This window comes from Acidiferrobacter sp., assembly GCF_054609335.1.
The window spans coordinates 1-57,413 of the sequence record NZ_JBTRWP010000009.1 but is presented as its reverse complement, the minus strand read 5'-3'; the positions used below and the strand labels follow the sequence as shown (position 1 = coordinate 57,413).

Genomic DNA, 57,413 nt, shown 5'->3' with positions numbered 1-57,413 from the left:
GTGCGACGAGGGCGGCAGGACATGCATGAGCGTGGCCGCCGCCGTGAGCACGATGCCATGGGTCAGATGCGGGAGGGTCGCCAGTGTCGCCAGCCGTTCGGATACGATGTCCGGGTGCGGCGAGAAGCGGTCGTAGGGCAGGCACTCCCAGTCGGGAAAGGTGAGGACCGGCGGATCGCGCGGGTCCCGGTAGAACGCAAGCTCGTCTTCGAGGCGCTCGCGTGAGCGCACGTCTTGCGTGACGACGATGAGGAGGCGGCCGCTCTCGGCAAGCCGCGCGAGCGCAAGCCCGCGGGCGCTTGCGTGGAGTCCCACCCAATGCTCCCGTCCGGACGGCGCCGGCGGATTCAGGGGGGAATAGACTGCGTTCGATTCGGGGGCGGACGTCACCATAGGGTCGGCATTGTAATCCAAAGCGCGGCGTGATGAGGAGCGCCGTAGTGGAGGTGCGTTCGTGTACCGCCCCTCGGGTACTCTGTTTGGGGTGCGGTGGGATGTGGGCGTGCCGACATCCTCGTACAATGATTCTTGGGCGATACCCCAGGCGCCGGGTCGGCGCGTGCGGGTCAAAACGGAGGCTTTATGCGCTTTCGTTGTCCGTCTTCAGGTCTTCAGGTCTTCAGGGCATAATGGAGTCCATGGCGCGGGTGTACTTGATGACGCGACAGCAAGCTGAGGTCGCAGGGGTCGGAATGGCGATGCGAAGCACGAGCGAAAGCCGGGTGCGAGCGCCGACTGCCGAAGGTGCGGCCTTGGAGGCGCGTATTCTGTCGGAGTTCGGTCCGCGAAGGACTGCCGACAGTGGCTCAATTTCGGGCATTGAAGTGTATTTTATGGCATAATGTTCCAAATGAAATTTAGTGTATGGGCAAAACAGCAGGGCCTCACCTACAAGGGGGCATGGAAGATGTTCCATGCGGGCAAGTTGCCTTTGCCTGCTGAACAGTTGCCCGTAGGGACGATCATTGTCCACCCGGCAGAGACCAAGCCACAAGGCGTAGCGCTGTATGCGCGGGTGTCACGCGCGGACCAGAAAGCGGATCTGGACCGGCAACTCGCCCGTTTGTCGGAATATGTCGCGGAACGGCGGCTGCTTGTGGTCGAATCTGTGCGAGAGGTCGGCTCCGGACTCAATGGGCATCGGCGCAACATGCTGAAGTTGTTGTCCAACCCCCAGGTTAACGCGATTGTGGTAGAACACCGCGAGCGGCTAATGCGCTTCGGTTTCGAGTATGTCGAAGCCGCTTTGTCCGCCCAGGGACGCCGACTCATTGTGGTGGAACCTGACGAGATGACTGACGACATTGTCCCCGATCTACATGAGGTCATGGTCTCGATGGGTGCGAGGCTCTATGGCAAACGATCCGCCAGGAACCGTGTGCAAAAAGCCTTGAATGCGCTGCATGAACCGGAGGTTACGTCGCCATGAGTGACCGCCCGATCTTCACCTACCAGACGCGTCCGGCACTCACGCCGGGTGAATGCGATACGTTAGGCGCCTATGTCGAGCTGTATGGCAAGGCCGAGCGCTGCCTGTTCGCAGCGGTCCAGGCCGGTGGCTCGCTGAACGATCTGAAGCGCGAATTCCAACCACGATTCGGTATTTCGGCGCGGCAGTTCAATGCGATGCGCGTGGAACTGGAAGGCAAGATCGATGCGATCAAGGAACGTTGCCCGAAACTGATTGCCGAGGCCGAGAACCGCATTTGCAAAGCGGCCAGGCTCGTCGCCCAACTGGAAGCAAAAGCGCCCGGTTCCCACAAGCTGCACCAGAAGAAACGCCGGTTGATGAGCCTGCAAGGCCGGCTCGTTGCCCTGAAGGCGGACCACCAAGCCGGAATCGTTCGACTCTGCTTCGGCAGCAAGAAGCTGTTTCACGCCCAGTTCGACCTGGAAGCCAACGGCTATGCCGATCATGGCGAATGGAAAGCTGACTGGCAACAGGCGCGGTCGAGCCAGTTCTTCGTCTTGGGCAGTCAGGATGAGACGGCGGGCAATCAGTCGTGTCAGGCGTTCGTTGCCGAGGATGGTACGCTAAGCATACAACTGCGCCTGCCCAACGCGATGGCGGCGACCGGCAAGTACCTGATCATTCAGAACGTCCGCTTCGTCTACGGCCACGAGCAAATCATCGCGGCACTTGGCGCCAGTCAGCGCATTCACAGCAAGACCAAGGACGGCAAACCGACCGTGAAGCGCATAGGCACGGCGCTCAGTTATCGTTTCGTCCGCGACGACAAGGGCTGGCGAATCTTCGTTAGCGTCGACGCCCGTCCCGTCGAGCGGGTATCCCGGAAAGAACTCGGCGCTATCGGCGTCGATGTCAATGCGGACCACCTGGCCGTGTCGGAAACGGACCGGTTCGGCAACCTGATTGACGCTCGGCGCATCGATCTGATTACCTATGGGAAGACGCGAGACCAAGCGAAGGCGACCATCGGCGATGTTGCCATATCGATTGCCGCGCAGGCGCAAGCGGCCGCAAAGCCGGTTGTGGTGGAAGCGCTCAACTTTCAGAAGAAAAAGTCCGAACTCGAAACCACCGATCCCAAGCAGGCGCGAATCCTCTCGTCGTTGGCTTGCCACAAGGTGGCCTCAGCCATCAAGGCGGCCGCATTCCGTCACGGCGTCGAGGTGATCGAAGTCAATCCGGCGTATACGTCGGTGATCGGGGCGGTGAATTTCGCCCAACAAAAAGGTATTTCTGTTCATCAGGGCGCGGCTTACGCCATCGCCCGTCGAGGATTGGGGTTGTCTGAACGCCCGACCGTGCAGCAGGCCATCGTGCCGACTCGCAACGGCGGCCATGTCACCTTCGCCCTACCTGCAAGGAATCGGGCAAAGCATGTGTGGTCGTTCTGGTCGAAGGTTGGGACAACGCTCAAAGCGGCGCATGTAGCGCATTTCCGGTGTGGAGCGCAACAAACCGCTCCACCACCTCTCCCGCCCGAAAGGCCGGGATTGAGTCCTACCTGGAATTCCACGGTGCGATCCCGTGGCGCGAATCGCTCTCAGCACTGTTCGGAGAGCGTCTGGCCAGATGTTCCCTTCTAATGGGGGAGACAAGGACATGGTTTTAGGAACGGTCTATGAAAAAAGGTGACTTCAAGGTCGGGCAGGATGTCTTTTACCCCACCGCCGGTGTCGGGGTCATAGAGGGCATGGAGGAAGTGGTCTTCGGGGTCGAGCATGAGCTCTGCTACGTCATACGGATCCCCGAGAACCGCGTCACGATCAAGGTGCCGAAGACCCGTGCTGTGAGCAATGGCCTGCGTCCGCTCTTGCATGGCAAGGGCGTGAAGGAGCTTCTCGCGGTCTTAGCCGACAAAAGTAGCGCGCGGCCGGCGGGCCCCTGGGCCGAGCACTACAAGGATCTCGAACGACGCATTCAGTCCGGCGGGGTCCTGCAGGTGGGTTCGGCGGTGCGCGATCTGCTGCGCCTGAAGGCCGAGGCCGGCCTGTCGTTCGAAGAGGCACGCCTCTTGGAATTGGCTGACGGTTATCTCACCCGAGAACTCGCCGTAGCCCAGGGCGTGAGTCTTGAGGCTGCGCGTGAGGTCATCCGGGGATCGGTGGGACTGGGAACCTAGGGCAGGTGTCATCTCCTCGCGTTTTTGTCGTCGTGCCGGCCGCTGGCCGCGGTATGCGATTCGGGGCCTCGCGCCCGAAGCAATACCTTCCGCTCGCAGGCGCCACAGTCATCGCCCAGACCTTGCGACGACTCGATTGCCTGCGCGCGCGCGCCATCGCAGTGGGTCTTGCCCCCGACGATACCTATTGGGCGGCCGTGCGGCCGACGCTGACCACGCCGCTTTTGACCTTCGTAGGCGGTGGCGAGCGCGCCCTCACGGTCCTGAACGGACTCGCGGCCCTGGGCGGCGAGGCGGCCTCGGGCGATCTCGTGTTTGTGCATGACGCTGCGCGCCCTTGTGTCCGCGAAGCCGATTTGCGGCGTCTCCACGAGGCGGCGCTCGAGTCGCCCGATGGCGCGCTCCTGGCGCGTCCTGTGGCCGATACGGTCAAGCGCGGCGATGCGCAGCGCGAAGTGATCGCCACCGTCGATCGCCGTGACCTCTGGCTTGCCCAGACGCCGCAGGTCTTCCGATTCGAGCGGCTCTATGCGGCGCTGTCGGCGGCGGTGGCGGCCAATGAGCTTGTGACCGACGAGGCGGCGGCCGTGGAACGTATGGGTGGCCACCCCCGCCTCGTGGCCGGCAGCCACGACAACCTCAAGATCACGATGCCCGAGGACCTGGCCCTCGCGGAGATCTATCTGGCGCAACAAGATTCTCGGAGCGGATGACGATATGCGAATAGGGCAGGGGTTCGATGCGCACGGGCTGGTGGAGGGTCGGCCGCTGATCTTAGGGGGCGTGACCATCCCGCACCCCCGCGGTCTGGGCGGTCATTCCGACGCCGATGTGCTGACTCACGCGGTGACGAGCGCCTGTCTCGGGGCCGCCGCTTTGGGCGATCTGGGCCGGCATTTCCCGGCCAAGGATGCCCGCTATCGGGATTGCGATAGTCGCATGTTGCTGCGTACCGTGGTCGCCATGATCAAGGAACGGGGGCTATTCGTGGTCAATATGGACGCCACGATCGTGGCCGAGGCTCCGCGTCTTGCGCCGTTTGTGGGGCAGATGGCAGAGCACCTCGCCGCCGACCTTGAGGTCGCATTGGACTGCGTGAACGTCAAGGCGACGACTACCGAGGGGATGGGCTATACCGGACGCGCCGAGGGCATGAGCGCGCATGCCGTCGTGCTTTTGGATCTGCGGCGAGCGCCCTAAATCTGGCGTTTCAGGAGTACGGTGACGGCGCCGGTGCCGCCTTGTTCAGGGCGCGCCGAGCAGAACGCGAGGACTGCGTTCGTCTGCCGGAGCCAGCGATTCACATAACCCTTCAGGACCGGTAGACGGGCCTCCGAACCCAGGCCCTTGCCATGGATAATGCGCACACAGCGCAGGCCCTGGCGGGTGGCCTCGTGCAGGAAGCCCGCGAAGGCGCCGCGCGCCTGCTCGACTGTGAGGCCATGCAGGTCAAGTTCGCCTTCGAGGACGTAATGCCCGCGTTTCATACGTTGCATGGTGTCCTTGTCGATCCCGGGACGCCGAAAGAGCAGCTCCTCGCCAGTGGCGATGTCGACGTCGTGGGGCGTGAACGAGAGCATCTCGGCCAAGACCGCCTGGGCGTCACGTCGTGACTGCCAGGGGATCGGGCGTAGGCGCGGACGAAACGGCGTGACCCGGTCCTGGGCGAGCTTGCGCACGTCCTTCATGGCCCGCGCGAATTGCGATTTGGGATCGTCAGGATTGTCCGCCATGCGCGGGATTCCCTTCGAGCGTTCCCAGGTAGCGTTCGGCGTCGAGGGCGGCCATGCAGCCGCTGCCAGCCGACGTCACGGCCTGGCGGTAGATAAAGTCCTGGACATCTCCGGCGGCGAATACCCCGCGGACGCTGGTGGCCGTCAGTTGACCCTCGACTCGGCCGGTCTTGATGTAGCCCTTGACCATGTCGAGCTGCCCCTCGAAGAGGCCGGTATTCGGTGCGTGCCCGATGGCCACGAATACGCCATGGACGGGGATGGTCTTCTGGCCGTCCGGCGTCTTGATGTGAACCCCGGTCACGCCGTTCTTATCCCCCACGATCTCCTCGAGGTCGGCGTTCCATTCGATGCGGACGTTGCCATCTCGGGTCTTGGCGAGCAGCTGATCGATCAGGATGGCCTCGGCCTTGAACCGATCCCGGCGGTGCACGACTATGACCTCCGAGGCGATGGCCGAAAGGTACAGGGCCTCCTCCACGGCCGTGTTGCCGCCACCGATCACCGCCACGGGCTTCCCTTTATAGAAGAAGCCGTCGCAGGTGGCGCAGGCCGATACCCCTTTCCCTCGATAGCGCTCCTCGGAGGGTAGTCCCAAGTACTTGGCCGACGCGCCGGTGGCGATGATGAGGGCGTCGCAGGTGTACTCGCCGGCATCGCCCTTAAGGACGAAGGGGTGGCCGCTCACGTCGGCCTTGTGGATATGGTCAAAGATGATCTCGGTCTGGAAGCGCTCGGCATGGCGCCTCATGCGGTCCATTAGGTCCGGACCTTGCAGGCCCTCGACGTCGCCTGGCCAGTTATCGACATCGGTCGTGGTCATGAGCTGACCGCCCTGTTCGAGGCCCGTGATCAGAAGCGGGCGCAGGTTCGCGCGCGCAGCGTAGATCGCGGCCGTATAGCCGGCGGGACCGGATCCGAGAATGAGGAGACGGGCGTGACGCGGTGCTGCCATAACAGGCCTCGCAGGGTGCAATGATCAGGTATTATAGGCCCAATCCTGCCCCTTTTGTCGGCCTGGATCAACGCGCCGTGGCGGGCTCGTCCAAAGCCCGTTAGACTGGCAAGGATCGGAGGATCGTATGCGCATAGGGATACCACGGGAAGTGAAGCCATGGGAAGCGCGGGTCGCGTTGGTGCCGCACGCGGTGGCGGTCCTGGTCCAGGAGGGGCATGAGGTCTTCTTCGAGGCGGGGGCGGGTTGCGGCAGCGGTTTCGGTGACGAGGAGTATGCGGTGCACGGTGCGCGCATCGTCCCCGACGCCGAGACGCTCTTCCGGTCGGCGCAGCTGATCGTGAAGGTCAAGGAGCCGATCAGTGAGGAGTGGCGCCTGTTGCGGTCCGATCATATCCTGTTTTCCTATCTGCACCTCGCCGCCAACCGCCCATTGACCGAGGCCCTTCAAGGGCTTGGCCTCACCGCCGTGGCCTTCGAGACCGTCGTCCAAGATGGCCAGCTCCCGCTGCTTGCGCCTATGAGCGATATCGCCGGACGGCTCGCAATCCAGATTGGGGCGCAACTCCTGCACGCTGGAACGGGCGGCCGCGGCATCCTCTTGGGCGGCCTGCCTGGGGCTGAGCGTGGCCACGTGGTTGTGGTCGGCGCCGGGGAAGCGGGAGGCAATGCCGTGCGCGTGGCCGCCGCGCTCGGTGCGCGGGTCACCGTGTTCGATCGCTTACGCTCCCGTTTGAGCGCCATGATGGCGGTAGGCCCCAATGTGACAGCCTTGCCAGCCTACGAGGAGACGATCGCGGCGGCCACGCGCGAGGCCGATCTGCTCATAGGCGCCGTACTCGTGGCGGGCGCCCGTGCCCCGCGCGTTGTGACCCGCTCGATGGTGCGTGGGATGCGGCGGGGTTCTGTCATCGTTGATATCGCGATCGACCAGGGCGGATGTGTGGAGACGATGCGCCCGACCGATTACGGACATCCGGCCTATGTCGAAGAGGGTGTCATCCATTTCGGTGTGACCAATATGCCGGGTGCCGTGCCGCGTACCGCATCGCAGGCGCTCTCCGCTGTGCTGCTACCCTATGTGCAGATCTTAGCCGCACAAGGGGTCGACGATGCGCGGCTCGCGGGCGGTCTCAATGTGCGCGAGGGCCGCATCGCGCACGATGCGGTCGCGTCCGCTATGTCATCATGAGGTGCCAGGTGTCGGCTGGGCGTGGCGTGGAGACTTCACTCGCATGAGTCAGGCACGGTTTAAGCGCGAGCGAGCGGCGCTTGCTCCCGCGGCGTCGCGCCTCGTGCGTGAGGCCTTGCTGTTTGTGGTGTTGGCGCTCGCCCTTTATATGGCGCTCGCGATCGCGACCTTCCATGGCGACGATCCCGGGTGGTCGCACACAGGCGGCACCGCGGTGCGTAACGCGGGCGGGCTTGCTGGCGCGTGGCTCTCGGACAGTCTACTCGCGCTGCTTGGTGTGCCCTCCTATGTGATTCCGATCCTCGTCGCCTGGGGCGGCGTGCGTCTTTTGCGTCCGCGCGCTGCGGCCCCCGGACATTCATTGAAGGTGGCAGCGTTTGGCGTGGCGCTTGCCTTCGTCGGTGCCTGTGGTTTGGCGGGTCTGGATTTCCACGGACCGCTCTTCCTGCCGTTTCGTGCTGGTGGCCTTTTGGGCGGGGTCGTGTCGACCGCGCTCTCGCGCATCATAGATCCCGTGGGGGCGACACTCTTCCTGCTCGCCGTGTTTCTGGCGGGTTTTACCCTCGCGACCGGCATCTCTTGGTTCGGAGTCATGGATCGCGTCGGGGATGCGGCCTTTGGCGTGGTGTTCGGGATTAGGGCGCGATTTGGGGCTTTGGCGGATCGTTGGCGAGGCAGGCGCGCGCGCCACGAACGCGAGGAGACGGTACTGAAGGGCCGCAAGGCCTTGAAGCGGCCCGCGCCGCCGCGCATCGAGCCCGCCGTGGGGGTGCTTGAGGAGCCGCCGGTCGCACGCAGCCGCCAGACGAGCTTTCTCGCATCTACCGATTCGGCATTGCCTTCGCTGTCTCTGCTCGACATGCCCTCGGGAGAGAAGGCGAGTTTTTCCGAGGAGTCGCTGCACGCCATGTCGCGTCTCCTCGAAAAGAAGCTGCTCGACTTCCATATCGAGGTCAAGGTGGAGGCGGTGCACCCAGGTCCGGTCATCACGCGCTTCGAGATCGAGCCTGCCCCCGGCATCAAGGCGAGCCAGATTACGGGCTTGCAGCGGGATCTGGCCCGCGCCTTGTCGGTGGTGAGTGTGCGTGTGGTCGAGAACATACCGGGCAAGACCTATATCGGGATCGAGGTGCCCAATGAGCGGCGCGAAGTGGTGCGGTTGCGCGAGATTCTCTCATCCAGCGCCTATGAGGCGGTCGCCTCGCCGCTTGCGCTCGCGCTCGGAAAGGACATAAGCGGTCAGCCTGTCGTGACGGATCTGGCGCGTATGCCACATCTCCTGATCGCAGGCACCACCGGGTCTGGAAAGTCCGTGTGTCTGAACGCCGTGATCTTGAGTTTCGTCTATAAGGCGACGCCCGCCGACGTGCGGCTCATCCTGATTGATCCCAAGATGCTCGAGCTCGCCGTCTATGACGGGCTACCGCACCTCCTGGCGCCTGTAGTCACGGACATGAAGCAGGCCGCGCAGGCCTTGCGGTGGTGCATAGGCGAGATGGATCGCCGCTACCGGGCCATGGCCTCCCTCGGCGTGCGCAATCTCGCTGGCTACAACAAGCGTTATGACGATGCACACGCACGCGGCGAGATCTTGAACGATCCCCTGGCGCCCGAGGGGGAGGTGCGGGAGATGGGCCGGCTCCCCTACGTGGTCATCGTCATCGATGAGTTGGCGGACCTTATGATGGTGGTCGGTAAGAAGGTCGAGGAATTGATCGCGCGCCTCGCGCAGAAGGCGCGTGCGGCGGGACTGCATCTCGTACTCGCTACGCAGAGGCCGTCGGTCGACGTCATTACCGGGCTCATCAAGGCCAATATTCCGGCGCGCATTGCCTTTCAGGTATCTGCCAAGGTCGATTCGCGCACGGTCTTGGATCAGATGGGGGCGGAACAATTGCTGGGCCACGGCGATATGCTGTTCTTGCAGGCGGGGACGGGGTTTCCGCATCGCGTCCATGGCGCCTTTGTGGCCGATGCCGAGGTGCATAAAGTGGTCTCGGCCCTGAAAAAGACCGGCACGCCTGTGTATGACGAGCGCATATTCGCCCCCGAAGAGGGCGGCGAAGGTAGCGCGGAAGGCGGAACGGAAGACGGTGAGGCCGACGAATTGTATGATGAGGCCTTGCGTATCGTGACCGAGAGCCGACGCGCCTCGGTGTCCGGTGTGCAGCGGCGCCTGCGCATAGGATACAACCGGGCTGCGCGGCTCATCGAACAGATGGAGCGTTCGGGCGTGGTCGGTCCGCTCCAATCGAACGGCAGTCGCGAGGTGCTCGCGCCGCCCCCACCGGAGGATTGATTCATGGGCCGCAGCTTCTTATCGGTCGCGTTGTGGCTCACAGCGCTGGTCCCGTCACAGGTCCTTGCCGCCGATCTTGCGCGATTCTTCGCCACCGTCCATACCCTGCACGGACAATTCACGCAGACCGTGCGCGACCACCGCGGACGGGTGGTGAGCCATGGCCAGGGGCAGCTGTGGCTTGAGCGCCCGGGGCGATTCCGTTGGGATTATTCCGCGCCCTACCGGGAGCAGATCATAGGACATGGGCATAGTGTGTGGTTGTACGATCCTGGGCTTGCGCAGGCCACGCGCTACAGCGCGAGCGCCGCGCTCGGGCGCACGCCCGCGCTACTGCTGGCGGGCGATGGTCATCTTAAGAATTTCTTTTCGGTGCAAACGCTCGCAAGCCGCGGCGGATTGCGGTGGATAAGCCTTAAGCCGCATGGCCGCGGCCAAGGCTTCCGCTGGATTCGAATCGGCTACCACGGGGCGCGCATCCGGCGCATCGTCGTGGAGGACGCCATGGATCAGACGACCGACATCCGCTTGCGCGGTCTGCACTGGAACATGCGACTTCCAACTTCCACCTTCCGGTTCCGGCCGCCACCGCACACGGCCATCGTCTACCAATAGTGCGTACTCCCCTGGCGGAACGCCTGCGCCCCCGGACTCTCGCCGAGTTCGTGGGACAGAAGTCGCTGTTGGCGGCGGACGCGCCGCTGCGTGTGGCCTATCAACGCGGCCACCCCTATCCCATGATTCTTTATGGGCCACCAGGAAGCGGCAAGACCACGCTCGCGCGTCTGCTAGCGCAGGCCTCGGGCGAGGAGTTCGTCGCCTTGAGTGCGCTTTCGAGTGGTGTGCGGGAATTGAAGGATTTGGAGGAGCGCGGACGGCAGGCGCGTGAAAGGGGGCGCGGCCTTATCGCCTTCATAGATGAGATTCATCGCTACACGCGCGCCCAGCAGGATGCGCTGCTGCGACCCTTGGAGGAGGGCAGCGTGGTCCTGATCGGGGCGACGACCGAGAACCCGGCCTTTGCGCTCACGGCCGCCATCCTCTCGCGTCTGCGACTCCATATTCTAGAGCCTCTCACCGAGCAGGATTTGATCGCGCTCCTGCATCGGGCCCTGGAGGCGCCAGAGGGTCTGGCGAGTGTCTTCACGGCGTCGGACGAGGCGCTCGCCTTCGTAGCGGAACTGGCCGATGGCGATGGGCGCCGGGCGCTCACCCTGCTTGAGATGGCAGCGGAGCTCGCGGAGGAGGCGGGCACCGGGCTCATTGAGGAGCCACACGTGCGCCGTGCGGCCGGCACACGTTATCGGCGCTTCGATAAAGGTGGGGATCTCTTTTATGACCAGATCTCCGCCCTGCACAAAGCAGTGCGTGGCTCGAGCCCCGACGGCGCCTTGTATTGGCTCGCGCGGTTGCTCGATGGGGGTTGCGATCCGCGCTACGTCGCCCGGAGGTTGGTACGCGCCGCGAGCGAGGATATCGGTAACGCCGATCCGCGCGCGCTCACCATCGCCCTGGATGCCTGGCAGGCCTTCGATCGCCTCGGGCGTCCCGAGGGGGATCTCGCGCTTGCCCACGCCGCGGCGTATCTGGCTTCGGCACCCAAGAGTAACGCCGTCTACCGGGCCTTCCAGGCCGCCCTGCGCGACGTGCAAACCCACGGGACGCAACCGGTTCCCGCGCATCTGCGCAACGCCCCGACCAAGCTTGCCCGAAGCTTGGGCCACGGCCGCGATTACCGCTACCCCCACGACGAACCAGAGGCCTATGCTGCTGGCGTCTCCTATTTTCCTGACGGCATGAAACCTGCTGTCTACTACGAACCCACCGACCGTGGTCTAGAGGGTCGCATCAAGGAGCGTTTCATGCGCCTGCGTACCCGAGATCGGGAAGAGGGCGGGTCGTAGGGGTTATCTGCACTCAAATGTGGGATTGCAGGTCCGTAATCGGGCGCAGCTGGCTACGCTACCTTAGCGGATTCCTTTGGCGCACAATGGTAGCTAATTACGGATGCGGTATACAGTCGGCAGTGAGTGTGCCGCAGGAGAGGGACCGCCGACAGGCTCCGTGTTGCAAATCTTTCCGGCGGGAAAGAAGCCCCTGAGGACAAAGACCAATGCCGCGAGGGTCTGTCTTGGATCCTCCGCTTTGAGGTTAATGCCCGGCTAGAGCGGGTGGCTCTATGCCTCCGGAAAGAGCATGCAATCAGGTTGGTTTGGGCAACCCGCGGAGGCGGGACTACGATGCAATTCTATCCGGTTATCGACATTCCGCCACGGTGGGTCATTGGGGACGAAACGCTTGGCTCAAAGCCGAAGTTTTGGTTCCGCTTCGAGGGGCATGAGTGGCTCTTTAAGGAAGCGCGCAGGAACACCGGTGAGGATTGGGCGGAAAAGCTTGCCGCGGAGATCGCTTGCGGCGCCAACATACCGGCCGCCAGGGTTGAGCTTGCCGCGTATCAGGGGCGACGCGGATGTGCTTCGCGCTCCTTCGTTGCGCGGTCATCCGGGGTGAATTTGGTTCACGGTAATGAAATTTTGGCGGGTGGGGTCATAGGGTACGATCGTAATAAGCGCTTTCAGCAGTCCGATCATACGCTTGGCAATGTGACGAAGGCTGTATATTCTTTGTTCCATGAATCGGTTGCGAGGGTGCAGGCACTGCAGAGGCTCGCAAGTTATATAGTTCTGGATGCCTTCATAGGTAACACGGATCGTCACCATGAAAACTGGGGTATCTTAGAGACAAGGCAGCATCACGCCGCTTGCAATGTCGGCGCAATGAGCGAGGTTGCACCGACCTTCGATCATGCCTCATCGTTAGGTCGTGAGTTGACCGATGAGCGTCGGAAGCTAGTTTTGGCCAATGGTAAGATGAGTGAGTATCTGCGGAATGGCCATGGTGCAGTCTATTGGTCGAGGGATGACCGGCAGGGGGAGAACCCGCAACGGCTTTTGGCGCGAGCGATGCATGAGCCTGGTTGCAGGGAGCACTTCCTTCCGGCGCTTACGAGGGTTATCAGTATGAGCAAGCCGCAGCTGTCCGTTTTTCTGGAGTCGGTCCCGGAGGACAGAATGAGCGAGATCGCCAAGACCTTTTGTGCGGCTTTTTTGGCGGAGTCATTGAAGGTGTTGAAGGGGTTGGTATGACGAGAACGCTATACTTGGCTTGGCAGTCCCCGGGGCCCGGAAATGCTTGGTTCCCCGTCGGTCGCCTAGATACAGATCGGCAACAGGGATTGTTCTGGTTCACGTATGTGCACGGGGCCTGGCGCGCGGCGAAGGAGGCAGGGTTTCGTCCGCTTATGGCTTTCCCCAACTTCCGCGCCCGATATGAGGCGGGTGAGCTGTTTCCTTTGTTTAAGAATCGCGTTCTTGATTTTCAGCGCAAAGATTTTCCCGATTACCTGCGCACGCTTGCACTGGATTCTGCACATCCAGACCCAGTGGAGATTCTGGCGTTATCGGGCGGCGAGCGGCAGACGGACAATTTTGAGGTCTTTCCGAGACTGGAAATGGGCCCAGATAACCGCTTTCGGTGTCGGTTTTTTCTGCACGGACTACGTTACCTTAGTGAGGAGGTGCATAAGGTCTGGCCAACGCTTATGTCGGACGAGCCCCTGCAGGTTGCTTTGGAGCTGAATAACCCCGCTACAGGTATCGCCATTCAGCTCGCGACTCGGCGCTATGAGGTTGTGGGATGGGCCCCGCGCTATCTTGTCGATGATTTGGTGCCGGCGGTGGGCCAGCATCAGGAGTTGTCTGCGCGTGTGGTTAGGAACAACGAGGCCGAGACGCCGCCGAATCGCCGGATCCTTGTCGAGATGAATGGGGTGATGGCGCCTGGTCATAAAATGATGGCGGGGCCGGATTTCCAACCGATCTAATAGCGGGGCTGCGGGAACATTAACGCCGATCCGCGCGCGCTCACCATCGCCCTGGATGCCTGGCAGGCCTTCGATCGCCTCGGGCGTCCCGAGGGAGATCTCGCGCTTGCCCACGCCGCGGCGTATCTGGCTTCGGCACCCAAGAGTAACGCCGTCTACCGGGCCTTCCAGGCCGCCCTGCGCGACGTGCAAACCCACGGGACGCAACCGGTTCCCGCGCATCTGCGCAACGCCCCGACCAAGCTTGCCCGAAGCTTGGGCCACGGCCGCGATTACCGCTACCCCCACGACGAACCAGAGGCCTATGCTGCTGGCGTCTCCTATTTTCCTGACGGCATGAAACCTGCCGTCTACTACGAACCCACCGACCGTGGTCTAGACTGAAGTTGCCCCCACTACCAAACAGATTTCTCTTATGATTCAAGTCGTTTTGTCACAAACGCGCTTCCGCGTTCTGACTACACGACCAGATTCTCGATCAATGCCAGGGCCCGCTCTTGGAGGGGCGTAGGCGTAGTCGTCACCGAGAAGCTCGGGGCATTGGGACCTGCCACCGGGGCGCAACAGGTATTGCGCATCACAGTGGCAAGATCGGCGAGCAAGGTCTGGAAGCTATGCACCGGGGTGCCGTCCTCCTGGTGATGTCGTGAGGCTTTTCTTTTGGCGGCTAGAGAGCGCTCTGCAGGGGCTACGGGGTCGCGGGTCTCTTGGGCCTCCTGATCCTCGTCTGCAAACATCAATTCCCGCCAGGCCTCACGCAGATGCCACTCGACGTAATAGGAGAGCATACAGAGGAAGAGATGGGCCCTTACGCGATCGGCTAAGCGGTGATGGATCGGACGAATCTTCAGATCCATCGTTTTGAGCGAACGAAAGGCGCGCTCGACCTGGGCCAAGGATTTATAGCGCCGTACACACTCAGGGGCCTCCATCCGAACGACCGGGACCGAGGTGCGGATGATATAAACGCCATCTAGGGCCGCTTCCGCGGCAATATCTGCGGTCTTACGACGGAAGGAGAAGGTGGTGTCCTGAATGTCCCTCTCGAAGTGTTTGGCCATCTTGTACCGATCGATGACGCGACCCACCTGAACTCCGATATTGTCCCGCCCCTTCAGGCGTCCGGCGGTGACCCGGGCCTGGATCTTCTGGAGGCTCTCCTCAGTGGCCTGCAAGAGGGCCTCGCGCTTATGGCCTCGCAGCATCATAAGCTCCGGATTCCGACAGGCGACCAAGCGTTCGCCCGGATAATCGGGGTGGGTGAGCTCCAGCAGATTACGCTCGTCAACCGGCCATGCGGCCGGCAATGACAGATCGGGTTGTAGGGCATTGCCGGCCGCATGGCCGGTTTTGTCTTCGATTAAGGCCCGAATGTTGACGCTCTTTAATGCCGTGATCCAATCGATACCTCCGTGTTCACGAATCGAGAGGATCGCCTTTTGCGAGATCATGCCGCGGTCGCCCACCATCACGAATGACTCGATGCCGAAGTCCTGCTTCACGCGCTGGATCTCGGGCATCAAGGTCGTAGGGTCCGCCGTATTTCCTTCATGCACGGAGATCGCCACAGGACACCCCCGATCATCAGTCATTAACCCATACTCGACCTGCAGGGTCCCGTGCCTGCCATCGCGGCTATAGCCGCGCTTCGCCAACGGGCAGGCATTGCCTTCGAAATAGCTGGAGCTGAGGTCATACAACACCAGCCCGCCTTCCTCAAGATGGCGTGTAGCGAGCTTCTTCTGAATACGGTCTTGACGGGCCAGCAGCCAGTCCATGGCGGCATAACAATCCTGCTCATCGGCGTCTGGGAACCCGAAGTCTTCAGCGAGTGTCGTCGTGTGCCACCAGCGGGTGGTGGCGAGCTTTGTGTGCGGCGCCAGAATGCGCGCGGCCACCATCGCCATGACCAGATCGCGTTCCCGGCAAGGCTTGGAGGCCACGAGCGAGGCAAGCCCCAGGCGCTTCATCATCAAGGCCACGGCCTGCACGTGCCCCTGGGCTCGTGAAGCGGTTACCGTGAAGGCCTCGGCCACGGGCACGAAGGTCTCGCCTTTCAGGCTGCGGCGAATGATATCGATCAGAGAATCGGGGAGATGCGAGAGATTGCCCAGAGTCTCATTGCGGACCCGCGTGCCTTCGCGATAACTGCGACGCAACAGATGGGAATGGTAGGTCCGCCCCTTGTGGCGGCGTGTCGTGGTAACTACATATGCTACGCCGGTTCTCTTCGACATACCGATCTTAATAAGTGTTATAAGCGTACATGTCAACACTTATCATGAATGGTTAGTGACTACACTTTTACAGAAAAAACACCATCCCATTCGCAAAAACACGAGGGATTACAGGATCTTCGGTGAGATATTCGGTACTACGGGTGGGGGCAACTTCAGTCTAGAGGGTCGCATCAAGGAGCGTTTCATGCGCCTGCGTACCCGAGATCGGGAAGAGGACGGGTCGTAGGGGCATATAGCGAAGGCGATCTGAGCCGTGCCGACCGCCCCCTTTAGACGTCTTGTGCTGTAACGGTTTTTTCAGACGAGACGCGGGGAACGGCCTTCCCTGTGCGCGCCGCGACGAGGTGGTGTGGCCCCCTGGATAGATGTCTAACAGACCGAAGTCGGATTGTCTCTAGGCGGCCGCTGCCGCTAAATGGCGCCAGCTGAGCCGTTACAGGGACGTAACATGATTCGCATCTTCAGGCATTATCTGCCCAAAAGTCTCTTGATTCTTGGCCTTTCCGAGATATTGGTTCTGTGGGGCGCGCTTTATCTCGGCGCACAGGTTCGCTACGGCGGGCTCGCCGAGCGGACGCATTTGGGTGCGACGTCGGGCAAGGCGCTTCTGTTCGTTCTCGTGATGGTGACCGTCATGACCGCGCTTGGCCTCTATCAGCGCGAACTGAAGGAGGGCCAGTGGGGTTACTTCCCGCGTCTGGTCGTAAGTCTCTCCCTAGGCTTCCTCGTGTGTTGTGTCCTCTTGCCGGTGCTGCCCTCGCTTGTCCTGCCGCCGGCCGTGCTCGCCTCCGTCGTGCTCGTGGCCTTGTGTGGGACGATGCTTACCCGAATCCTATATTTGGCGGTGGCCAACCATACGGCCATTAACCGTCAAGTGCTCGTGCTAGGTACGGGCCGCCGGGCGCGCGCAGTCCTTACCCTCGCCAAAGGGGGGGCCGGGCGGCCCGGGTTCCAGATCGTGGGGTTCGTTCCGTGCGGCGGACGCGAGGATATGGATGGTCCACTGGTCTTGCGCGGCGGCCAGTCCATCGCGGCCATCGCCAGGAACAACCGTGTCACGGAGATCGTGGTCGGAAGTCGCGACCGTAGGCTCACGCTGCCGGTCAATGAGTTGCTCGAGTGCAAGCTCGCAGGGACACGCGTCATGGATCTCACCACCTTCTTTGAGCGCGAGAGCGGGCGTATTGAGCTTGAGTCGCTCAATACGAGCTGGCTCGTATTTGCTGATGGCTTCGAGCAAGGCCTTCTCAAGGCGTGGGTAAAGCGCGCCTTTGACATGGCAGTGAGCGCGGTCCTGCTCCTTGTGTGCATGCCCATCATGGTGATCACGGCGATCCTGATCAAGCTCGAGGACCATGGTCCGGTGTTTTATCGGCAGGATCGCGTGGGGCAGGGGGGGCACGTTTTCTCCCTGCTCAAGTTCCGTAGTATGCGCGTCAACGCCGAGAAAGATGGGGCGCCGCAGTGGGCCCGCCAGAACGACGCCCGCGCGACGCGGCTTGGCGCATTTATCCGCAAGGTCCGCATCGACGAATTGCCGCAGGCCTTCAATGTCCTGCGCGGAGATATGAGCTTCGTGGGGCCACGCCCCGAGCGCCCGTTCTTCGTGGACCAACTTAGGCGGGACATTCCCTACTACGGCTATCGCCACGCCATAAAACCCGGCATCACGGGTTGGGCCCAGGTGCGCTATCCCTATGGCGCGTCCGTCGAAGACGCCATAGAGAAGCTCAAGTATGACCTCTATTACGTAAAAAACAACACGCTGTTTCTGGACCTGATTATTCTTTTTCAGACGGTTCAGGTCGTTATCTTTCAAGATGGCGCACGCTAGTAAACCTTAAGTCTCGCGGGCGGACCTTGGTCGGATATAAGGGATGAGCCCGTAGCGATAATGTTGAGTTGCTCTTACAAGGAACAGGCACCCAAGGATGGAACAGATGAAGCTAAAGCTATTAGTCGCCACTTTCGCGTTGGTCGGGCTAAGCGCTTGCGCGCAGACCCCGATGTCCGCGGGCGGTGGGGCGCCGCGCACGGCCACGCTCGCTCGCGCCACCATTCCCCATTACCGTCTGGCCATAGCGGACATCATCGAGATCTCCGTTTGGCATAACAAGCGATTGTCCGAGACCGTTCCCGTGCGGCCGGATGGTCGCATATCGATGCCGCTGATCGGTGCTGTACCCGTGGCCGGACATACCGCGTCCAATGTCGCGCAGACGATCAAGTCCAAGCTCGCGTACTACGTCCGGGACCCGCAGGTGACGGTGATCGTGAAGCGTGTCGTTCAGGACAGCTACGAGGACATGGTGCGTGTCACGGGGGCCGTTCAGCATCCCGCGTCGCTCCACTACGAGCCAGGCATGACGGTACTCGATGCGGTATTGGATGCCGGCGGTGTCGACTCCTTCGCAGCGGCCAATGACACCGAGATCCATCGGGTCGTAGGCCATTCCGAGCGCGTTATTCACGTGAATCTCGGCAACATACTGAGCGAGGGGCGGCTCGGCACCAACTATCGTCTGCGCCCGGGGGATATCGTCACGGTCCCTGAGCGCCTCCTCTAAGTCATCCGTATCTGAAATAAGGACAAAGTATGAGACTGACATTCGAGCAAAACGCTCAGATTCTCGGCAAGGAGGCGTTCTCGCACCGCCGCTTCGTTGCCGGAACATTCATCGCTGTGACGGCGCTCGCGACCGTCGTGGGGCTGCTGTGGCCCAGGACCTACCAGTCCACCTCGCTCATTCTCGTCAACAACAAGCGCCTCATAACGCCGCTCATCAAAGGTGCCGCTTATCAGCCGGATGTGGGGCAGCAGCGGGCCAAGATCGCTCAAGATCTCATAACGAGCCACGAAATCCTCATGCCCGCCCTGGCGAAGGCAGGCTTGTTCAAGAAATCCATGTCACCGCGTAAGAAGGCGGTGATCCTGAAGAGTATGCGCGGCCAAGCATCGGTCATGGACCTTGGCAAGAATCTCATAAGCGTCTCGTTCAAGGATTCCGACCCCGCGCGTGCCCACCGCGTCACCGCGGCAGTCGTTGCCCAATTCATCGCACAAGATCAAACGGCGGCCCTGAACCAGTCGCAAGGGGCCTACACCTTCTTGAACAACGAGGTTGCCCTGTATCGCCACAGGCTGGCGAGCGAGGCCGCCGAGATTAAGAAGCTGAAGGCGAATACCATGGAGGCCAACCATACGTTCGCACGCTATGAACGGCGGCGAATCGCCCATTTGCGCATGGCCTACGACAAGAGTCGGATCGAGCTCAAGGAAGATCAAGGACGGGTGCGTGTTCTGGAACAGGAGCTCACAGGCCAGGGCCATAGCAGCTCGATCCTCGCCCAAGAGGGTGTCGATCGCTCGCGACTCATCGCGGACGAGGCCCAGCTACAGAAGTTGAGACTCTACTACCGACGCACCTATCCAGGCATCCGGGCCCTGAACTCGGAGATCGCGGGCTTGCGCACGAAGCTTGTGCGTCTTACGGCGCGCGAGAAGGCCTTGCATCCCGGCCAGCAGTCGTTCGCCTTCGCGGTGGGTTCAGGACAGTTCTTTCGGAAGTTGGAGCACGAGCTGGACCAGACCCAGACCCGGGTCGCCACATTACAGGCGGAGGCCGCGGAGTCGCAAGCCTTGTTGCAGACGCAGTTGAAGGCTCTGCGCAACGCCCAAGGCTCTTCCGCCGTGTCGACGCTCTTGCGCAACTACGAGGTGAACCAGAAAACACTTGAAGGCCTCCTGAAACGCCGTGAACAGGCCCGCGTGTCTTTGAACCTAGACGAGGCCCGGCAGGCACTTTCGTTCCGGGTCTACCAGCCGGCCACGCGGCCCGTTAACCCCATAGGGCCCCCGTTCGCCTTCTTCGTGATAGGCGGTATCGTCTTGGGTCTTCTGCTCCCGTTCGGTCTGCTCTATGGCCGCGACCAGATGGATGCACGAGTCCGCGCCGAGGCCGTTATTCCCGAGGCCCTGAACCTGCCACTACTCGCGGTCGTACCGCATCTCTATGCGCCGACCGAAGCGCTATCCGCCCGCCGTAGCGTTCATTGGCTCGGAGTCCTCGTGTTTAGCGTCCTCTTCATCGCTGTCAGCATCGTCCTTTCAGGTAGAACACTATGAGCAAAGTCGAAAAAGCGTTGCAAAAGGCCCGGGCCATGGACGACATTGCCCAGCCGGTGCCCACCGTTGCCTCGGTCGCCGCGCAGGAAAAGCCGCTCGTATTGGGTGGCAAGGAATTGTCGGCCTACACGGCCCAGATTCCAAGGATGACCCAGAAGTTTCAGATGGAGAAATCCGATCTGAAAGAGGCCAAGATCATCTACCAAGACATGGAGGACACCCGAGTGGTGGAATCGTTCCGGCACATGCGGACCCACATCTTGCAGAACGCAGGCCCCAAGAACTGCGTGATCCTCGTGGCCTCCGTCGTCCCCGATGGCGGTGCAAGCTTCGTAGCGCTGAATCTGGCCGCCGCGTTCGCGTTCGACGAGACCAAGACTGCGCTTTTGATCGATTGCCGGTTGCGCGATCCGCAACAAGATCGCCTCGTCGCAGGCGACATTCATTATGGTTTGACAGATTACCTCGAGGCTGAGGACGTCGACGTGGGCCAGATCATTCACGAGGGTGGACTGCCCCGTTTTCGACTGATTCCGGCGGGCCGTCGGAGCGATGCTGGGACTGAGCACCTTGATTCCCGGCGTATGCGGGATCTCATTAGCCATTTGCGGGACCGCTACCCTGACCGCTACATCGTGCTCGACGCCGCATCGCCCGCCGAGTCCGCGGACGCGGCCGTGCTCGCGGAGATTGCGGACTTTGTTCTGCTCGTCGTGCCCTACGGGAAGGCCACGGAGTCGCAGATCTGGGGTGCCGCCAAAGGAATCGACGAGCAGAAGTTTCTCGGTGTCGTTTTTAACGACCAGCCGCAGCCACGTCGCATCATCTGGAATTAAGAGCGTGCGTAAAATCAATCGATCGGCCCGCATCGCCAGGATGCTGGGCATGGGGTCCTGCGCCCTTATGGCACTGTCCGTAAGGGCGCAGGCGGCCCATATCGAATATGGACTAGGGTATAACGGGATCTATACAAACAACATCTTTAGGTCGCCGACGCACAAAGAAAACGAGTACATCAACCTCTTTCGCGGGCTGTTCTCCTATCAGAAACATGGTAGACGTCTCGATACGCATCTGGATTTGGAGGCGATAGGGCGGGTTTTCACCCTAGGAAGGTACCGAAACGATGTCCTTTTCGGGGTAAACTCCCTCACCCATTACATCATCGTGCCGAAGGCATTCAGCTTGTCGGAAAGGGACATCTTCACACAGGCGCCAATCGACCCGCGCTTCGTGATGGCGCCGACAAACCTGCAGAACACGAATGCCTTCTCGGCGGGCCCCAATTTCTCGTGGTACGTAAACCCGATTGATGCGTTCAAGGTCGATCTACGCTACAGGAACTTCTACTACCAGAAAGAGCCCTTGACCAATCCGCCGACGTACTCGACCAGTAATTACCGCTGGGTGGCGGAGACCCGCTTCGTGCACGCCTTTTCGCGTCGCACTAAGGCGTCCATAAACTACGTGCCTGAGGTAGTGCGCTACCAAAATACCCTGGTAAACCCGGATTATAGGCGCCAGGATGTTTTCCTGGGGCTGGATACGCGCCTTGGGAATCTCGGGCTCACGGCGCAGGGTGGGCGCACGCGTATCGAGCAGACGGGACAGCCGCAAGCCCTGCAGGGGACCTTGGCGCGCATCGCCCTCACCGATTCGCTGGGGCCCCGATCGAGGGTTACGGCCTCGGCAGACCGGAGTTATGGAGACGCTGGGCGCTATTCGCTTCTGGAGGCGCCGGCACAGAATCTCATCCTACCTGTGGCCATAAACCCAGGGCAGATCATAGGCGGCGGGCTCTACTATGGACGCATGGCGAATCTCGCCTACGAGTACCGGCGCCCCTATGGGGTCGACCGGATCAGCGCATTTTGGCAGCACCTGCACTACTTGACGGCGACCTTGAGCCAACAGCTTGAAGGTGGCGTATTCAATATCGGTTACGACTTTTCGGACCGTCTCACGGACTCAATATTTGGCGACTACGTCAAGATTCATTATTTCAACTTTAACGCGGACACGCGCGACTTCGGTGGTGGCATGCGCGTGCGCTACCGCCTATCGCCGGATCTCAGTGTAAGTCTTGAGGGGATGTATGACCGCGGTATCAGTACAGATCCGGTGTTGTCGTACAACGAGTGGAGGGCGATTGTGGGCATATCGTATATGACCAACCCGAACCGCATGCGGACGGATCCATTCGTCCACTACACAAACGCCATATTCTATTAGCCATGTATATCGACCATTTTCACCTGAAAGAGCATCCGTTCCAGATCACGCCGGATTCGGATTTCCTGTACATGAGCGCGGCGCACTCGCGGGCCAAAGCTTATATGGATTACAGCATTCGTAACCGCGATGGATTCGTCATCATAACGGGCGAAGTAGGGGCCGGTAAGACGACGCTTATACGCAAGCTCCTGTCGGAGTTCGACGATAGCGTGTTGGTGGCGAAGATATTCCAAACCCAGCTGGACGAGACACAATTCCTTCAGGCGGTGCTCGTGGAGTTTGGCCTGAACCCCTTCAATGCCGGCAAAGTCGAGCTCATGGATATGCTGTCGTCCTTCCTGGTCGAGAGCTTTCTTAAGCGAAAGCAACTCATTCTCATAGTGGATGAGGCCCAGAACCTGAATCGGCGGGTATTAGAGGAGATTCGGATGCTCTCGGGTCTCGAGACGGAGAAACAGAAGATCCTGCATGTCATCCTGGTGGGCCAACCCGAGCTCAACGAAACGTTGGATGCGCCGGGGCTTGAGCAATTGACCCAAAGGGTACGCCTGCGATTCCATATTGCCGCGCTCACCGAGGCGGAATCGGCCGACTACATCTATCACAGATTGCGCGTGGCAGGCGCGGCTGATCCCGAGGCGCTTTTCGCGCGTGATGCCATACCGCCCATCTATGAGTACACAGGTGGTATACCGCGACTTATAAACACCTTGTGTGACACGGCACTCACCTGCTCCTTCGCCGACGATAGTCAATGCGTGAGCGAAGAGACAGTTAAGTCGGCGATTTTGGAGCTGCAGTGGAAGCCCTTCAATGCGCGGTCGCGTCAGAGCCTGCGACCATCGCCATCGCCATTCGGCGAGGTGGAGTCGGTAAGCCATCGCGATATCGGGGATCTGGCGCGCGCGGTGGCCGCCATGGAACCGCGGTTAGACGGGATCGAATCTCTGTTGAAGAGCATGGTGACGGTTCTTCAGGCGCGCAACCGCATATCCGTGCGCGTAAGTCAAAGCCAAATTGCGCAGTTTTTGCAGCAAATAAGCGCAGAGATCGGAAAGCTTCAGACTAACCACGACGCCTAGGGGGACGATCTATGTGCGGAATCGCGGGAATAGTGTCCTTTTTAGGAGGCAAGCCGCCGGCGGCGCGGGAGGTCGATGCGATGGTGGCGCGCATTCACCACCGCGGACCGGACGGGCGGGGATGTTATGTGGATGGTTTCTGCTGCTTGGGGCATGCACGGCTCAGCATTATCGATCTGGCCGGGGGTACTCAGCCTTTGGCAAACGAGGATCGCAGCGTGTGGGTGACTTTCAATGGAGAGATATTTAACTATATCGAGCTTAGGAGGTTTCTCAAAAAGCGCGGGCACGCGTTTTCCACGCAAAGCGATACCGAGGTCATCGTGCACCTCTACGAGGAGTACGGTGAGAATTTTGCGCGCCACCTGAATGGCCAGTTTGCGATCGCTTTGTGGGACGTAAGGCGGAGGAAGTTGGTGCTGGCGCGAGATCGGGTGGGGATACGCCCGCTCTTTTTCCACAAAGGGCGTGACCGGGTCTATTTCGGGTCCGAGGTGAAGGCCCTTTTTTCCTGCCCGGAAATCCCGCGGAATTTGGATTGGCGCGGGGTTGCGCGGGTTTTCACATATTGGGGCGCGCCTGCGCCCGGCACTGTCTTTGCGGGTATTGAGAGCGTGGCTCCTGGATCTATCGTCACCTTCGCCGAGGACGGCCGCCAGACGCATCGGCAGTACTGGGATTGGGAGTTTCCGGATCGCGGAAACCGTGATTCACGGGATTTTGGGGAATGCCTTGGCGGGTTGGATGACGCTCTGCGAGCGGCGGTGACGCGCCAAGTGCGGTCCGACGTGCCTGTAGGCGCCTATATAAGCGGCGGGATCGATTCGGCCATGATCGTGTCCTATATGGCGGGCATCCTGGATGGGCCCCTGCCTACCTTTTCTTTGCGCTTTGCCGATCAGGAGTTTGATGAGGGCGCCTACCAGAAGGCGGTGGCGTCTCACTTCGGCACACGGCATACCGAGATCACGGTAAGTACGGCGGATATCGGCCAGGCATTCGCCCGCGCCGTGTGGCATGCGGAAAGTCCCATCCTGCGAACGGCACCCGTGCCGATGATGTTGTTGTCGCAGCGGGTGCGCGAGGCGGGGATCAAGGTCATCTTGACGGGCGAGGGGGCAGACGAGGTGCTCGCCGGCTACGACATCTTTCGCGAGGCCCGCGTGCGTCGCTTCTGGGCGCGTCATCCCGCTTCACGCATGCGTCCCGCGCTCCTTGGACGTCTCTATCCTTATTTGAATGCGAACCCCGCAGCATCCCAAGCTTACGCTGAAAAGTTCTTTGGGCAGGATCTCGAATCCGCGGAACATCCGGGCTTCGGGCATTGGCCGCGTTGGCAGACGACCCAGCGGGCCCTGCAATTCCTGCACCCCGACCTTCGCGTCGAGGTGGGCTTTGACTACAAGTCTGAAGGCGGGCCGCGTTTACCGACCCGTCATGAGTCCTGGGACAAGTTGTGCGTTGACCAGTATGTTGAGGCGCACACGCTCTTGTCGGGCTATCTCTTGAGTTCGCAGGGCGACCGGGTGGCTCTTGCCAATAGTGTAGAGACGCGCGTCCCCTTCCTGGACAACAAGGTGATCGAGTACGCGAACGACCTGCCGGCGCGCTACAAGCTTATGGGTCTCAAGGAGAAATACATTCTGAAGCGCTTGGGTCGCGGGCGCATCCCGGACGCTGTGTGTGATAGGCCAAAGCAGCCCTATAGGGCCCCGGACAGCGCAAGCTTCTTCCATCGCGGTGTGCCTGACGAAGGTGTGGCGCGGGCATTTGAAAAAAGGCGACTGCTAGAAGTCGGATATTTTGATGTTGAGGCTGCTGGTAAGCTGTTTGATAAGTGCCGTCGTGGCAGGGCAATAGGATTTGCAGACAATATGGCATTCGTCGGAATCTATTCGACCATGTTGCTCCATGAACAATTTGTGGAGCGCGATGGGTCTGAGCATTGTGCGACGGGTGTTCTGCCCAAGGTCGTGGCGGGTTGATGAGGGGCGTGGGAATGCTTTTGCAGGATGCGTTCTTGAAGGGGGCTGCCGAGCACCCAGACGCCGAGGCCTTGGTGTGCGCAGGCGAGCGGCTCAGTTATCGGGATATCGACGAGCGCAGCGACGCGCTGGCGGCGACCTTGATCGCGCGGGGCGTGGTTCGGGGCGACCGCGTCGTTTTGTTCATGGACAACTCCTGCGCGGCCGTGATCGCAATCTATGCGGCCTTGAAGGCCGGGGCGGCTATGGTGCCGGTGAATCCGCTCACTAAGTCCGAAAAGCTTGCCTTCATTCTTGAGGATGCGCAGGCCAAGGCCTTTATAAGCGACCATCATCTTCGGTCGGCGTATGGCATGGCCCTGCAGGCTTATACGCCGTCTGTGGTCATCGTCAATGGCGCCGACGATCGTGATCGGCAGTGGGGGGCGATGGCGTGGGCTTTGGCGACGGCATCCGCCGTCTGCCCAGCGGTACCCATCATTGATCAGGACCTTGCCGCCATCATCTACACGTCGGGTTCCACGGGCTCACCCAAGGGGGTGATGCTTACGCACTTGAATATGGTAAGCGCCGCGCGTTCGGTATTGGCTTACCTTGGCCTCATCGCCTCCGACCGCATTCTCTGTTGCCTGCCATTGGCCTTTGACTACGGTCTCTATCAGGTCCTTATGGGGTTAACCGTAGGGGCCTGCGTGGTCCTCGAGCGATCGTTCGCCTTCCCGGCGGCGGTTGTGAAGGTGGTCGCGGAGGAGCGCGTGACGGTGTTTCCGGCGGTCCCCACTGCCTTCTCGATATTGTTGGGCCACGAGGGCATTCTCGATGCGTATGACTGTTCGCCTATCCGGATCATAACCAACACCGCCGCGAGCCTTCCACCTAGGCACATAGAGCGATTGAAAGCGCGGTTCCCACAGGCGCGAATATTCTCGATGTACGGTCTGACCGAATGTAAGCGCGTGAGCTATCTGCCACCGGAGGAGTTGGAGCGACGGCCCACAAGCGTCGGTCGCGGCATGCCCAACGAAGAGGTGTACCTCGTCGATCCCGAAGGGCGCAGGCTGCCTCCCGGTTCGGTTGGTGAGCTTGTGGTGCGCGGTAGCCACGTTATGCGCGGCTACTGGCGACGGCCCGAGGAAACCGCGCAATGTCTGAAGCCGGGCCTTTACCCAGGGGAGATGGTCCTGTACTCAGGGGATATATTCCGCATGGATGAGGATGGCTATCTGTATTTTGTCGGGCGCTCGGATGACATCATAAAAAGCCGTGGCGAGAAGGTAAGCCCGAAGGAGATCGAGAACGTTCTGTATGGCATGCCTGCGGTTATGGAGGCGGCGGTCATTGGCGTGGATGATGAAGTCCTAGGCCAGGCTGTGCACGCATTCGTCGTCGTTGATGCCAAAGCCGCGATCACGGATCGAGATGTCGTGCGGTATTGCAACGAACACCTAGAGAGTTACATGGTTCCGAGAGTCGTTCATATCGTGCCGGCGTTGCCCAAGACGGACACGGGGAAGATACGAAAGGCGGGTCTTGCCTCGCTGGCCCGCGAAAGACTAGATAAAGCGACGAACAACATGGCAGGCCTAAAGCAACCCCTTAAGGAAGAGCGGGAGTACATTCGATGAAAAGCGTAAGGGATCACGTCAAGGAGTATATCTCCGAGAATTTTCTGATGGGCCTAAAGGATTCGGCCATAACCGACGATGCGTCGTTCCTGGATCTCGGGATAATTGACTCCACTGGGGTGATAGAGCTCATAGCGTTTCTCGAGGAAAGCTACGGGATACGGGTCGATGATGCGGAGATGGTGCCAGATAACCTGGATAGCCTCGACGCCATCGATCGATTTGTCGCCCGCAAGACCTTTGCGCTGGCCTCGTCGATGACTGCGTAGGAGCGGCACAGTGGAATTGGCAAAAGATCTCACCGGTACATCGTTGCTCGCCATCGACTACGATCGGGCGATAGAGGATATTTCGCGGCAGTTCAAGGAGGCCGTAGTCGGGTTTCGCCGTCGCGGCGCGGTAGTGGCTGTGTCAGGGGGCGTCGATAGCGCGGTGTGCTGTGCGCTTGCGGTGCGGGCCTTGGGGGCGCAGCGGGTGATCGCCTTGCTGCTGCCCGAGCGGGAGTCGTCTGGGGATTCGGAGCGTCTCGCCATGCAGGTGGTGGAGATGCTGGGCGTGCCCTACGAAAGAAAGGATATCAGCGGAGCCCTGGAGGCGCTCGGTTGTTATGAGCGGCGTGACGCCGCGATCCGTTCAGTCGTCCCGGAATACGGACAGGGATGGCGCAATAAGCTTGTGATTGCGGGAGGGTTGTCTGGCCAGTTTAACCACTTCTACCTTATTGCCGCGGGACCAAGCGGCCAGCGCGTCGAAAAGCGCCTGGGTCTCAAGGAATATCTGGAGATCGTGGCGGCCACCAATTTCAAGCAAAGGACCCGCAAAAACGTGGAGTATTTTCATGCCGACCGCCTCAACTATGTCGTCGTCGGGACCCCCAACAAACTGGAGTACGACCAGGGTTTCTTCGTCAAAAATGGCGATGGTGCGGCCGATATCAAGCCGATAGCCCATTTGTATAAGACCCAGGTCTATGGGCTCGCGCGCCACATGGGTTTGCCGCACGAGATCATCGAATCGGCGCCAACGAGTGACACGTATAGCCTGCCTCAGGAACAGGAAGATTTTTACTTCGCCCTTCCTTACGCAGAGCTAGACGTAGCTCTCGCTTATCTCGATGCAGGCCGTACCGCGGCCGAGCTCGCCGCAGCCCTTGGGACTGATGAGTTGTCAGCCAAGCGCATCTATGCCGATATCGCAGCCAAGCGCCGAACGACCCGTTACTTACATGAAGCCCCGGTCCTCATCAAGGGGTAGCGAGGACACTATGCGATACCAGGTGAAGGCCGTGATTGTGTGGGTGGCCCACCTCTTCACATGGCCCTTTTGGATCCCGGCGATCGTGGCCTATCGGGGATTCGGGTCCGAGCGGTTTTTTGATGTCTCAGCGAAGCTCTTAAGCCTTTGGCCAGGACGGATCGGACAGTTTCTGCGCGCGTCTTTTTACATGCGTACGCTGAGACGGTGTCATTACGATCTTGCGGTCGGGTTCGGGTCATTTTTTTCGCATCCGGAGGCCGAGGTCGGAAAGGGGGTCGGCATAGGTAGTTTTAGTATTGTCGGAACCGCGCGCCTCGAGGATGGGGTCATGGTGGCAAGTCGGGTGTCGGTGCTAAGTGGCAAGTATCAGCATGGCGGGGGTAGGTGGGGGCGCGATTTCCGTGGAAATGCGCTTAGGTTGGAGCCGGTCCGGGTGGGTGAGGGGTCTTGGCTTGGTGAAGGTTCGCTCGTCATGGCGGACATCGGTCGTCGATGCATCGTATCAGCCGGGAGTGTCGTGACCAAGCCCATGCCGGACGACTCGACGGCCGTAGGAAACCCGGCACGGTTTCTGCGCTACGCCGATAAGCCTGAGGCTGCGGCGGGCTAAATCAGCTGTTTGAGCCCACGGATGGGCGGAGAAAGTTATGGATAGTAGACGGGCGGGATGCCTTAAGGGTCACGAGTGGGTGGCAAGCCGTCGCACGGAAGCGAGGATTGCGTGACTCTTCGAGAGATCATTCGTTACGCTGGCACCTTGTACGGGGCGAGTGTCGCGGCTTCGATCGTGACCTTTGGGGTGACGATCCTCATTAGCCGCGATATCTCCCGCGCGGATCTCGGGGTGTACGGCCTTTTTCAGGCCTACTTTCTCTTTGGGGCCTACGCCTCGAGCTTCGGATTCGCGCCTGCGACCGTGAGATGGGTTGCAAGCGGCACGGTGGATGATGGCGAGTTTCTGGCGTTTATCTCCTTGCGTCTGCTCGGAATATCCGTATTGCTGTACGCGGCGGCGGCTGTGGCCTATCTCTTGTCATTCACGGTCCTGGCCGCAGCCCTGTTTGCCCTTCCCGCCTATCAAATCTTTAATGTCGGCTTGAGCGCCGCTCGCGCCCGCCTATGGAGGCGGCGCGAGGCGGCGTTGCTCATGTTCGCATCGCTCGCAACCTCCGCCTGGATATTTGCCTTGCTTACGACGGACCATGGCTATTGGGGTCCCATTGCAGGTCAGGTCTTGGGGGCCTACACGACGGCTTTCGTGATGGTGGGCTACATGCTTATGCGGGGGATGCCGCGGCTACGCTGGCCGGGCGCTTGGCGGCGGGCATTTTGGGGTACCGCGCTCCCGGTGTTTTTGGGTTCGTCCGTTTTTGCCATGGGTGAGCTCGCCGATAGGCTTGTCATACGCCATGTCGTGGGCTTGCGGGCGTTGGGCGTCTATGTGTTGGCGCTTACCTTATTCAATCTTCTGAATAAGCCCGTCCACATGCTGTCGCGGGTATTGCTGTCGCATTTTTCCCAGGCCGGTGATAGCAAGGGCCACGCCAAGGCGCCGGAGATCGTGCGCATCAATTTGGCCGTGCTTCCGCTGATGGGGCTTGCCGCGGCCGCCATCCTGCCGTGGGTCATGCCGCTGGTGCTGAACCGTAATTACAACGGGGCCTTTCCCGTGTTTGCTGTCTTGACCGCTGTCATCCTGGTTAAGGCCATAGAGCTTGTGCAATCGAGTGTCGCTCTCGCTCGGGATTCCGCCATGAGCAATTTTCGCGCCCAAGTAGTCGCACTCGTGGCCTACGCCGTGCCTGTGTTCTTTTTGGCTCGCAGTTTTGGCCTGATTGGTGTCGCGTGGGCCGTGGTCCTGCGTTGGACTGTGCTCGCTGTGGTCCAGAGGTTCGACATGAAACGCCAGGGCGTCGAAGTACCGCCCTTTCATCTGTTGGTGCGCGCGGGCGGGGCTTATCTCGTAGCGCTTGCGTTTTTCCCGGTTGCCCCATGGTTTATGGGGATCGCATACCTGGGGCTTGGAACGGCGCTACGGATCTGGTCCGCACCCCGTTCGTGGCGCCCGGCTATGCGCCGGATCTAGAGTGAATTGATAAGGAGGGACAGACAATGCTGATGCCGCAGATGGCGCGAACGAAATCCGGACCGGGCGGCCCGTCGCGTGCCTGGGATGCAGGCCGCGTTATAGAGACGCCGCTGGCCAATCGGCTCACGCTGGCCTCGATGTTCGTATTTTTGGCAAAAATCGGGAATCTGCCGTATCTCGGACATTACGAGATCGGCAAAGTCCTGATCGGGCTTTCGGTACTGGCCCTGCTTTTTGAGGGTGGTGGCTGGAAGGAGGGTGTGCTGAGTCACCCGGTTATGCGGTCATACCTGGGGCTCTTTACCATCGCCCTCTTGACCATTCCCATAGCCGTGTGGCCAGGCGGCAGCGCGCGCTTCCTGTTTGGCAATTATCTGAAGGACATGGTTCTCGTGATCCTGCTGATCGTGACCACGAGGACCGCCCGGGATGTGCGCCGCTTAATGTGGACGGTCATCATCAATACCTTGATATTAGACGCGATCTTGCTGCATTACGGCGACCAGAATATCACTATCGTGCATCTCGGAAAGAATGAGATCGCTATGACCTCGGTGATTGCGTTCGGGATGCTCTTGGGTCTGCCAACCACTGGTATAGGCAAGATTTTAAAGTGGGCCGCAGGCATCATGCTGATTGTTGGCATATTCATGAGCGTCTCGCGCGGAAGCTATTTGGGTGTCTCGGCGGTTCTCATGCTCTATATGTTCTTGCGGTTCGGGCGGCGCGCGGGCCTGGCCGTTGTGGGATCGGCGGTGATCGCGTTATCGCTGCTCGTGGGTGCTTACGAGTTCGGCCCGCCCAAGGTCCACCACGCGATCAGTACGCTTATACACATCAAGAAGGACTACAACCTGACGGCGCGCACGGGACGCATAGCGATTTGGAAGCGTGGTCTCAAGATTGTCAAGGACCACCCCCTGGGGGTCGGCATGCGCAACTTCCCCATCGCCGAGGGACACCTGGTCGAGGATGTGATCGGGGAGCGTTGGATGGACGCCCACAACGCGCTTCTCGAAGTGACGGCCGAGCTCGGGATATTAGGTGGCGTAGTGTTCTTGATTTTGCTGAAACGTGGCATGCAAACCGCCAATAGGCTTCGTAAGAATTCCGAGACAGAGGAGATGGCACGCGTCGGGCTTTCTCTGGTGTTGGGGCTGTTTGGGTATTTCGTGACCGCCGCGTTCCTGTCCGAGGCCTATGCGGTGATCTTGTATATCCAGATGGCGGCTATCATATCCGCCGACCGTGTGTACAGCTACGCGATGATAATAAGGAAAGGCAATGTCCTATCTCAACCGAGTGCGTAGGCGCGAAGGGCGCGTGGCGGACGCCTTGTATCGCGGCTACAAGGGTATCCAGCGGCTGAATATGCCCGAGATCCCGTTTGTCTACGCGCTATTGGCGAAGGAGCGGATAGCGCGGCGGCATATCGGAGGCTGGCTCAAGCGGAAACTGTACGATGAGCCTTTGTTCCGCCGGCAATGCCGCTCGTGTGGTCGAGGTCTGTGTCTATTTGACGGCGTGCCGTCGATTTGGGGTGGCCTGTCTGTCGAGATCGGCGACGATGTCGTTATGCATGGGACCTCCACTTTGGTCGGCGCCAAGGTGTTCGATCACCCGCGTCTCGTCATAGGCGACAGGAGTCATTGCGGATCGTATTTTTCCGCCTCGGCCGGCGCGGACATCATCATAGGTTCGGATGTGCTTATCGCAAATAGGGTGTCTTTATTTGCCTACGATGGCCACCCCCGGGATCCGGTCGCGAGGGCGGCGGGATTGCCTGCCGAGGCCGCGAGCAGTCGGCCTATAGTCATCGAGGATGGGGCGTGGATTTGCATGGGTTCCATCATTCTAAAAGGTGTGACGATCGGGAAAAACGCGATTGTCGCGGCGGGTTCGGTGGTGGTGGAGAACGTTCCGCCCAACAGCGTGGTGGGCGGCAACCCCGCGCGCGTGCTCGCAGGCTTGCCCGGCCGCTCGCGGCAGGCGCGATCAGGGCGAGTCTGACATGAGCGTGCCGATACTTGCGCGTTATCCGCGGATAGCTACCGTGCCGCGTATTGTCGTGCTGATATCGACGCGCATCGTGGGGGGGCCTGCGAAAGGGCTTTTGCAGGTCATCCCGGAGTTGCGCAGGCGCGGTCGTTTCGATGTGGTGTTGTGTACATTCGCTGATCGCAAAGAGCCGGAGTCCCCGTTTGTACTGGCGGCACGGGAACGTGGAATCAGCGTCAACGTTTTGCGGCAGCGGCATCATTGGGATCTTGGGCCAATGAACGAGTTGCGCAAACTCGTTGATCCGCCAGGGACCATCATCCAGACCCACGGTTACAAGGAGGCGGTGTTCGGGCTTGCGATAAAACGGCTTGCCGGGCGGCCATGGATTGCCTTCCTGCATGGCACCACCGAGGAGAATCTCAAAGTGCGGTTTTATCATCGCCTGGATCGAGGGCTGACCAAACATGCAGACGCCATTGTCTCGGTTTCGCGGGAGCTCGCCGAGCGGAGGGTTCGGCCGCGTTATAGGGGCAAACTTACGATCATCGAGAACGCAGTCGAGAGACCTTCCCAAGAGGCGCTTGTCCCGCGGCGGACTCTGCGGCAGAAATGGCAGGCGAAGGGATGGGTGATTGGCTGCGTAGGCAGGCTGAGTCATGAAAAGGGTCAGGCGCAGCTTATAGAGGCTGCGGGCAAGCTCTTAAGGCAGGGCGCGCTTTTTACGCTGGTCATGATCGGAGATGGCCCGGATCGCGATCTTTTGCAGGAGAAGGCGCAGATAGAGGGGATAGGCGCGCACGTGCGGTTTCTCGGGCATATGCCCCGTACGGACGAGATCTACGCCAATATCGATATGTTGGTGTTGCCGTCGCATCGAGAGGGCATGCCCAATGTCATATTGGAGGCCATGCAGTGGCGGCTGCCGATTGTGTCGACTGCGGTGGGGGCGGTGCCGGAGATGCTCGTGAACGGGGTATCCGGTTTGCTGGTTCGGCCCCGGGACCCGATAGCTCTGGCCCGGGCGATCGCAGCCTTTATGCGGGATCCGGAGAAGGCGGCGCGTATGGGGCGCAAGGCTTATGAGGCGCTCTATCCGCGCTTCTCGCCCGAGCGACGCGCTGAACGATTCGAGAGCCTTTATTATCGTGTTTTGGAGGCGGTATGAGTGTAGTCTTTTGGACCGCTCTGGGATTCACGATCTATACGTACGCGGGTTACCCATCATTATTATGGGTGTGGGCGAGACTCAAGCGCCCCCCGACAACCTATTTATGGGGCAGCTCCCTCCCCAATGTGGCGGTCGTGATCCCGGCATATAACGAAGAATCCGTCATTGCCGACAAGTTGCGCATGGTGCTCGCCTCGCGCTACCCCCGCGATCTTCTGCGTGTTCTCGTTGTGTCCGATGGTTCGGCGGACGGAACGCTCGCCGCCGCCAAGTCGGTGTCGGATCCCCGTCTCACGGTAATTGGAAAAACCAAGCGGTCGGGCAAGATGGCGACCGTCAATTACGCCATGAGTCTCGTGTCAGAGCCCATAGTCATCATGACCGACGCTGGTGAACAGTTCGAGGAAGAGACCGTTGCACGTCTTGTGGCGCGCTTTGCGGATCCGTCCATGGGCGCGGTCTCCGGGGAGCTTGGGCTTGTGGCCATGGATACGGGATTTAGCCGCAGCCTGGGAGCCTATTGGCGCTATGAGAAGGCTATCCGCGCCCTCGAGGCCATAGTGGGCTCGGTGGTGGGGGTGACGGGACCCGTTTATGCTATGCGTCGCGCTCTGTTTCGCCCCATGCCGACCGACACCATTCTGGACGATCTTGCGATTCCGCTCGAGATCATAAAGCAGGGCTATCGGGTAGGCTACGAACGCAGCGCCTTGGCCTTCGAGAGGGCGACACAGCAAAGCCGGCAGGAGTTCGTGCGTAAGCGTCGCACCCTTGCCGGGAACTACCAGGCCATAGGACGCTACTGGCGCCTTTTGTTGCCAGGGAGCCCGGTTGCGTGGCAGTTTTGGTCGCACAAGGTGTTCCGGCTGCTCGTGCCTTATGCGCTCGCCACCATGCTCTTGACCACGGCTGCTCTGCCCGCGCTTTTGCGCGCCATCGTGTTTGCCGCCCAAGGCCTCTTTTATGGACTTGCGCTGACGGCGGTGTTCGTGCGGCGCTCCGAGCGGCCTTGGCTCAATATCCCGTATACTTTCTGTGTATTGAACTGGGCGGCCATCGCCGGTTCCTACCATTATCTCGCCGGCCGCATGTCGGTGCAGTGGGAGAAGGTCAAGTGACAGATCGGGAGCGGTGTTTGTTTATAGCCGCGGGTCCGGACTGGGGCCGGCACCCCTGTAGTCTTTCCCACATCATGGACGTCGTGGTGCGGGAGCACTCGGTGATTTGGATCAATAGCATAGCTCAGCGCGCCCCGCGCCTGTCGCGCCAGGATCTCGTGCGTGCCGTGCATAAGGCGATGGCGTCGATTCGATCGACCAGCCGGCCCGCAAGCGATGGGCCGCTCGTGATCCATCCGCGGGCTGTCCCTTACCACAAGTACGCGCCCGTTCGGTCGGTCAATGGCTGGCTCATCGCGCGCCAGTTAAAGCCACTGCTTGCGCGTTTTGCGGGCCACAAGGTCATATTGGTGGCCACCAACCCAGCGGCGGTGGCGCTCGCCAACAGTCTGCGGCCCGATGCCACCATCTATTTCTGTATGGATGAATACGCACGCATGCAGGATTCAGATAGGCGTCTGATCGAGGTGTGTGAGCCATTGATGCTCTCGCGCGCGGATGCCACCGTGGTGACGGCGCGCACACTTGTGGAGAGCAAGACATGGCGCGGCAAGATACCTGTCTACCTGCCCCAGGGTGTCGACGTCGCGCATTTCCGAAAACGCGCGCAGCCGCAAGCCGCGCTCGCGGCCTTGCCGCGTCCAGTCATAGGGTTTCAGGGCATTATCGGCGGGCGCGTCGACATCGAGTTGCTCGAGAAGATCGCGCGCACCTTCCCGTGGGCCTCGCTGGTCCTTGCCGGCAAGGAGGAGGTGGATATCACGCCCTTAAAGCGCCTCCCTAATGTGCATGCCCTGGGGCCTATCCCCTATGCCGATCTACCCTCCGTCATACAGGTCTTCGACGTGGGCCTCGTGGCCTACCGCAACGATGCCCACGTGGCCTGCGTGAACCCCCTGAAGCTGCTGGAATATCTGGCCCTGGGTCAGGAGGTCGTGTCGGTCTATCTTCCGGAGCTCTTGGCGCATAGTGAATATGTGCGCTGGGCACGCAACCACGAGGAATACTTGGCTGTTTTGGGCGAGGTGCTGGCTCGCCATCCATTCGATCCCGCGGACAAGGGTCGACGGGCGGCCTATGCGGCGTCGCACTCCTGGAAGGTTCGTGCCCGCGATTTTCTTGCCCTTTGCGACCATCTGTTGGCTAAGCCGTATTCCGCCACTCCCACCCTAGACGGCGCTGTAGATCATCGCCAAAGGACACCCGTATGACCGTGGTTTTCATGCATCACGATGTGATCGACGCGTCCAAGGCCCAGAGGTCGGGATTCTGCGGAGTCGGTGCCGAGGTTTATAAGGTGACGCTTGCCCAGTTTCGGGAACAGATCGCGGGGCTTGCTGCGGCGTTTCCGGGCAAGGGCCCGGCGCTCGATCCTGGTGCGCCCTTTGCGCTCACGTTCGACGACGGCGGGGCATCCGCTACCGAAGTGGTGGCCGAGGTACTCGCCGCGCGTGGGTGGAAGGCCCACTTTTTCGTGGTGACGGGCGTGCTTGGCATGCGGGGGTTTGTGTCGGTCTCGGGGCTGCGGATGCTGGTCGGGCAGGGTCACACGGTAGGAACGCACACGGTGACCCATCCCCATCGCCTTCAGGCGCTGCCCTATGCCCATATCGTGCGTGAATGGCGGGATAGCCGCGAGCGCCTCTCGGACTTGCTCGGGCAGTCGGTGCATTGCGGTTCGGTGCCTGGTGGTTATTGTAGCCGGGCGGTGCGCAGGGCGGCGGCCCAGGCCGGCCTGTCTTTACTTCTGACCTCGGAGCCCACGGTCCGGCGTTACGAGAGCGATGGGGTGGCGGTACAGGGTCGATTCGCGGTGTCAGGCCGTGATCCGGCAGAAAGTGCGGTACGGCTCGCGCAGCAGGCCTACGCAAGAGGCATGAGGGCGTTGCGCTGGCAGGCCCTAGGCGTCGCCAAGAACGCTCTCGGACCCGTTTATCCAGCAGTGCGCGAAGGCCTCTTGCGGTTACGCGCTTAAACAGGGACGAGCAAAAGTATGAAGCGACAAGACCTGGTAGTCGAGGTCATCTATGCGCCGCTCGTGGGCGGATCGGAGATGCTGGCCTTCAATCTGTGTAGGGAGTGGCAGACGAGCGGTATCAAGGCGCGCATCTGCTGTCTCTACGAACGGTCCGGCGCCTTGACAAGCTCCTTTGACGAGGCTGGGATCCCCTACGATCTCTTGGATATCGGCGGCCATGGACTCCTCGGTCGCTGGATGCGCACGACCCGGTATTTCCTGCGCGTGCGGCCCCGCGCCATTCATGTGCACCATCTGGGGTCGCTCGTGAACGTCCTGCTCCCCGCCTATGTGGCGGGATGCTTCAATATTGTTTATACCGAACATTCCGCTTATGCGATCGCCCGGACGCGATGGATGCAGCGCGCGCTGCCTATCGTCAGTCGGCTCGTGACGCGGTTTACGTGCGTGTCGCGCAATCTCGCGGACTTTTTCACGACGCTCGGCGTGCCGAAGGATCGGCTAATGACCATTTATAACGGTGTGGATATCGAGCGCTATAAGCCAGGTACGCCGCGCCCCGAGGTATGTCCGGTCGTGCGTATAGGCGCGGTAGGCAGGCTTGTCGGCGAAAAGGATTACCCAACACTGCTTTCGGCGCTTGCCATTCTCAAAGAAAAGAACGTGCGCTTCTTCGCCGAAATCGCGGGCGACGGCCCGCTTGCCGAGGGCCTCAAGGAGCGGGCCCAGGCTTTGGGCTTGCGCGACGTTCTCGCGTTCCGCGGGTCATGCAGCAATGTGCCGGCATTCCTGCGCGATCTTGACATCTATGTTTTGAGCTCCCGGCACGAGGGCTTGCCCATCGCGGTGCTCGAGGCCATGGCGACCGCGTTGCCGGTGGTGGCGACGCGCATAACCGCCATCCCCGAAATCATCGAGGACGGGCGGACCGGGGTGTTGGTCCCCCCTGGCGATCCGCTGGCCCTGGCCGAGGCCCTGGCCGCTTTGGCCGCTGACGGCGCTCGCCGACGCCGTCTTGGGGAGGCAGCGCGCGAGATTGTGCGACTCCAGTATACGATCGCCGGCACCAGTCGGTCCTATGCCGTGGAGCTCGGCATGCGGGTACGGAGGAAGATAGGATGAGGAGGGTAGTCCTGGCAGGCTGTTTGTTCTGGACGGCCATGGCGCAAGCGCATCTGGCCGTTTGGTTGAGTCATAGCACCCACAAGATTCGCCCGGAGGCGCATGCAGTTCCGCGCTCGGCCATCCGCCTGTTTGCCGCGCACGGGGAATACGCAGCCATGCAGATATCCGTGAGGGCCGATCACCCCATCAAGGTGTTGCGTATCGTGCCAAGCGCGCTTGAGGATCGGCAATCGGTCATCGGCCGCTGGCAGATGACGGTCTATCGCGAGGCCTTCATAAAGACGACGCACCCGACCAATGTCGTCGCGCCTGTAGGCTTATGGCCGGACGCCCTCATTCCGACCGTCGACAACTACTACCATGAACGACGCAACGCGCTACCGTGGAGGGTTCCAGGACGATTCACGCAAAGTTTTTGGATCGATATCTATGTACCGCGTACGGCAGGGTCCGGGCGCTATAGCGGGACTGTCGCTGTGACGGTCCGCACCCATGGACGTAATGAGGTGCGTGTGCTGCGCGTACGGTTGCGCGTTTTGCCTTTCGCCATCCCCGCAACATCCTCGCTACCATCGAGCTTCGGGTTCGACGGGGCGCCACTGTCGCTCGTATTTCGTGGGCGTTACGGGGCGCTTACGAACGCACAACTGATGCATCTCACGCAACTATTCAATACCGCCGCGCTTAAGGACCGGATCGCCTTGGGCGGCGGATCCGGAATACCGGCACCGATGCACTGGAAGCATGGTCATCTCTCCGTCAATTGGCACGAGTACGACGAAGAGGTGGGGCAGTTCATGACCGGTTGCAAAGCTGCCCACGGCGCGCGGTGGCGCGAGACGGACGTTCGGTGGCTTACGCATGTCTTCTATCACAAAATGCCGCGTCGCGAGCAGATTGCGTATTTCCGCGCATGGGCGCGGCATTTCCGGCGCGAGCATTGGCATGTAGGGCTTTATGCCCTTGGCTTGGATGAGCCACACTCGCGTAAGCAGTTTGCGCTGGCCAATCGCCGCGCGGCCGTCATACGCCGTGCGACGAACGCGGTTTTACCGATGGTAACGAGCGCGAGCATCGATAAGCTCGATGGCAAGAATTTCGGGATACTCTGCCCCGTTATAAACGACGTGGAAGGTCTAAACGACGTGGATAAGCGCGAGATGCTTGGTCGTTATGCGCACAAGTATCACCTGAAGCTTTGGTGGTATCAGTCGTGCATGAGTCACGGCTGCTGGATCGTGGGCCGGAGGAGCAGTCTCGGCTGGCCGAGCTACATGATAGACCAACCCGCGATCTACAATCGCATCATGCCGTGGCTGACATGGAAGTATGATATGAAAGGCGAGCTATATTACGACACAGACATAGGGTTTAGCATGGGTCATAAAGACCCATGGACGGATCAATACCATTTCGGGGGAAACGGTGATGGGACGCTCTTTTACCCGGGTCGTCCGTCGGTCATAGGTGGCAAGCGCGACATCCCCATCCAAAGCATCCGTCTTATGATGATCCGCGCAGGCTATCAGGACTACGAATATCTGCACATGGCATCACACCTCTATGGGCGGGGTGCGGTTTTGCAGGTCATAGGCCACGCCATCCGTTCTACACACAGCTGGACCAAGCGACCGGCGGTCTTGCGTGCTCTCAAATGGAAGCTCGCCACGATGATTGTGCGGGGGCTGCATGAGAAGCCCGTTCACTGAGCGGCCCAATAGCGCCGGAAGCTTTGTGTGCAACACGCGCCAAAGCTTGTCGTAGCCCGTGTCGGGGCAAGCGGTCTATGGTAAGGATGAAGGGGTTTGGCGGGCGGGGGAGAAATACGAAAGGGCCGCGCGGCCCAGTCGGCCGCGCCTTCGCCTTACGAGGATTTATTGCCCTTGGATCCACCATGGTGCGTGGTCGGCGCCTCGCCGGTCTCGTCCTCACCGCGCTTTACTTGCGGTTCGGCCTTGTGGCCTTCCGAGTACTCTTCGCCGCCCTGACGCGCCCGCGTCTCCCATCCACCATGGGAGCTCTCGCCGCCTTTGCGTCCTATCGCGGCCATATGCTCGCGATTCTGGCTCACCGCCTCGCCGCCTTTGCGTCCCGCCTCGCGCGCCTCCTCGGGCGTGAACTCGTGAGCGGTCCCCTTCTCGTGCGCCGCTTTGCCGCCCTTGCTGGCAATCTCGCGTTGCTTGCCGGCGTCCATTGCCGCGAAGCCCCGCTTACTTTTTCGCTCGTTCGGCATGAAATCTGTCTCCTTGTCGTCTGAATTGATACACGAAATGGACCCCCTGCGGGAGGCGAATAACGATGGAGGCAGTCTAGGAGATGCGCTTTAGGCCGTCATCGGACAAAGGCCCGATATTGTGTAAGATGCTGGAAAAAACCACAAAGTAATGGTTGGGGAATACTACTACGGACACGAATAGAACGAAGAATGTCAAAATAACGAGCCCATGGCAGAGGTATGGTCGGGTTTTGGACGATCTCGGGGCAAAAAAAACCTCCGGACTAAGGGGGGGAGGAAGCCGGAGGTCGTAAAAGCCTTAATAGGTTTAAGGCGCCGCTCAGGGAGGAGGACGAGCGGATGCGTCATTATTTGATAAATAGACCGAACTCAGCATCGGACGAAGGTCGGAGCCCCGGCACTGGCCTGCGATAGGCTCGGGGTCCAGAGGTCAGAGGGAAACGGGATGGTGGATCCGAGCCGCCAGGGCAGGGCGGCCGCCCAGGCGAGGCGGCTGCGGTGGATCAGGTCCCGCAGCGCCCGAGCGGGGCGCGGTAGCCTAGGAGGTGTCCAAGGCCCGTGCGTAAGGGGGTGGCGGGTACAAGGCCCAGTAGGGTGCGCAGGCGCGCGACATCGGCGCAGGAGCGGCGTATGTCGCCGGGTCGGTCTGGGCGGAATTCCCGGACGATGCGGCGCCCAGCCAGGCTCTCGAACGCGTCGATGAGCGCGAGTAAGTCTTGTTCGATGCCGGTGCCGACGTTTATGACGGCGCAGGAGAGGTCCTGGCATCCCAGGGCGCGTACGAGGGTTTCGATCAAGTCATCGATATAAACGAAGTCGCGCGTCTGGCACCCGTCGCCATAGACCACGAAGGGGGCGCCTGTTGCCAGTCGGTCGGCAAAGAGGCTAATGACCCCAGAATATGGCGAACTCGCATCCTGCCTTGGGCCGTAGATGTTGAAGAAACGAAAGACGGTGGCGTTCAGGTTCCGGGTGCGGGCGAAATACGAGAGGTAATGCTCGCCGGCGAGTTTGTCGGCGGCGTAGGGGGAAAGCGGCACAGGGGTCGCGGTCTCGGAGACCGGCGCCGGCGCCTCGTCGCCGTATATGGCGGCGGAACTGGCATAAAGCACGCGGGCGACCTGGCAGGATGCCGCGGCCATCAGACAATTCAAAGTCCCGCCAAGATTGGTGGCGTGGGTCCCAAGAGGGTCATGCATGCTTGCCTGCACCGACGCCACCGCGGCGAGATGCACGATGGCATCCATGCCGCGCGCTGCGCGTGCTAGCGCCTCCCCGTCGCGAACGTCGGCGACGAGTAGGTGCGCGGCGGACGCAGGCCCCCGAAGGTTTTCTCGCTTGCCAGAGGAGAGATTGTCGAAAAGCGTGACCGTGTGCCCGTCTACGACGAGGCGGTCGGCGAGGTGGGAACCTATGAATCCCGCGCCCCCTGTTATCAAGACCTTCATGACTACACCTTTTTGGGCCGTACGGCCCGAAATTTCAGAAAGACGGCGCTTATGGTGGGGGTGCATGGTTTAGCACGCTATCCAGCTTTCGGCTTATTGCCGTCGAGGCCCGTGGCCAGTAGCGTGGCGGCCTGAAGCGTTCGTTATTTTGGGTAATTCGTAGGGAGATTTCATGGATGAACAGGGACGTTCTATGAGCACAGTGGCAGTGGTGGGCTTGGGCTATGTCGGTTTGCCCCTGGCGGTGGCCTTCGGAAAAAAGCGTCGGACGATAGGCTTTGATCTCGATGAGAGGAAGGTCGACAGTTATCGACATTATTGCGATCCGACAGGTGAGGTGACAAGCGACGAACTGCGTGAGGCGTGCCATCTGTCGGTGACCACCGACCCGAGCGCTTTGGCGGAGGCCGATTTTATCGTGGTTGCAGTGCCGACGCCGATCGACGCCGCGCATCAGCCTGACTTCGGACCGCTCGTGCGCTCAAGCCGCACGGTGGGTGATCACCTGAAGAAGGGGGCGGTGGTTGTGTACGAGTCCACGGTCTATCCGGGCGCCACGGAGGAGATCTGCGTCCCAATCCTCGAGCAGCGCTCCGGGCTCAGCTTTCGGCGCGATTTTCATGTTGGCTACTCGCCTGAACGGATCAATCCGGGCGACCGCGAGCATACGCTTACGCGCATCACGAAGATTGTCGCAGGCGACGACGCCGAGACCTTGGAGAAGGTGGCGGGCCTGTATGGATCGATCATCGAGGCGGGCGTCTACCGGGCCTCGTCGATCAAGGTGGCCGAGGCGGCCAAGGTGATCGAAAATACGCAACGGGACCTCAATATCGCACTCATGAACGAGCTGTCGATCTTGTTCCATAAGCTTGATCTCGATACCGGGGAGGTCTTGGCGGCCGCCGGCACCAAGTGGAATTTCCTGCCTTTCCGACCAGGGCTCGTGGGTGGCCATTGTATCGGTGTCGATCCCTACTATCTGACCCACAAGGCCGATAAGGTCGGCTACCACCCGCAGGTCATCCTCGCGGGGCGGCGCATCAACGACGGCATGGGCAAATATGTGGCCGAGGAGACCATCAAGCAGATGATACGCGCGGGCAGCGCCGTGAAGGGCGCGCGCGTCAATGTGCTGGGGCTCACCTTCAAGGAGAACTGCCCGGATTTGCGCAATTCGCGTGTCATAGACGTCATAAACGAGTTGCGGTCCTATGGCGTCGAAGTCTTCGTGCACGATCCAGTGCCGGAGCAGGAGGAGGCCCGGGAAGAGTACGGGATCACGCTCTCGCCATGGGAGGACCTGCCGGTGGCCGACGCCATGGTCGTGGCGGTGGCGCATAAGGACTTCCTGGCGCGCGATTCCGAGTCCTTGGCGGCTAAGATCAAGCCGGGCGGGGTATTTTCCGATGTGAAGTCGCAGTTCGACGTCCAATCGCTTTCGGCTCGCGGTTTGACGGTCTGGCGGCTATAACGACACGCGCGGTACAATGCCACCGTATGACACAAGGATGATGACATGCATATTCTGATTACTGGCGCAGCCGGTTTTATCGGCTCGACACTGGCTCACAGACTGCTTGCGCGCGGCGACACCGTGACGGGGGTCGACAACCTGAACGATTATTACTCGGTGGATCTGAAAAAGGCGCGGCTTGCCCGTCTACAGGCCCTGCCGGGTTTTACCTTCAAATATCTGGACATCGCGGATCGCAAGGCCATGTCTGAGCTTTTTTTGGCTGAGCATTTTGATGCGGTCATGAATCTTGCTGCGCAAGCCGGCGTTCGACACTCTCTGAAGGATCCGCATGCCTATGTGGATGCCAACATCGTGGGCTTCGTGAACCTCCTCGAGGGCGCTCGCCATACTGAGGTCGGCCACTTCGTCTACGCATCGTCGAGTTCGGTGTATGGATCCAACAGCCAGCAGCCCTTCTCGGAGCACGACTCGGTAGGCCATCCGGTCTCCCTCTATGCGGCCAGCAAGCGCGCCAACGAACTCATGGCGCATAGTTACGCCCATCTGTTTCGTCTGCCGTGCACGGGCCTGCGCTTCTTTACCGTGTACGGGCCCTGGGGCCGGCCGGACATGGCGCTCTTCCTGTTCACGAAGGGGATACTCGAAGGCACGCCCATCAAGGTGTTCAATCACGGCAAGATGGTACGCGACTTCACCTACATCGACGACATTGTCGAAGGTGTCGTGCGCGTGATCGACAAGCCCGCGCAGCCCGCTCAAGACTGGTCGCCGTCGAACCCCGATCCGGCCACGAGCAATGCGCCCTTCCGACTCTACAATATCGGGAACAACCAGCCCGTCGAGCTCATGCATTACATCCGGGTGCTTGAAGAGTGTCTTGGCCGCAAGGCCCAGATCGAGATGTTGCCGATGCAGCCGGGCGATGTGCCCTCTACGATCGCAAGCGTCGACGACCTGTCGGCCGACCTGGGTTTTCGGCCGGCCACCTCGGTCGAGACTGGTATCGCCCGGTTCGTGGAGTGGTATCTGGAGTATATGCACGCGCCGGCCGCCAAGCTGGGCGAGCCGGCGTAGGGGCGCGCCCCGCGTCATGCCGGTCTGGCCCCGGCGCGCCCGGAGGAGCCAGGGCCTCCCCGCCTATCGAGACATGCGGACCCTCTTCTCTCTGCGTGGCTGAAAAGATCCCCCCTCCGAGGGGCGGGGCCGCGCGCGCCCCTGCGTGTCTGGAGGCGGCCTGTCTCGCGGCCCGCGCTTATGGAGAGACACAAAGAAGAGTATGGTCCTTGTGCCTGTCTGCGGAAGTCGCTTAGGTGATCGCGGCGGCGAGCAGGGTGCGGTAGCGGCGTACCAGTTCGCTCGTGCCGCCAAGCAGCGTGAAGGCGGCCACCAGGGCCCGGCGTCCGGCATCATTATTGAAGCGCCGATCGGTGCGCGCGATGGTGAGCCATTGCTCCAAGGCCTGTTCGTGGCGCCCGGCGAGGAGGTAGCGGGCCCCCAGGGCGAGCCGGGCGCCCATATCACCCGGATGCGCATGGATCTTTTGCTCGAGTTCCGCCAGGGGTGGGGCATCGGCCGCCATGCGGACGAATTCGAGGCGCGCGAGTAGGGCGTTGATCTCCGTATCGCCCAGGGCGCGCGCCGATAGACCCTTCAATACCGTTTCCCCTTCGGCGATTTGGCCTTGTTCGCACAGCAGTCGGCCGAGGTGGGCCGTCAGGCGATCGTTCGCCGGATCGGCTTCGCGCGCGGCCCTGAGGCGCGCGATGGCCCCCTCGGGGTCGCCCGCACCTTCCAGATCCAAAGCGGCGCGCAAGAGCGCGTCGGAGGGGCGATCGATGTGGGCATCGAGCAACTCGCGGATCGTGCGCTCGGGCTGTGCGCCCACGAACTGGGCCACCTCCGCGCCATTCTTAAAGAGTTTGACGGTCGGCAGGCCGCGTACGCCGAAGCGGCCCGACAAGCGTTGTTCTTCGTCGCTATTGACCTTGGCAAGAAAAAACCGGCCCTGGTACTCTTCGGCAAGTTTGGCGAGGAGGGGCATGAGCGTGCGGCACGGGCCGCACCATTCCGCCCAAAAATCGACCAGTACGGGCACCTTGTGTGAGCGCGCCAAAACGACTTGGTCGAAATCATTCTCGGTGACGTCGGTGATAAAAGGCGACGCGGCCATGCAATTCCCCCTCTGAAGGTCTCAGTTGGGGGCGATATGCGGTCGGACGGGACAAATATCAAGCGAGGCAGAGAATGGCGCTCCCTAGGGGACTCGAACCCCTGTTACCGGCGTGAGAGGCCAGCGTCCTAGGCCACTAGACGAAGGGAGCAGCGTGCAGCGGCTCTTGGGCGCCGCAAAGCAGTGCTATTATACAGCCCTCGTTTCAAATTGAAACAAACCTGAGCTTGGGAGGGACCTTTTTCCTTTGACTGACATAAGTAAGGCACCGACGATCGTAGATGCCGCATCCTGCGGCTTAGCGCCAGGGGGGATCAGCTCGCATGCGCGCCAGGTCATAGAACGGCTGAAGGACGCGGGTTACACCGCGTATCTGGTAGGCGGCTGTGTGCGCGACCTTATCCTGGGAAAGGAGCCTAAGGATTTCGACGTGGTGACGCAGGCGCGGCCGGAGGAGATCCGCCAGGTGTTCCGCAACGCACGCCTGATCGGGCGGCGTTTTCGTCTGGCCCACGTCCACTTCGGGCGCGAGATCGTCGAGGTCGCCACCTATCGGGCGGCGCCCGCAGAGGGCCCGGAGGACGATGGCGGCAACGTCTTTGGGACCCTGGAAGAGGATGCCTTCCGGCGCGACTTTACGGTCAACGCCCTCTATTACGATCCGGACGAGGGCCTCATCACCGATTATGTGAACGGTCTTAGCGACCTAGCGCAGGCCCAGTTGCGGGTGATAGGGGACCCCGAGGCGCGCTTCCGCGAGGATCCGGTGCGTATGCTGCGGGCGGTCCGGTTCGCGGCCAAACTGCGATTGCGTCTGACCGAGGACGGACGACGGCTGTTGCCGGTCTTGGGACCGCTCCTGCAAGATGTGGCCCCGGCGCGGCTCTTCGAGGAGGTGTTGAAGCTTTTTCACACCGGCAATGCGCTCGCGACCTACGAAGCGCTCTGTGAGCACCGTTTGTTCGAGGTGTTGTTCCCGGGTGTGGCCGCGGTGCTGGGCCCACACGCCGACCCTGACTCACTCCTTTCGCGTGCGCTCGCCAACAGCGATCTGCGTATTGCCGAAGATAAGCCCGTAACCCCGGCATTTCTCTTCGCGGCCTTGCTATGGGAGGCGGTCCAAGAGGAGGCGGTGCATAGCATTGCCGAAGGAGCGCCACCGGCCGAGGCCTGGATGCAGGCCGCCGAACACGTATTGCGCGAACAGCTGCGTATCGTGACCATCCCCAAGCGTTTCAGCGTGCCGATGCGCGAGATCTGGAGCCTGCAGTCGCGGTTTGAGCGGCGTGCCGGACGCCATGCCTTCCGGTTCCTGGAGAGCAAGCGGTTCCGGGCGGCCTACGATTTCCTGGGGCTCAGGGCCGCGGCGGGCGAGGCGCAGGAGTCGCTGTTCGATTGGTGGACACGTTTTCAGGAGGCCGCCGCAAGCGAGCGCGAAGCCATGGTAGCGGCCTTGGATGGGCAAGCCGAAAAGCGGCCTCGCAGGCGACGCAGGCGGCGTGCGGCAGGCGGCTGAGGCGGTCGTAGGCCTGGGGGCGAACGAGGGCGATACCGTAGCGACGCTCTCGGCCGCGCGGCGGGCCTTGGCTGAGCTGCCCGCCACCTGCCTTGCGGCGACGTCTTCCCTGTATCGGACCGCGCCTATCGGCTGGACGGACCAGCCGGACTTTTTGAACGCCGTGTGCCTCCTGCGGACTGCGCTTGCGCCCGAGGTGTTGGCAGAGGCGCTCTTTGATCTCGAGCGGACGCTTGGGCGGGTGCGTGTGGGTGTGCGTAACGGGCCGCGCGTGATCGACATCGATCTTCTCTATTATGAAGGCGTCACGCGCGACGGACCGACCTTGACCTTGCCACACCCTCGCCTGCACGAGCGCGCTTTCGTGTTGTATCCTTGGGCGGAGATCGTGCCGGGTTTTCGAATCCCCGGGCTTGGGGCCTTGGACGATCTCCGCCGGGCTGTGCAAGACCAGAGGGCGGAGAGGCTTGCGATAAAGTGGTAAGGAGGCTTGCGTGAAGGAACGGGCGCCGGTGCCGGCATCTTTGTCTGTCGGATCGTTTCTTGTGATCGAGGGACCGATAGGGGTTGGGAAGACGAGTCTCGCCCGCCGCCTGTCCTTGCATCTCGGTCTCGAAGGGGTGTTCGAGGAGCCGGAGCAGAACCCGTTTCTGGCGCGTTTCTACGAGAACCGGCAGGCCTTCGCGCTCGCCACCCAGCTCTTTTTCCTCTTCCAGCGCCGTCGATTGCTTGATGATCTGGCGCAGGGCGATTTTCTGCGCGCCGGCATCGTGGCGGATTTTTTGTGGGCCAAGGATCGGGTGTTCGCGGGCATCACGCTGGATAACGATGAGTGGCGCCTCTATGAGCAGATCACCTCGTCTCTGCCGGAGCCCGTCCAGACGCCGGACTTGGTCGTGTTTCTCCAGGCGCCGGTGGATGTCTTGATGGAGCGTATACGCAAGCGCGGGCGTGCCTATGAGCACATCGATCGCGCCTATCTCGCCTCCTTGGCGGAGGGCTACACCGATTTCTTTCATCGCTACCAGGACTCGCCGCTTCTCATGGTCAACGCCGCGGAGGCCAATTTCGTCGAGAGCGACGAGGATCTCGCGGCGCTTGTGGAGTCGATCCGCGGTATTCACAGCGGTCGGCATTTCTTCAACCCTTTGGCGTCGGGTACCGGCACATGAGTAGTGCTTTTTCGGAGATCGTCACAGCGCCGCGTCTTATGGCGATGAAGAAGGAGGGCCTCAGGATTACGGCTATGACCGCCTATGATGCGAGCTTCGCGCGCGCCATGGACGAATCCGGCATGGATGTGATCTTGGTGGGCGATTCGCTCGGGAACGTGGTACAGGGACGCAAGAGCACGGTCCCGGTGACGCTCGAGGACATGATCTACCATACGCGCTGCGTGGCGCGCGGGGTCAGCAGGGCGCTGCTCATGGCTGACATGCCGTTTTTGAGCTTTCAGGGCTCGGTCGACCAGGCCTTGCGTGACGCCGGGGCCTTGATGCGCGCCGGTGCGCACATGGTGAAGGGCGAGGGCGGGGGGCCGTTTGCGGCCAATGCCGCCTACCTCACGGCGCGCGGCGTACCCGTATGCGGGCATATTGGTCTTACCCCCCAATTCGTGCATAGCCTGGGCGGCTACCGGGTGCAGGGACGCGGGGCCCAGGCTGCGCACCTGCTCGCAGAGGCCCAGGAGCTGGCCGAGGCGGGGGTCTCGGCCCTGATCCTGGAGGCGGTGCCCGCACGTCTGGCCGCCGAGATTACGGCGAAGGTGGCGGTGCCTACGATTGGCATAGGTGCGGGCCCCTCGTGCGACGGGCAGGTGCTGGTCATGCACGATGCCTTAGGGCTGGGCGCGCGCCGCCCCCGCTTCGTGCGCGATTTCTTGGCCGGACAGGGTGGCGTCAAGGCGGCTTTCGCGGCCTACATAGAGGCCGTGCGCGCCGGCCGTTTTCCCTCACCCGACGAAAGTTACGGCGAATGATCACGATACGCACGCTTGCGGAGCTCGTCACGCAGCGGGCTTCGTGGCCGGAGGATATCGGGTTCGTTCCGACTATGGGCGGCCTCCATGAGGGACATATGGCGCTTATACGCCGTGCCCGTGGGGACCACGAGGTGGTGGTGGCGAGTGTATATGTGAATCCCCTGCAGTTTGGGCCCCAGGAGGACTTTGCCGCCTATCCGCGCACTGAGGACGCCGATTGCGCCAAGCTCGCTCAGGCATCGGCGGATGCCGTATTACTGCCAAGCGATGCCGTGATCTATCCCCGTGGGCGGGAGCGACAGACCCAGGTGCATGTGCCGGGCCTCTCGGAGGACCTGTGCGGCCGCCACCGGCCCGGCCATTTCGCGGGGGTGACGACGGTGGTGGCGCGGCTCTTGGGTCTCGTGCGGCCACGGGTCTGCTACATGGGGAAGAAGGATTATCAGCAGTGGCGGATTGTGACGCGCATGGTGGAGGATCTGGGGCTTGCGACCGCGATCGTGGGGGTCGACACCGTGCGTGAAAACGATGGGCTGGCCCTCAGCACGCGCAATACCTACCTTACGCCTGCCGAGCGGTCACGCGCGCCCGGCCTTTATGAGACCTTGACCGAGGGGGCGGGGCAGGTGGTCGCAGGCGCCGCGCTGACCGATGTCGAGGCCGCCTGTAGGGAGCGCCTGAAGGCCTTGGGGTTTGCGCCCGACTATGTCGCCGTGCGTTGCGCGGACGACCTAAGCGTGCCCTCGGCGACCGACTCCGATCTCGTGATTTTGGCGGCCGCACGCCTCGGGCGCACCCGTCTCATCGATAACCGGGAATTCCGCAGGTAAGGCTGCCCGACAGTGGGCATTGGCAGCGCGGCCCGAAAACCGGATAATAGCGGGATGCAAAGAACCATGCTTCACGCCAAATTACACCGCGTACGCGTGACCCAGGTCGAAATCGACTACGAAGGGTCCGTTGCCATTGACGCCGTGTTGCTGGATGCGGCCGGTATTCGTGAGTACGAGCGTATCGATGTATTCAATGTGCGCAACGGCGAGCGCTTCAGCACCTACGCCATCCGTGGCGAGCCTGGCTCCGGTCTCATATCGGTGAATGGCGCGGCTGCCCACAAGGCGAGCGTCAACGATCTCATCATCATCTGCGCCTTCGGTGTCTATGAGGAGCGCGAGGCTCGCAAGATGAAGCCGCGCCTCATCTATGTCGATGCATCCAACCGCATCGTGCGCAGCAGTCACGCCATTCCCATGCAAGCCGCCGGCTGAGCCGGTCGTCCACGCCAATTTCCCTATTGTCGGCTGCCAGCTACGGGCCGCGGCCGCGTGCGGCGCCAAGCCACGGTCATTCCTTGGTCGCGTGCGAGACCCGGTCTCCCGGGCGTGGTGGGGGTTGCGGCATGGGCCCGATGGTGGATTACATGCTCTCCCAGGGGCCCCTGCGCAGACGTCTTACATGAGGTCGATCGGCTCGCCGTGTTCGAGCGGCGTCTTATGCGGATCATCTTTCTTGGCCGCCGACAGAATGCCTGCCACGATATTGATCACAAGCAGGGTGATCATGACCGGTGCGAAGCCGTGCAGGAAGGCCTCCGTGCGCAGCGCGACTGGCAGATCTTTGAAGACGGTCACTTTATACCCATGATCGAGGATGTATTGATGCTCGAGAGACGTGAAGATCACGCCCGAGATGTCGACGCCAAAAATGAGCCCGAGCGCCCGCATCATGTTCAAGATGCCGCCTGCGACACCGAGGCGCTCCTTTGGAACGGAGCCCATGATGGCCGAGTTGTTGGGGGGGGTGAAAAGACCCATGCCGATGCCGAGCACGACAAGTTCGCCGATCAGGATCGCCATACTCGGGGAGCGTCCTGTGAAGATCAAAAGCGCAGAGGCAAGCGCGCATACGGCCATGCCCCACATGGTCATGACGCGGGAGCCGTATTTGTCGGATATGTGGCCGGCGAACGGGGCTACGATCGCCATGGCAAGCGGGATGGGCGTTAGGATCGAGCCCGTCACCACCGGGTTGTAGCCGGCAATCTTTTCGAGATAGAAGGGCATCAAAAAGAGGACGGCGAACAGCACATAATAGGACAAAAGCCCGGTGAGATTGCCGGCCCAGAAGGCGTAGCGCTTGAAGAGCGTGAGATCGATCATCGGGTGCTCAACGCGGGTCTCGGTGACGAGGAAGGCCGCGAGCAAGACTGCGCCCAGAACAAAGTAGGTGAGGATGATAGGCGCGGTCCAGCCAATGTGCTCGCCCTCGTTGACGGCAAGCACCAGAAAGGCCAGCCCGGTCGCGAAGAGGGTGGTGCCGAGGTAGTCGATCTTCTCGCGCTTGCCCGAACGTTCAGCTGCCGGCAGACAGTAGAGGGCAGCGAAGGTGCCCAAGATGCCGATGGGCACGTTGACGTAGAAGATCGCCCGCCAGCTGACCACCGAGATCAGGATGCCGCCGACGAAGGGGCCGATCGACATGGCGACAGCCTGCACCGCGCCCTGAATGCCGATCGCGCGTCCCCGCTCCTTGGCCGGGAAGGCTGCGGTAATGAGCGCCACGGAGTTGGCTTGCAGAAGGCCTGCGCCGATGGCTTGCAAGATGCGCGCGCCGATCAGGAAACCGGCCGAGGAGGCCAGTCCGCAGAAGGCGGAGCCGACCGTGAAGACTACGAAGCCTGTGTTGTACATCTTGGTGCGGCCGAAGATGTCGGCGAGCCGCCCAAAGAGCGGGAGGAAGATCGTGAGGGTAAGCATATAGGCCATCGCTACCCACTCGATGACCGCCATGTTGACCTTGAAGTCGCCTTGCAGGGTCGGTAGGGCGACATTCACGATGCTCACATCCAGGGCTGACATGGAGGCCCCGATCAGAACCGTGATAAGAATGAACCAACGCCATTGCGGATGTGAGCTGAAATAGGGGTGGGGAAACCGAGATTCCACGTAATGGTCCTCTCAAAGTCAGGGCCGTAGGCCACCTTCGGTACGCTTTGCAGCGAACCATACCTTACGCCCGAGTGTAGTCAACGGAATTGTGTCCGCCTTCATGCTCAGGCTACTCGTCGTCCCTTGTCGGATGGTGTCTCGAACATTAAGGGTTCGAAGGGATCGCAAAAAAGGCGGCGATTGGGGTCCGTAGTATACGCGCGGTGTGGGGGCGGCGCTACCGATTTTCAGTATAAACTGATATACCGAAAGGGAGGGGTTGGGGCGGCCGTATAGGCGTCCATCACACGTTTGTTTACCTCCCTGTCGTACCGGATCTGGATGTGTCGAAAGTGCCGGTTCTGGGTGCGTCTGCATTCGAGTTGCGGACTTGTTGCCCCTGGACGTTTGCGCCGCCGGTAGGGTGGCGATCGCGATGCTCCGCGGTCAGAAGGACCCCTGGAGATGCCGCTTTTTGTCGAAGCCAACGGGGAGGCGGATCCGTGGTAGGGGGTGTAATCGAGGATCATCCGGTGTTCGATGTCGCGCGCGTCGCGCCGAGGCCCATCCAGAGCGTTCCGCTACACCGGACGCCGGATTTCAAATCGTGATCGCCATTCTCTGCGCAAAATGGGGTTGCGCGAAGAGCAGTGGCTGCGCATTGCCTGCGAACGGGAGGCGAGCGGCGACTTGAGCCGACGCAAACACCCTATTGGCGTCGACCCTGTGTCCGGACGGCGAAACCGATGGAAGCGGGAGATCACGTTGTAGGTGGCGATCTGGCGTTTGAGCGAAGGGCTTGCACACCGCTCGCAGAGACGCGGGGCGGCGTGCGGACCTTTGCGCTTGAAGAAGCGAAGCCAGGTTCCCATACTCGGATTTTCTCAGAACGGGATGATCTATGCACCCCGCCTTGAAGACGCTCTTGAACCGCGTGGAACCGATGAAGGGCTTTGTCTATGAGTCAAGCCGTATTCGCCCGGCCAGCAAGGCCCGCAGAAGGGGCTTAGCGGCCATGCCGACCATCGAGATCGGCCTACGTGCGCATCACGGCCAATCCGCCCGGGGCTCGCAGTGCCGGCAGCCCGCGCCGGGCTATGACACCCTTCCCGAGCGGCGCTTTCGATTCGTGCCACTGTGGGGCATGCCGACCTGGTGCCTGTATGCCCCCCGGCGGTTGGCGTGTGACACGTGTGGGATTCACGTCGAGCATCTGCCATGGGCCCTGGGCAAGCGTCCGGTCACGCAAAGCTTTGCCGGGTTCCTCGCCAGCTGGGCCAAGCTGCTGAGCTGGCAGGTGGTCGCGCGGCGCTTTCAGGACCCGCTGGGATAAGCGTCTTTCGCTCGGTGGAGATGGCGGTGACCTGGGGCCGCGAACGCCTGGATCTTACCGGCATCTCGGCCCTCGGCGGTGACGAGATCTATGGGAAGAAGGGCCCAGTTCCTCACGTTGGTCTATCAAATCAACGAAGGTATGAAGCGGCTCTTGTTCGTCGTCGAGGATCGCCAAGAGAAGAGCCAGCGCCAGTTCTTCGCCTGGTTTGGTAAGGAACGCAGTGCGGCGATTGAGTTCGTCTGCTCGGATATGGGGAAGCCCTACCTGAACGTCATCGCCCGATGCGCCCCCAACGCCCTGAACATCCTGGATCGCTATCACATCGCCGCCAAGATGAACAAGGCGATCGACGAGGTGCGTACGCAGGAGACGCGCGCCCTGAAACGCCTCACCCCCGGGACGAAGGTGATCCTGACGCACGCGCGCTGGTGCCTCTTAAAGCACCCCGAGAACTTGACCGAGAACCAAGCGGTCAAGCTGAAGGATCTGCTCTCGTACAACTTGAAGTCCCTACGGGCCTATCTGCTCAAGGAAGAGCTCCAGATGTTTTGGGAGTATGTCTCGCCGGCATGGGCGGAGAAGTTCATGGACCAATGGTGCACGAAGGTGATGCGTTCGCGCTTGGAACCAATGAAGAAGATCGCGCGCATGATCCGTGTGCACAAGCCGCTCATCTTGAACTGGTTCGCGGCCCGCGACGAGGTCTCTCTCGGGGCCGTTGAAGGCCTGAACAACAAACTGAAGGCGAGTATCAGGACGTCCTAATGGATTTCGCACCCCAAAAGCCATAAAGATCATGCTTTATCATAAGCTTGGCGCGTTACCGGAGCCAGAGCTCACCCACAGATTCTGCTGAGGAGCCGGAATTCTTTAGGAGTCTCCTTTAGGAGACTCCTAGGAAGGAGCCAAGGGAAGGGGGCTTGAGTGGCCCCTTCCTTGTCTCCAATGATATTACCGGATGCCCCCGCCTTTCTGGCGGGGTAAGGCAAACCCAAACCCAAACCCAAACCCAAACCCAAACCCAAACCCAAACCCAAACCCAAACCCAAACCCAAACCCAAACCCAAACCCAAACCCAAACCCAAACCCCACCATGGAAGAAAAATGAGGGGTATACGGGCGCATACCGTATTGGTATACTCTGATCCATGCACGTGATCGCCAAACCTATCCTGGTGGACTTTTGGACAAAGCATCCGGACGCCGAAAGCCCGCTGAGCGCTTGGTATCATCTCGTCAAGATGGAGGTGTTCGCGGACTTCAACGATCTGCGCAGGACGTTTGCCGGTGCGGATTTTGTGGAGGGGCTTACGGTCTTCAATATCGGCGGGAACAAGTATCGGCTAGTCGCGGCGATTCACTATAACCGGCAGAAGGTCTATATCCGACACGTCCTGACCCACGCTGAATATGACCGAGGCGGATGGAAGCCGTCCAGGAGGCACTGATGACGTATATGCACAAGGCGATGCCCGAGGCGCAAGCCATTCTGCGGGCCTGGGAGCCCTTCAAAAAGGTGATCGGCGTAACGGCCGTGCGCACCGAAGACGAGTACGCGCGGGCGCGCGCCGTCATCGACGTGTTGCTGGGCGCTATCAGCGGCGACGAGAACCATCCCTTGGCCGACGTGCTCGACTACCTCGGCGACCAAGTGGCGGCCTATGAGGATGAACACGTCGTTATCCCCGAGGCGGAACCCAAAGAGGTGCTGCGTTTTTTGATGGATCAGCACACCCTAAAGCAAGACGATCTCGCGGATTGCGCCCCGCAAGGGCGTATTTCCGATATCCTGAACGGCCGCCGGGCGATCAGTAAAAACATTGCCCGGAAGCTCGCGCGCCGCTTTCATGTGAGTCCGTCCGTCTTTTTGTAACGGTCAGCGGCGCCGTAGTTCCAGACAGACATCCCCCGCGGCGCATCTCTGTGCGACCCGCGCGGCGGTTGCGGGCCATGCGTACTCATTGAGATCGCGTTTCGGAAAACGCCACATAGCGGCAGGTGGTGCCGCAGCCGGCCACGTCTGGGGAGCCATCTGGTAGCCGACCCAGCCGCCCGCCACGGCCACCACCAGCCCGAACAGGAGCGCGGCCCCCCAACAACCCCCACTCCCCGCATCGCGCGCGCTCAGCAGCCTCTACAGCCGCCGTATCGGCCAGTGCCGCTTGCCAGTCGCCAAGAGTTTCTTCCTTTTTCCTGGCGACGAGCTTAGAACCTAAAAACCGCAATTGACTTCACCCCCTAGCCGGTCAAAGCTAATCCAGACGCCGGTTTGCGGCGGTTTTGATGAGCGCGGAGGACTCCCCCTATGGGTGAAGCCAAACGGAAGACCCTGAAGGCCCAAAAACCGGTCGCAGTGGATACCTTCGGGGGCCGCATCCATGTCGAGTGGGATCCGACGGCCGCGGTCACGCCACTCGGGCAATTGCCCTTCTTCATCGACTTCCTGAAGGTGAGCGGCGTGTTCGATGCGTGGGTGAAGGACTGCCCGCTTCACTACATCAGCAACAACGCCCCCGACAAGCGCGCGGTGCTCGCGACTTTCCTGCTCTCCATTCTCGCCGACCATCACCGGTACGCGCACATCACCGGCATCCGCGAGGACACGATCCACCCGGAACTGCTCGGGGTCGACAGGCTCGTGTCGGAAGATGCCGCCCGTAGGGCTCTCATGCGCATCGATGAGTCGGCGGGGTTGGCGTGGCTCGACCGGCATCTCGCGAAGACCACCCTGGCGTTATTGAGTACCCCGTGGATCTTGGATCTCGATACCACGGTGAAATGTCTCTACGGGAAACAAGAGGGCGCGGTGGTAGGCTACAACCCCCACAAGCCGGGGCGTCCTTTACACAGTTACCACAGCGCCTTGATGGCCAACACCCGGCTCGCCTTAGGTGTCGAGGTGATGCCGGGTAACGCGAGTGCGCCGCTTCACAGCATGCCGGGCATCTGGGCCTGGCTCGATGCCTTACCGACCTCCGAACGTCCGGCCCTGTTGCGCGGCGACATCGCCTATGGCAATGAATCCGTGCTGCGCGAGGCCGAAGCCCGCCATCAGCCGTATCTCACGAAATTACGGCTTACGAAGAACGTGCGTCGCCTTGTGACCCGTCTCTTTGCGCACCCCGATTGGGAGAAGGCCGGTCAGGGGTGGCAAGGCCGGGAAGACACCCTCCAACTCTCCGGCTGGAGCCGGCCCCGGCGCGTCACCGTTCTTCGTCGCCAGATTAAGGGCGACGTGCTCATAGCCGCCCAAGACGACCCGCAGAGGACCTTGGCCTTCATCGAAAGCCGAGCGACAGCCGCCGCCTATGAGTATGCGGTCCTAGTGACCTCCACCGCCTATGAGGTGCGTACGCTGGCGCAACTCTACCGCGACCGCGCGGACGCTGAGAACAATTTCGATGAATTAAAGAATCAGTGGGGGGTGCGACCTGGAAGCCGCTTGCGTGTCTGTTTCACAGGACAAGGACGGCCTGATGAAACCGGTTGCTCTATCAACCGTTCCCCACCCAGACATGCGGAGCCGGTAACGGCTCGGTGTGAAGCTCTGGGGACAATGTAACCGCCGAGAAATCGGTACGTCAACCCGCGAGGGGAGGCGGAATCTGCCAGCACTAGGCGGAGAGGGGCTAGGGACGAGCGGGTACGACCAACAGAGGTGAACCTCTAATAAACGCCGTTAGGTTTGACAAGCCAAAAGTGCTGATAGGCAAGCGTGCGCCGGCTCTCGGTATGCGCGATGGGACGTCCAAGTCTCCATCGCGCCCTCGATCTCGGCGCAACTCATGATCTCTTCGCTCCGCTACGAGATGCCGCGGCCGTCCTGCGGGCGAGCCGTGCGCTTTTCTGGCGCACAACAGGCTCGCCCACAATAACTGGACGGCGTATCGATGTCCTTGCAGGTGGCCTACGGCCACCCGCCCGGACCTACGCCTCCCGCGGACTACGCGCCCTCGCTTGCGCTCTCCTTGGCGCGCAGCGCTTGAACCAAAAGGGTATGCAGCAAGGTATGGTCCTTACCCCATGGGCCATCGTGGACAGTGCGCTGCCGGCGAAAAGGAGGGGTCCACCCCGCTCTGACAGGCAAGGGGAACAGGGTAAGCCCGTAAGGCCGCCGGAAACGGCAGGCGAACCGCAAGGAACGCTGTGGGCGTTGCGGGTATAGGAATACGGAAAAAGCGAACGTCTCTCGGTAATCGGGAGGATACCGGCTGTTCCCTGGCCGGGCGCGAAAGCGCGCTGACTTCCGTGCGGTCATTCAGGGCGAGAGAACATGAGTGACACTCTCAACCCCCTGTGTCAGCATAGTTTCAGCATAGTTGTCGTATGGTTTTTCCTAGAAATCCATCCTCAGGGGGTGGCAAAAAGAGAGTCACATGGCCACTTACGCATCGGAACGAAAAGAAGCGGTTTGTCGTAGGCTTATGGATGCCGACGGGATCTCGTTAGCCAAGCTCGCTCGCGATACCGGGATCGGGGAGAGTACGCTCTATAATTGGCGCAAAGAGTTACACGCCTCAGGAGCCCTTGTGTCCCCTCGAAAGACTCAGAAGTCATGGTCCTCTGCGGAGAAGTTCGCCGCAGTCTTAGAGACCGCCAGCATGAATGAGGCCGAACGGGCGGAGTATGCCCGTCGTA

Annotated in this window: 53 protein-coding genes, 1 tRNA gene and 1 pseudogene (1 of these 55 running past the window's edge); 46 read left to right on the top strand and 9 right to left on the bottom strand. The window is 61.1% G+C overall.

The genetic code is table 11. The features are described from left to right. Nucleotides 1–393 carry the start of a transcription-repair coupling factor gene (gene mfd, locus ACYCTF_RS03825; protein WP_461282819.1) on the bottom strand. Its footprint begins 3,105 nt before the window's first position, so 393 of the gene's 3,498 nt are visible here — the first part of the coding sequence; the start codon lies at nt 391–393; the stop codon falls past the left edge of the window. A 457-nt stretch (nt 394–850) separates the two neighbouring features. On the opposite strand from mfd, the gene ACYCTF_RS03820 reads away from it, so the two are divergent. The 5 genes from ACYCTF_RS03820 to ispF are packed head-to-tail and all read left to right on the top strand — an operon-like array spanning nt 851 to nt 4,790. Then, a complete protein-coding gene (locus tag ACYCTF_RS03820) occupies nt 851–1,429 on the top strand; it encodes an IS607 family transposase (protein ID WP_461282818.1) in 579 nt (192 codons plus the stop codon). Further along, nucleotides 1,426–3,054 (top strand): IS200/IS605 family accessory protein TnpB-related protein, encoded by a 1,629-nt coding sequence (locus tag ACYCTF_RS03815; protein ID WP_461282817.1) that lies wholly within the window; start codon nt 1,426–1,428, stop codon nt 3,052–3,054. Before ACYCTF_RS03820 ends, ACYCTF_RS03815 begins: the two co-directional genes overlap by 4 nt. A gap of 35 nt (nt 3,055–3,089) precedes the next feature. Continuing rightward, a complete protein-coding gene (locus ACYCTF_RS03810) occupies nt 3,090–3,590 on the top strand; it encodes a CarD family transcriptional regulator (protein ID WP_461284562.1) in 501 nt (166 codons plus the stop codon). A 5-nt stretch (nt 3,591–3,595) separates the two neighbouring features. Beyond that, entirely contained in the window at nt 3,596–4,303 is a 708-nt protein-coding gene (ispD, locus tag ACYCTF_RS03805; RefSeq protein ID WP_461282815.1) for a 2-C-methyl-D-erythritol 4-phosphate cytidylyltransferase, read from the top strand. 4 nt (nt 4,304–4,307) lie between these two features. Further along, nucleotides 4,308–4,790 (top strand): 2-C-methyl-D-erythritol 2,4-cyclodiphosphate synthase, encoded by a 483-nt coding sequence (gene ispF / locus ACYCTF_RS03800; protein WP_461282814.1) that lies wholly within the window; start codon nt 4,308–4,310, stop codon nt 4,788–4,790. On the opposite strand, the gene ACYCTF_RS03795 is transcribed toward ispF, so the two are convergent. Both ACYCTF_RS03795 and trxB read right to left on the bottom strand, forming a co-directional pair. Then, nucleotides 4,787–5,323 carry a Smr/MutS family protein gene (locus ACYCTF_RS03795; RefSeq protein WP_461282813.1) on the bottom strand — a complete coding sequence of 179 codons (537 nt, stop codon included), beginning with the start codon at nt 5,321–5,323 and terminating at the stop codon, nt 4,787–4,789. The genes ispF and ACYCTF_RS03795 overlap by 4 nt on opposite strands. Next, on the bottom strand, nt 5,307–6,278 hold the full coding sequence (gene trxB, locus ACYCTF_RS03790; protein WP_461282812.1) for a thioredoxin-disulfide reductase: 972 nt from the start codon (nt 6,276–6,278) through the stop codon (nt 5,307–5,309). Before trxB ends, ACYCTF_RS03795 begins: the two co-directional genes overlap by 17 nt. A gap of 127 nt (nt 6,279–6,405) precedes the next feature. Here trxB and ald point away from each other — a divergent pair, with 127 nt between their 5' ends. From ald to ACYCTF_RS03755, 7 genes and pseudogenes are all read left to right on the top strand, one after another. Continuing rightward, nucleotides 6,406–7,470: an alanine dehydrogenase gene (ald, locus tag ACYCTF_RS03785; protein ID WP_461282811.1), complete on the top strand. Its 1,065-nt coding sequence runs from the start codon at nt 6,406–6,408 to the stop codon at nt 7,468–7,470. Between the two features lie 43 nt (nt 7,471–7,513). Continuing rightward, nucleotides 7,514–9,769 carry a DNA translocase FtsK gene (locus ACYCTF_RS03780; protein ID WP_461282810.1) on the top strand — a complete coding sequence of 752 codons (2,256 nt, stop codon included), beginning with the start codon at nt 7,514–7,516 and terminating at the stop codon, nt 9,767–9,769. A 3-nt stretch (nt 9,770–9,772) separates the two neighbouring features. Beyond that, a complete protein-coding gene (gene lolA, locus ACYCTF_RS03775; RefSeq protein WP_461282809.1) occupies nt 9,773–10,384 on the top strand; it encodes an outer membrane lipoprotein chaperone LolA in 612 nt (203 codons plus the stop codon). Continuing rightward, nucleotides 10,384–11,673 (top strand): replication-associated recombination protein A, encoded by a 1,290-nt coding sequence (locus ACYCTF_RS03770; RefSeq protein ID WP_461282808.1) that lies wholly within the window; start codon nt 10,384–10,386, stop codon nt 11,671–11,673. The genes lolA and ACYCTF_RS03770 overlap by 1 nt, the downstream gene beginning before the upstream one ends. A 336-nt stretch (nt 11,674–12,009) precedes the next feature. Then, nucleotides 12,010–12,915: a HipA domain-containing protein gene (locus ACYCTF_RS03765; protein ID WP_461282807.1), complete on the top strand. Its 906-nt coding sequence runs from the start codon at nt 12,010–12,012 to the stop codon at nt 12,913–12,915. Next, a complete protein-coding gene (locus tag ACYCTF_RS03760) occupies nt 12,912–13,652 on the top strand; it encodes a DNA-binding protein (protein WP_461282806.1) in 741 nt (246 codons plus the stop codon). The genes ACYCTF_RS03765 and ACYCTF_RS03760 overlap by 4 nt, the downstream gene beginning before the upstream one ends. Before the next feature lie 21 nt (nt 13,653–13,673). Then, nucleotides 13,674–14,036 (top strand): annotated as a pseudogene (locus ACYCTF_RS03755) (AAA family ATPase); the annotation flags it as partial. A 74-nt stretch (nt 14,037–14,110) separates the two neighbouring features. On the opposite strand, the gene ACYCTF_RS03750 reads toward ACYCTF_RS03755, so the two are convergent. Continuing rightward, on the bottom strand, nt 14,111–15,889 hold the full coding sequence (locus ACYCTF_RS03750; protein ID WP_461282805.1) for an IS1634 family transposase: 1,779 nt from the start codon (nt 15,887–15,889) through the stop codon (nt 14,111–14,113). A 451-nt stretch (nt 15,890–16,340) separates the two neighbouring features. Here ACYCTF_RS03750 and ACYCTF_RS03745 point away from each other — a divergent pair, with 451 nt between their 5' ends. The 20 genes from ACYCTF_RS03745 (at nt 16,341) to ACYCTF_RS03650 (ending at nt 39,390) form a co-directional block, all read left to right on the top strand. After that, nucleotides 16,341–17,726, top strand: coding sequence for a TIGR03013 family XrtA/PEP-CTERM system glycosyltransferase (locus tag ACYCTF_RS03745; RefSeq protein WP_461282804.1), 1,386 nt, complete (start codon nt 16,341–16,343; stop codon nt 17,724–17,726). Nucleotides 17,727–17,832: 106 nt separating this feature from the next. Continuing rightward, entirely contained in the window at nt 17,833–18,459 is a 627-nt protein-coding gene (locus tag ACYCTF_RS03740; protein WP_461282803.1) for a polysaccharide biosynthesis/export family protein, read from the top strand. Between the two features lie 29 nt (nt 18,460–18,488). Then, nucleotides 18,489–20,018, top strand: a complete 1,530-nt coding sequence (locus ACYCTF_RS03735) for a hypothetical protein (RefSeq protein ID WP_461282802.1) — start codon at nt 18,489–18,491, stop codon at nt 20,016–20,018. Next, on the top strand, nt 20,015–20,854 hold the full coding sequence (locus ACYCTF_RS03730) for a P-loop NTPase family protein (protein WP_461282801.1): 840 nt from the start codon (nt 20,015–20,017) through the stop codon (nt 20,852–20,854). Before ACYCTF_RS03735 ends, ACYCTF_RS03730 begins: the two co-directional genes overlap by 4 nt. A gap of 67 nt (nt 20,855–20,921) precedes the next feature. Next, on the top strand, nt 20,922–22,250 hold the full coding sequence (locus tag ACYCTF_RS03725; RefSeq protein ID WP_461284561.1) for a hypothetical protein: 1,329 nt from the start codon (nt 20,922–20,924) through the stop codon (nt 22,248–22,250). Nucleotides 22,251–22,321: 71 nt separating this feature from the next. After that, the gene (locus ACYCTF_RS03720; RefSeq protein ID WP_461284560.1) at nt 22,322–23,335 is read left to right on the top strand and encodes an ExeA family protein; all 1,014 of its coding nucleotides are present in this window, start codon (nt 22,322–22,324) and stop codon (nt 23,333–23,335) included. A gap of 11 nt (nt 23,336–23,346) precedes the next feature. Further along, the gene (gene asnB / locus ACYCTF_RS03715; protein WP_461282798.1) at nt 23,347–25,320 is read left to right on the top strand and encodes an asparagine synthase (glutamine-hydrolyzing); all 1,974 of its coding nucleotides are present in this window, start codon (nt 23,347–23,349) and stop codon (nt 25,318–25,320) included. Next, entirely contained in the window at nt 25,320–26,945 is a 1,626-nt protein-coding gene (locus tag ACYCTF_RS03710) for a class I adenylate-forming enzyme family protein (protein ID WP_461284559.1), read from the top strand. Before asnB ends, ACYCTF_RS03710 begins: the two co-directional genes overlap by 1 nt. Then, on the top strand, nt 26,942–27,214 hold the full coding sequence (locus tag ACYCTF_RS03705) for an acyl carrier protein (protein ID WP_461282796.1): 273 nt from the start codon (nt 26,942–26,944) through the stop codon (nt 27,212–27,214). The genes ACYCTF_RS03710 and ACYCTF_RS03705 overlap by 4 nt, the downstream gene beginning before the upstream one ends. A gap of 16 nt (nt 27,215–27,230) precedes the next feature. After that, on the top strand, nt 27,231–28,199 hold the full coding sequence (gene nadE / locus ACYCTF_RS03700) for an NAD(+) synthase (RefSeq protein WP_461282831.1): 969 nt from the start codon (nt 27,231–27,233) through the stop codon (nt 28,197–28,199). A 10-nt stretch (nt 28,200–28,209) separates the two neighbouring features. Next, a complete protein-coding gene (locus ACYCTF_RS03695; RefSeq protein WP_461282795.1) occupies nt 28,210–28,812 on the top strand; it encodes an acyltransferase in 603 nt (200 codons plus the stop codon). A gap of 111 nt (nt 28,813–28,923) precedes the next feature. Continuing rightward, entirely contained in the window at nt 28,924–30,288 is a 1,365-nt protein-coding gene (locus ACYCTF_RS03690; protein ID WP_461282794.1) for a lipopolysaccharide biosynthesis protein, read from the top strand. A 26-nt stretch (nt 30,289–30,314) separates the two neighbouring features. Beyond that, nucleotides 30,315–31,601, top strand: coding sequence for an O-antigen ligase family protein (locus ACYCTF_RS03685; protein ID WP_461282793.1), 1,287 nt, complete (start codon nt 30,315–30,317; stop codon nt 31,599–31,601). Further along, nucleotides 31,576–32,301, top strand: a complete 726-nt coding sequence (locus ACYCTF_RS03680; RefSeq protein ID WP_461282792.1) for an acyltransferase — start codon at nt 31,576–31,578, stop codon at nt 32,299–32,301. The genes ACYCTF_RS03685 and ACYCTF_RS03680 overlap by 26 nt, the downstream gene beginning before the upstream one ends. A 1-nt stretch (nt 32,302) precedes the next feature. Continuing rightward, nucleotides 32,303–33,457, top strand: coding sequence for a glycosyltransferase family 4 protein (locus tag ACYCTF_RS03675; protein ID WP_461282791.1), 1,155 nt, complete (start codon nt 32,303–32,305; stop codon nt 33,455–33,457). Continuing rightward, a complete protein-coding gene (locus ACYCTF_RS03670) occupies nt 33,454–34,578 on the top strand; it encodes a glycosyltransferase family 2 protein (protein ID WP_461282790.1) in 1,125 nt (374 codons plus the stop codon). The genes ACYCTF_RS03675 and ACYCTF_RS03670 overlap by 4 nt, the downstream gene beginning before the upstream one ends. A 17-nt stretch (nt 34,579–34,595) precedes the next feature. Then, entirely contained in the window at nt 34,596–35,789 is a 1,194-nt protein-coding gene (locus ACYCTF_RS03665; protein ID WP_461282789.1) for a glycosyltransferase family protein, read from the top strand. Next, a complete protein-coding gene (locus ACYCTF_RS03660) occupies nt 35,786–36,553 on the top strand; it encodes a polysaccharide deacetylase family protein (RefSeq protein WP_461282788.1) in 768 nt (255 codons plus the stop codon). Before ACYCTF_RS03665 ends, ACYCTF_RS03660 begins: the two co-directional genes overlap by 4 nt. 18 nt (nt 36,554–36,571) lie before the next feature. Next, entirely contained in the window at nt 36,572–37,678 is a 1,107-nt protein-coding gene (locus tag ACYCTF_RS03655; RefSeq protein WP_461282787.1) for a glycosyltransferase, read from the top strand. Then, nucleotides 37,675–39,390 (top strand): DUF4091 domain-containing protein, encoded by a 1,716-nt coding sequence (locus ACYCTF_RS03650; protein WP_461282786.1) that lies wholly within the window; start codon nt 37,675–37,677, stop codon nt 39,388–39,390. The genes ACYCTF_RS03655 and ACYCTF_RS03650 overlap by 4 nt, the downstream gene beginning before the upstream one ends. Nucleotides 39,391–39,545: 155 nt before the next feature. Here ACYCTF_RS03650 and ACYCTF_RS03645 read toward each other — a convergent pair whose 3' ends face one another. Together ACYCTF_RS03645 and ACYCTF_RS03640 are read right to left on the bottom strand one after the other, a co-directional pair. After that, nucleotides 39,546–39,914 carry a KGG domain-containing protein gene (locus ACYCTF_RS03645; protein WP_461282785.1) on the bottom strand — a complete coding sequence of 123 codons (369 nt, stop codon included), beginning with the start codon at nt 39,912–39,914 and terminating at the stop codon, nt 39,546–39,548. Nucleotides 39,915–40,420: 506 nt separating this feature from the next. Beyond that, nucleotides 40,421–41,365, bottom strand: coding sequence for an NAD-dependent epimerase/dehydratase family protein (locus ACYCTF_RS03640; protein WP_461282784.1), 945 nt, complete (start codon nt 41,363–41,365; stop codon nt 40,421–40,423). A gap of 193 nt (nt 41,366–41,558) precedes the next feature. Between ACYCTF_RS03640 and ACYCTF_RS03635 the strand changes: the two genes are divergently transcribed. After that, nucleotides 41,559–42,839, top strand: a complete 1,281-nt coding sequence (locus tag ACYCTF_RS03635; protein ID WP_461282783.1) for a nucleotide sugar dehydrogenase — start codon at nt 41,559–41,561, stop codon at nt 42,837–42,839. A gap of 45 nt (nt 42,840–42,884) precedes the next feature. Continuing rightward, complete coding sequence (locus ACYCTF_RS03630; protein ID WP_461282782.1) at nt 42,885–43,919, top strand: NAD-dependent epimerase; 1,035 nt, start codon at nt 42,885–42,887, stop codon at nt 43,917–43,919. A 232-nt stretch (nt 43,920–44,151) separates the two neighbouring features. On the opposite strand, the gene trxA is transcribed toward ACYCTF_RS03630, so the two are convergent. Together trxA and ACYCTF_RS03620 are read right to left on the bottom strand one after the other, a co-directional pair. After that, nucleotides 44,152–45,015 (bottom strand): thioredoxin, encoded by an 864-nt coding sequence (gene trxA, locus ACYCTF_RS03625; RefSeq protein WP_461282781.1) that lies wholly within the window; start codon nt 45,013–45,015, stop codon nt 44,152–44,154. Between the two features lie 75 nt (nt 45,016–45,090). Further along, nucleotides 45,091–45,166, bottom strand: a tRNA-Glu gene (locus tag ACYCTF_RS03620). Nucleotides 45,167–45,262: 96 nt separating this feature from the next. Between ACYCTF_RS03620 and pcnB the strand changes: the two genes are divergently transcribed. The 6 genes from pcnB to panD are packed head-to-tail and all read left to right on the top strand — an operon-like array spanning nt 45,263 to nt 49,780. Beyond that, entirely contained in the window at nt 45,263–46,531 is a 1,269-nt protein-coding gene (pcnB, locus tag ACYCTF_RS03615) for a polynucleotide adenylyltransferase PcnB (protein WP_461282780.1), read from the top strand. Next, nucleotides 46,515–47,015, top strand: a complete 501-nt coding sequence (folK, locus tag ACYCTF_RS03610; protein WP_461282779.1) for a 2-amino-4-hydroxy-6-hydroxymethyldihydropteridine diphosphokinase — start codon at nt 46,515–46,517, stop codon at nt 47,013–47,015. The genes pcnB and folK overlap by 17 nt, the downstream gene beginning before the upstream one ends. 10 nt (nt 47,016–47,025) lie before the next feature. Next, nucleotides 47,026–47,703, top strand: a complete 678-nt coding sequence (locus ACYCTF_RS03605) for a deoxynucleoside kinase (protein ID WP_461282778.1) — start codon at nt 47,026–47,028, stop codon at nt 47,701–47,703. After that, nucleotides 47,700–48,509: a 3-methyl-2-oxobutanoate hydroxymethyltransferase gene (gene panB, locus ACYCTF_RS03600; RefSeq protein WP_461282777.1), complete on the top strand. Its 810-nt coding sequence runs from the start codon at nt 47,700–47,702 to the stop codon at nt 48,507–48,509. Before ACYCTF_RS03605 ends, panB begins: the two co-directional genes overlap by 4 nt. Next, on the top strand, nt 48,506–49,342 hold the full coding sequence (gene panC / locus ACYCTF_RS03595; protein ID WP_461282776.1) for a pantoate--beta-alanine ligase: 837 nt from the start codon (nt 48,506–48,508) through the stop codon (nt 49,340–49,342). The genes panB and panC overlap by 4 nt, the downstream gene beginning before the upstream one ends. Nucleotides 49,343–49,396: 54 nt before the next feature. Further along, entirely contained in the window at nt 49,397–49,780 is a 384-nt protein-coding gene (gene panD / locus ACYCTF_RS03590) for an aspartate 1-decarboxylase (RefSeq protein ID WP_461282775.1), read from the top strand. 183 nt (nt 49,781–49,963) lie between these two features. Here panD and ACYCTF_RS03585 read toward each other — a convergent pair whose 3' ends face one another. Next, nucleotides 49,964–51,457, bottom strand: a complete 1,494-nt coding sequence (locus tag ACYCTF_RS03585; protein ID WP_461282774.1) for an MFS transporter — start codon at nt 51,455–51,457, stop codon at nt 49,964–49,966. An 883-nt stretch (nt 51,458–52,340) separates the two neighbouring features. On the opposite strand from ACYCTF_RS03585, the gene ACYCTF_RS03580 reads away from it, so the two are divergent. The 6 genes from ACYCTF_RS03580 to ACYCTF_RS03555 form a co-directional block, all read left to right on the top strand. Beyond that, on the top strand, nt 52,341–52,772 hold the full coding sequence (locus tag ACYCTF_RS03580) for a hypothetical protein (RefSeq protein ID WP_461282773.1): 432 nt from the start codon (nt 52,341–52,343) through the stop codon (nt 52,770–52,772). 90 nt (nt 52,773–52,862) lie between these two features. Continuing rightward, the gene (locus tag ACYCTF_RS03575) at nt 52,863–53,540 is read left to right on the top strand and encodes a transposase (protein WP_461282772.1); all 678 of its coding nucleotides are present in this window, start codon (nt 52,863–52,865) and stop codon (nt 53,538–53,540) included. A gap of 383 nt (nt 53,541–53,923) precedes the next feature. After that, entirely contained in the window at nt 53,924–54,223 is a 300-nt protein-coding gene (locus ACYCTF_RS03570; protein ID WP_461284395.1) for a type II toxin-antitoxin system HigB family toxin, read from the top strand. Then, nucleotides 54,223–54,648, top strand: a complete 426-nt coding sequence (locus ACYCTF_RS03565; protein WP_461284394.1) for a helix-turn-helix domain-containing protein — start codon at nt 54,223–54,225, stop codon at nt 54,646–54,648. Before ACYCTF_RS03570 ends, ACYCTF_RS03565 begins: the two co-directional genes overlap by 1 nt. A 432-nt stretch (nt 54,649–55,080) precedes the next feature. Next, a complete protein-coding gene (locus ACYCTF_RS03560) occupies nt 55,081–56,337 on the top strand; it encodes a transposase (RefSeq protein ID WP_461284393.1) in 1,257 nt (418 codons plus the stop codon). A gap of 814 nt (nt 56,338–57,151) precedes the next feature. Beyond that, a partial coding sequence (locus ACYCTF_RS03555; protein ID WP_461284558.1) for a transposase occupies nt 57,152–57,413 on the top strand: 262 nt, incomplete at its 3' end.

Bases quoted from the DNA above. Each gene is read 5' to 3' on its own strand.
- ACYCTF_RS03780 (WP_461282810.1), top strand. From the start codon at position 7,514: ATGAGTCAGGCACGGTTTAAGCGCGAGCGAGCGGCGCTTGCTCCCGCG.
- ACYCTF_RS03820 (WP_461282818.1), top strand. From the start codon at position 851: ATGAAATTTAGTGTATGGGCAAAACAGCAGGGCCTCACCTACAAGGGG.
- ACYCTF_RS03740 (WP_461282803.1), top strand. From the start codon at position 17,833: ATGAAGCTAAAGCTATTAGTCGCCACTTTCGCGTTGGTCGGGCTAAGC.
- ACYCTF_RS03650 (WP_461282786.1), top strand. From the start codon at position 37,675: ATGAGGAGGGTAGTCCTGGCAGGCTGTTTGTTCTGGACGGCCATGGCG.
- ispF (WP_461282814.1), top strand. From the start codon at position 4,308: ATGCGAATAGGGCAGGGGTTCGATGCGCACGGGCTGGTGGAGGGTCGG.
- ACYCTF_RS03645 (WP_461282785.1), bottom strand. From the start codon at position 39,914: ATGCCGAACGAGCGAAAAAGTAAGCGGGGCTTCGCGGCAATGGACGCC.
- ACYCTF_RS03685 (WP_461282793.1), top strand. From the start codon at position 30,315: ATGCTGATGCCGCAGATGGCGCGAACGAAATCCGGACCGGGCGGCCCG.
- ACYCTF_RS03730 (WP_461282801.1), top strand. From the start codon at position 20,015: ATGAGCAAAGTCGAAAAAGCGTTGCAAAAGGCCCGGGCCATGGACGAC.
- ACYCTF_RS03565 (WP_461284394.1), top strand. From the start codon at position 54,223: ATGACGTATATGCACAAGGCGATGCCCGAGGCGCAAGCCATTCTGCGG.
- ACYCTF_RS03725 (WP_461284561.1), top strand. From the start codon at position 20,922: ATGGCACTGTCCGTAAGGGCGCAGGCGGCCCATATCGAATATGGACTA.
- ACYCTF_RS03640 (WP_461282784.1), bottom strand. From the start codon at position 41,365: ATGAAGGTCTTGATAACAGGGGGCGCGGGATTCATAGGTTCCCACCTC.
- ACYCTF_RS03560 (WP_461284393.1), top strand. From the start codon at position 55,081: ATGGGTGAAGCCAAACGGAAGACCCTGAAGGCCCAAAAACCGGTCGCA.
- ACYCTF_RS03750 (WP_461282805.1), bottom strand. From the start codon at position 15,889: ATGTCGAAGAGAACCGGCGTAGCATATGTAGTTACCACGACACGCCGC.
- panC (WP_461282776.1), top strand. From the start codon at position 48,506: ATGATCACGATACGCACGCTTGCGGAGCTCGTCACGCAGCGGGCTTCG.
- ACYCTF_RS03570 (WP_461284395.1), top strand. From the start codon at position 53,924: ATGCACGTGATCGCCAAACCTATCCTGGTGGACTTTTGGACAAAGCAT.
- trxB (WP_461282812.1), bottom strand. From the start codon at position 6,278: ATGGCAGCACCGCGTCACGCCCGTCTCCTCATTCTCGGATCCGGTCCC.
- ACYCTF_RS03670 (WP_461282790.1), top strand. From the start codon at position 33,454: ATGAGTGTAGTCTTTTGGACCGCTCTGGGATTCACGATCTATACGTAC.
- ACYCTF_RS03695 (WP_461282795.1), top strand. From the start codon at position 28,210: ATGCGATACCAGGTGAAGGCCGTGATTGTGTGGGTGGCCCACCTCTTC.
- ACYCTF_RS03675 (WP_461282791.1), top strand. From the start codon at position 32,303: ATGAGCGTGCCGATACTTGCGCGTTATCCGCGGATAGCTACCGTGCCG.
- ACYCTF_RS03720 (WP_461284560.1), top strand. From the start codon at position 22,322: ATGAGCGCGGCGCACTCGCGGGCCAAAGCTTATATGGATTACAGCATT.
- ACYCTF_RS03575 (WP_461282772.1), top strand. From the start codon at position 52,863: ATGGGAAGAAGGGCCCAGTTCCTCACGTTGGTCTATCAAATCAACGAA.
- ACYCTF_RS03815 (WP_461282817.1), top strand. From the start codon at position 1,426: ATGAGTGACCGCCCGATCTTCACCTACCAGACGCGTCCGGCACTCACG.
- ald (WP_461282811.1), top strand. From the start codon at position 6,406: ATGCGCATAGGGATACCACGGGAAGTGAAGCCATGGGAAGCGCGGGTC.
- ACYCTF_RS03795 (WP_461282813.1), bottom strand. From the start codon at position 5,323: ATGGCGGACAATCCTGACGATCCCAAATCGCAATTCGCGCGGGCCATG.
- ACYCTF_RS03635 (WP_461282783.1), top strand. From the start codon at position 41,559: ATGAGCACAGTGGCAGTGGTGGGCTTGGGCTATGTCGGTTTGCCCCTG.
- asnB (WP_461282798.1), top strand. From the start codon at position 23,347: ATGTGCGGAATCGCGGGAATAGTGTCCTTTTTAGGAGGCAAGCCGCCG.
- ACYCTF_RS03735 (WP_461282802.1), top strand. From the start codon at position 18,489: ATGAGACTGACATTCGAGCAAAACGCTCAGATTCTCGGCAAGGAGGCG.
- ACYCTF_RS03680 (WP_461282792.1), top strand. From the start codon at position 31,576: ATGTCCTATCTCAACCGAGTGCGTAGGCGCGAAGGGCGCGTGGCGGAC.
- lolA (WP_461282809.1), top strand. From the start codon at position 9,773: ATGGGCCGCAGCTTCTTATCGGTCGCGTTGTGGCTCACAGCGCTGGTC.
- ACYCTF_RS03765 (WP_461282807.1), top strand. From the start codon at position 12,010: ATGCAATTCTATCCGGTTATCGACATTCCGCCACGGTGGGTCATTGGG.
- trxA (WP_461282781.1), bottom strand. From the start codon at position 45,015: ATGGCCGCGTCGCCTTTTATCACCGACGTCACCGAGAATGATTTCGAC.
- panD (WP_461282775.1), top strand. From the start codon at position 49,397: ATGCAAAGAACCATGCTTCACGCCAAATTACACCGCGTACGCGTGACC.
- ACYCTF_RS03760 (WP_461282806.1), top strand. From the start codon at position 12,912: ATGACGAGAACGCTATACTTGGCTTGGCAGTCCCCGGGGCCCGGAAAT.
- ACYCTF_RS03630 (WP_461282782.1), top strand. From the start codon at position 42,885: ATGCATATTCTGATTACTGGCGCAGCCGGTTTTATCGGCTCGACACTG.
- ACYCTF_RS03705 (WP_461282796.1), top strand. From the start codon at position 26,942: ATGAAAAGCGTAAGGGATCACGTCAAGGAGTATATCTCCGAGAATTTT.
- ACYCTF_RS03710 (WP_461284559.1), top strand. From the start codon at position 25,320: ATGAGGGGCGTGGGAATGCTTTTGCAGGATGCGTTCTTGAAGGGGGCT.
- ACYCTF_RS03745 (WP_461282804.1), top strand. From the start codon at position 16,341: ATGATTCGCATCTTCAGGCATTATCTGCCCAAAAGTCTCTTGATTCTT.
- ACYCTF_RS03660 (WP_461282788.1), top strand. From the start codon at position 35,786: ATGACCGTGGTTTTCATGCATCACGATGTGATCGACGCGTCCAAGGCC.
- ACYCTF_RS03580 (WP_461282773.1), top strand. From the start codon at position 52,341: ATGCACCCCGCCTTGAAGACGCTCTTGAACCGCGTGGAACCGATGAAG.
- ACYCTF_RS03655 (WP_461282787.1), top strand. From the start codon at position 36,572: ATGAAGCGACAAGACCTGGTAGTCGAGGTCATCTATGCGCCGCTCGTG.
- panB (WP_461282777.1), top strand. From the start codon at position 47,700: ATGAGTAGTGCTTTTTCGGAGATCGTCACAGCGCCGCGTCTTATGGCG.
- ACYCTF_RS03810 (WP_461284562.1), top strand. From the start codon at position 3,090: ATGAAAAAAGGTGACTTCAAGGTCGGGCAGGATGTCTTTTACCCCACC.